This window comes from Pseudomonas sp., from assembly GCF_046581935.1.
In the GTDB taxonomy this organism is placed as follows: domain Bacteria; phylum Pseudomonadota; class Gammaproteobacteria; order Pseudomonadales; family Pseudomonadaceae; genus Aquipseudomonas.
This window is the reverse complement of the sequence record NZ_JAYGFK010000028.1, coordinates 115,343-173,013: the sequence shown is the minus strand read 5'-3', so window position 1 is coordinate 173,013 and position 57,671 is coordinate 115,343. Positions and strand designations below refer to the sequence as shown.

Here is a 57,671-nt window from a genome sequence, read left to right as displayed (position 1 = left end):
TTCCCGTAACTGCTGGTCGCTCAGTTGCAAGTAGCTGCTTAGTGCCTGGCTCAGCGCATCAACGTTAGCAGGGGGTACGGCAATACCATCGGCGCCCTCGATCAGCGGCAACATCGCAGGCACGTTAGACGCAATTACTGGCAAATGCCCGCTCATCCCTTCCAACAAAGCTAAACCCAGGCCTTCAGCAAGGGACGGCATGGTCCAAATATCAAAAGCGCGCACATACTGCAGAGCATTTTCACGAAAACCGAGCAGATGAACCCGACCACCAAGACCGAGTCGCTCAACCTCAGCCAGCAGCCGCGATTCTTCGCGGCCTTTGCCAATAATGGCCAGCTGAACCTGTGGATAAACGTCTTTGAGCTTGGCAAACGCCTGGAGCAGGTAATTATGCCCTTTGACCGGCACCAACCGCCCGAGCGCGCCCAGCAAACGCACATTAGGATCAAGCCCTAATAACCGGCGAGCCTCTTCACGTGAATGCTGCAAGGCAGTGGCCTGCTCGATATCGATGGCGTTGGTGATGGCCACGGTATTGTGTTCGCTAAAGCCGCACTCGCAATCCAGCAGGTATTGCTTGACCGCTGGCGACACCCCCACAAAGCGCCAAGCCTTATCGATCAAGCGCTTGGCTTGGCGGCGCCGGTAAAAACGATCGTACTCGCCAAACCCGTGAGAAATACCGATGCACAGTGGAACCTTTAACCAGCGGTTCAGTTGCAACATCATATTGACCGGCTTAAAGCGGTTACAGATCACCACATCAAACCGCTCGGCGCGGCAAAACTGATAGAGCTGCCACATCGCTCGTAACCGCAAACCCTTGAGTTGCTTATCGGAAAACTCGAAATACACCGAACGATCCGCTCGGCTCACCGGTTCCCCGGGACCGGGCTTACCACGCAAGAATGCTGCAACTATCTCATAGCGCTCATTAGGCAACGCCTTAACAATCTGCTCGGCTAGGTCGGCAAAGTCATGAGCCTTGACGTTATAGTCGGGCTGTAGCTGTAAAACTTTGATGCGCCTGCTCATCGGTTATCCTGCGAAAATCCTTGAGAACTGATCTGCCACACCGGCTGTTTTGCTAGCGCTTGCAATGTATCGACCGAATGCTCGCCGAGTGCAGGCCAGGCATCACGCTTCCACACAACGAAATGGAAATAGGGAAACTCCCGCCCTCGATCAAGATCATTATTCAATCGCCCCTCGCGCCAATACCAGCAGGTAGGGAATTCGGCGCGACCATCGATCCAGGGAATACAACCCGAAGGCGTACTGAAAGCCTCGACGAACTCACTGCGACGGCGCCAAGGGTTGAACAGCCCGACGAAGCGGAACAGAGGGCGCGGGAAGTTCTTGCGCCAGAGAAAAATCCGGCTGAATGCCCCCTCGTCCAGAGCGTGATGCTGCTGGTCGCAGAACCGCGCCTGCCAGTTCGGCATACGCATAAAGGCCTCCCGCATGCGCGGTACATTGCGGATCAGGCACAAATGCCCAGACACTCTCCGCTCGTGGGTGGATAACAGGTCAAACCGAGCCAGGCGTTCGGAGGTGAAATAGTCCCGTAACTGGCCGAAGACTAGATCGATGTCACCAAAGGCCCAAAAGTCATAGCCCTGCAAGTAATCCTCATGAATAAAGCCCAGCGCCGGCTTGATATCGCAGAGTTTATAGGCATTCTCCGGCGCAAACGGAATACCCAGACGCTTACCGACTAGGGTGCAGTAGTCGGCGTAACTGATGCTTTCAATTCGCACATTGCTCGGTAGTTCGGCCGGCACGCCACAGTCACTGAACATCAACCAGTCTACATCTGGGTTGTGTCGGCAACTCTCGATGAAAAACGGCATCCAGAAAGGCCAGCGCCCAAAATAGGGAATTATGAAGCATATACTTGGCGGAGTTTTCATAGCGCACCTATCGCCCACCAAGCCCCTTAGCCCAATGGTTTTGTGTGTTTCCACTAGCTGCCTAGCAGACCGAGGCGCCAAAACGCTTCGCGTATAGCATGATCAGAAAAACCGGCTTCGAGCCGTTGCAGCATGAGTAAGGCACACAGCTCGCGTTGCTCGCCATCTAGCCCGACCATATGGCATATGGCGGCAGCAAGCGCCAACGTATCGCCCAACGGGAACAGCACGCCGACCCCCTCGACCACCTCACGCCCGCCACCACAGTCGCTACCAATCAGCGGCACACCAGCCGCCATAGCCTCCAACAACACCATACCGAAGGGCTCATGATCGGAGCTCAGGACAAAGGTATCAAAGGCCTTGAAATAGCGCCGGCCACCAGCAACCTGACCGAGAAAGCGTACTGACTCAGTCGCCCTAAGCTCGTCAGCGAGCGCCTTCAGCGGTGCCTCCAAGCGTCCAGTGCCAATGATTACCAGAAGACTACCCTTCGGCAGCTGCGGCAATGCCTGGGCAAAACCTCGGATTAGAGTGGCCTGATCTTTGTCTGGGTGCAGGCGACCGACGTTGCCGACTATCCAAGCCTCCTGTGGCAATCCAAGATGCTCGCGAGCCGCATCACGGGTGACCTGCGCGGACTGAACGGCAGCAATGTCGATACGGTTGTAAAGGGTCTCTATTCGTTCGACCGCCCAACCTGGAAGGCAGGCGCGCATGTCATCGCGCACTGCATTGGAAACCCCGAGCAAAGCCAAACGCTTGCGAAAGAAATTGGCGAACAGCTGGCGCGTGCGCCGTTTGTAATCACCAAACGCATGATGCACGCCAATAACGGGTAATTGGCTGCCTAGCAGGGCGATATAAATCGGCTTAAACCGATGAGCAATACACAATTTAAAGTTGCGCGAAGCAGCGATCCGCTTGAGATCGCCAATCGCTTTGAGCTTTAGGCCGCGCACTTCGCGGCTGGAGTAGTCGAGGAAAATCACCTCATCAGAGGCAGAACCCTTCTCAACCTCAACGCTCGGCTTGCCGGTCAGGTAGACCGTACAAACTTTATAGGGCGTACCGACAAACAGCGCGGCGTACTGCCGCGCGCAATCGAGGAAGGGGCCGTCGTAACCGTGACAGAACTGCAACACCCACGGCTGCCCGCCCACCACGTCCTCAGACGTTGTCATACCAATCCTTGCCGTCCTTGACCACCAGAATGTCTTCCATGATCAGGTACTGCAGGTCAGAACCGTAGAACATGTTCAGCGCGTCGGTTGGCGAGCAGATCATTGGTTCACCGCGACGGTTGAGCGAGGTGTTCAGCGACACACCATTACCGGTGAGCTTTTCTAGCTCCAGCATCATGTCGTAGTAGCGCGGGTTGTATTCGCGCTTGAGCACCTGGGCACGCGAGGTGCCGTCTTCGTGCACCACTTCACCAACGCGGGTTTTCCACTCTTCATTCACTTCAAATGTGAAGGTCATGAACGGACTCGGGTGATCGACCTTAAGCATCTGCGGGCCAACGGTGTCGAGCATCGACGGGCAGAAAGGCCTCCAGCGCTCGCGGAACTTGATCTGCTCGTTGATCCGGTCAGCCACGCCAGGCACGCTCGGACAGCCGATGATCGAACGCCCACCAAGCGCACGCGGACCAAACTCCATGCGGCCCTGGAACCAGGCCACCGGATTGGCATCGACCATGATCTGGGCGATGCGCTGCGGCATGTTGTCGATCTGCTTGAACACCGGCTTACTCGGGTGACGGACACAAGCGGCAATCACATCTTCGTTGGAGTAGGACGGGCCGAGGTAAACGTGCTCCATCTTCTCCACCGGCACGCCGCGCTGATGCGAGATATAAGCCGCAGCGCCGACTGCAGTGCCGGCGTCGCCGGATGCAGGCTGAACGAACAGCTCCTTCACATCATCACGGGCGATGATTTTCTGGTTGAGCTTGACGTTCAGCGCGCAACCGCCAGCGAAGGCGATCTTGCCGGTTTCGCGAATGATGTCACCGAGGTAGTGCTCCATCATCTGCAGCGCCAGCTTCTCGAACAGCGCCTGCATGCTGGCGGCGTAATGGATGTAGGGATCGTCGGCGATATCACCAACACGCTTCGGCCCCAGCCACTCGATCAGCTTCTTGGAGAAGTAGAAGCCCTTGCCGTTTTCTTTGTAGCGGCGCAAGCCAATAACGTTGGCGTACTCGGTGTTGATTACCAGCTCGCCATTTTCGAACGTGGCCAGCCGCGAGAAATCGTATTTGCTGGCATCGCCGTAGGGCGCCATGCCCATCACCTTGAATTCGCCGTCGAGCATCTCGAAGCCGAGGAATTCAGTAATCGCGCCGTACAGTCCGCCAAGGGAATCCGGATCGAAGAATTCTTTGATCTTATGGATTTTGCCGTTTTCGCCGTAACCGAAGAAGGTGGTGGCGTACTCGCCCTTGCCGTCGATGCCGAGGATCGCGGTCTTTTCGGTAAAACCGGAGCAGTGATAAGCACTGGCGGCGTGAGCCAGGTGGTGTTCGACCGGCTCGATCTTGATTTTCTTCAGGTCAAAGCCAAGTTGCTGCAAGCACCATTGGATGTGTTTGTAATAGCGTTTGTAGCGGCGATTGCCCATCAGGATCGCATCAAGCGCGCGGTCCGGTGCATACCAGTAGCGCTTGGCGTACTGCCAACGGGCCTTCTCGAAGATGCTGATCGGCGCGAACGGAATCGCCACCACATCAACATCAGAAGGTTTGATCCCCGCCTGCTCCAGGCAGAACTTGGCCGACTCATAAGGCATGCGGTTTTTCGCGTGCTTGTCGCGCACAAAGCGCTCTTCTTCGACGGCGGCGATCAGCTTGCCGTCGATATACAGGGCGGCGGAAGGGTCATGGCTGAGTGCGCCGGACAGGCCGAGAATGGTCAATGCCACTGAATTTGCCTCTTTTAGTCTGCTGAGCCGACGGCGGGCGTCAGCGGTATACGTTGGTTGAGCAACTGGTGCAGTGCCGAATCGGCGGGCCAGTTACGCAGGAAACGGGCACGGTCGCGGGCATAAGCCCTGGCGAAACTGCGCGCACTGTGATGCTGCTGCATGGCGTCGAGGTCGATCAATGACCAGCGAGCCAAGTCTTCATCCCAGAACAGGTTGTGCCCTTTGAAATCGCCGTGACTAATGCGCTCGCGCAGCAAGGCTGCAAACAAACGATCCAGCGCCAATAGCTCTATTTCCGGGGGTGATCCGTCGTGGTAGTTGCTAAAGCGCGCGATTATATCCTGCCCGCCACAGTATTCGGTAATCAGGTAGGCCCGACCGCGCAACCAACACCAGCGACGCTCCAGCACAGCCAGTGGCCGCGGGGTGACGATGCCCAGCAACTGCAGGCGATTACCTTCTACCCAGCTGTGCCAGGCGCGACTAGGCCGCCAGAAGCGCTTCAGCCAATGAGCGAAATTCTTGATGTTGTAGCGTTTGACCACCAGCGGGCGGCCTTGCACCTGTACCTGCGCCACTGTGGCCGCGCCACCGGTCTTATAGATACGGCCTTGCTCGGTGAGCAGATCCATATTATTCAGCAGGGGCTGAAGTTCAGCCTGGCTGTCGCGGCGCACTACCCGCAGACCGAACGCACCGATGCTCGCAGCAAACAGACTGCAATCGCGAGCGATCTTGCGCAGGTAATCACGCAAGCGCCATTTACGAACCGTCTCCACCTCTTTCAGAAGCGCCTCCAACGGCAAGGCATGCTCGCCATTGGTCAGCAGGTAATGCACCAGCAGCTCTTCGATGAACGGAGTCAACTCGACGGGTAACTGGGCAAAGAACACGCCGAGGTTTTCCAGCACCTTGCCGCGCGACAACGGCTGGCCAGCGACCTCGACCTGAACACCGCCACCATCGATAACAAACAGCTGGCCGTTATGCCGCAGCAGGTTGTCTAGGTGTAAATCTGCCTGCCATAAACCCTTGGCATGCATCTGCGCGATGCTGACCAGCGCATCGGCCAATACGGCTAGCTGATCTGCGCTCAATAGCGGCTGATTTTCCACCGAACGCCAGGCGTCCCAGGGGCTCTCAGCACCATCCAGGTATTCAAATAACAGCCAGCCGCCCTCGCCTTCGCGCAGGCCATCAACAAGCAATTGCGGCGTCGGCAACCCCAGCTCTGCCATCAGGCGCGCACCTTCAAGCTCACGCTGAAAATGCCGGGCAGCCCGGCTACCAACCAGTAATTTGGCCAGCACCGAACGCCCACGCCATTGGGCCTGAGCGACATAACGCTGCCCAGGCAAGACTCGCAGCCACTGCTGCAAGACCAGCTCAGCAGAGCCGGCCGCATCGGCCAGCTCAATGGCCTGAGGCAACTCTGGCGAGCGCCCAGCCTGACTGAGACTCGCCAGGCTCATCAACGCGACTCCTTATTACGGCGACGCGCACCAAGCCGCGCACTCCAGCCTTCAAGCCCGCCGCCATCACCTAGATAGGCAGCCAAGAATAGCCGCACATCCGTATCGCCCCACACGCTAGCGCGACGCAATAGAGGCTCCAAATCCTTTACTCGATCACGCTGACCAAATAACAGAGGTCGGGTTTTCTCTAAGTCGATCAGCTGTGCATCGAAACCGGCAGCGGTCTCGCGCAGAAATATATGCTTAGGATAAAAGCAACCATGTATCTGACCGGATTTATGCAGGCGCTGCGCCAACTCTCCGCAGGCGCTGAGAATTGCCCTACGAGAAGCAGCTTCCAGTCCAGACCAACCCTGCAGCCAGGTATCTAGATCCTGCCAACCATCCAGCGCACGGGTCAGCAATACCGCACGCCGCTCGCCCGGCAGCTTGCGCTCGGCAAAAAACGCGGCCTGTAACGCAGGAATACCTAGCGCCGCATAGCGCTGAATATTTCTGAACTCGCGGGCGAAGGTGGGCTCCCCAAAGGGATGCCGCAAGGTTTTGGTCAGGTGATTGCTCTGGCGCTTGAGATAAAACGCCGCCTCTCCGAGATCGAGACGATAGACACTGCTCCAGCCGCCGCGCTCAGTATTAGGCTCATCAACCGCCTCGAGCTTAAGCGCCCATAGTGCGTCAAAACTGGCCAGCCCATGACGTTCAAGCAAGGCACGGTCTTGCGCCGCAATAAAATCGCTCACTCACGCCCCTCAAAAAAAACCACAACACGGCGTAAAAAGAGCTTGTCAGCAGAACCCAAGCGACTACGCCCAAGGTATTGCAGATAAAAGCGTAACCGCTGGGTCCGCGACAATTTGTACTTAGCCACCTTATCAAGGCAAGCCAAATCCTTAATGATGCGATAACGCAACAAAGGTCCCCACCAAAACGTTCCAGTGGGGCAATCGATCAAAAACAACTCCACCCGGTCGTTAACTAATAAGTTGCGCCATTTGAGGTCGTTATGGGTGAAATGGTGCTCATGCAAAATCCGTGTGGCGCGCGCCAACTGACTACTGACCGTATCGACCCAATGGCGATCCTGCAGACGCGGATCGTCGTTATTCGCCAGCAAACCCAAATCTTCGGTATTACTCAGCTCGCGAGTAATCAATGCCCCACGAACAAAGCGGCCGAGCTGACGCTCCAGACCGAAAGCGACAATCGGCGCAGTAGCCACGCCCCACTTGGCGAAGTATTTCAGGTTCTGCCATTCGGCTTTAACCCGTGGTCGCCCGATATAACGGCGCAACCCCTTACCACTACCCCAGTAGCGCTTGACGTAATAACGCACGCCATGGCGCTCGATACGGATGACCTCAGATAAAGGATCCTTGGTCAGCCGCTCCCCCTGCAGAGTAAACACAGCCTGCAGACTGCCAAAGTCTTCGGCCAGTTCTTGATATTGCGCATCTAGCGTCCAGCCTGCCATCAGAGCGCATCCCCATAACGCTGCTTACGCGCATACAACGCGTCCGCCTTACGCTCAAGCCAAACCAACAGCGACCGTTCAGTACTGAGCGTTTGGCGCAGTGGTTGCTGCCCCTTCAGTACAGAGAAATAACAGCGCAGAAACCGCAGCCTGTCGCGCCGGGTCAGACCAATATCCAGCACGGAAAAATACAGCGCGGCCAAGTCTTTGTTGCGCCAGCGCAGCGGCAGTTTGTCGTGCAGTTGCGCTCTATGCAGGTCGATCACCGACAAGCGGAAATCATCGGCCGTGATCGGCTTGTCGGTGTGCAGCAGGAAGTGGCAGATATAGCAGTCACGATGGTTGACCCCGGCGCGGTGCATGCTACCTACCATGCTCGCCACCTCCTTGATCAGCGCCCACTTGAGCCATGGTTCAGGCGGTTGTTGCGCCCAGTTCAGGCTGAGCTGTTCCAGATCGGTGGTCGGCGCCAATTCTTCGGTGACGATAAAAGAGTGCTGCGCTGCGGGGTTGCTGCCGCGCTCGCCATAGGCCACGGCGGTCATGGTCGCTACGCCGACGTCAGTCAGGCGCTGAATCGCTTGCCATTCTTGACGTGCGCCAAGCACGGGCAGCTTGGCGGTAAGCAGATTTTTGACAATCTCACCCCAGCCGATACCACGGTGAATTTTGACGAAGTAACCGTGCCCGTCGACTTCGGTACGCAACGTGCGGCGGCCTTCCAGCTCTCGATAAACCTGGCCTTGCAGGGCCTCGACAGCAGCAAAGGCATCGCGCCCGGCCCACAGACTTTTAAAGGGTTCAGCCAGTACCAGCTTCATGGGCGCGCCGCCAGGATAATGTCGGCCGCATGTTGCGGCATGGAATACAGATCGGCACTGTCCGCATAGGCCAGCCCATTGCGCGACCAGAATGCACGACGCGCATCGTCGGCCAGCATATCGGTGAGCAGATGATTAAGCCTCTCCTGCTCAAACGGACTGGCCAGCACACGGCCAGCATCCGCCTCGGCAATGTAATGGGCATAGCCGCAGACATCGCTAACCAGCACCGGCAGACCGGAAACCAACGCTTCCAGTAGCACAGTGCCGGTGTTCTCGTTGTAGGCCGGATGAATAAGCAAATCAGCACCGAGCAAAAAGCGCGGGATATCGCTGCGGCCTTTAAGAATCTGCACGTGATCGGATACGCCCAGCGCCTTAGCCTGCAACTGGAACGCGCGTGGATCATCCTGACCGATGGCGATCAAGCGCGTGCGCTGTTTTAGCTCACGAGGCAATGCCGCCAACGCCTTGAGGCTGCGGTCCAGCCCCTTGGTCTTGAACCCGGAGCCGATCTGCACCAGTAGCAAATCGTCATCAACCAGCTTGAACTCGCCACGGAACTCAGCACGAATTTCGGCAGCATTGGCCGGCGCACGGCGGTCCTGGGTAATACCCGGCGGCAGCAGATGAAAGCGCTGCAGTGGGGTGTGGTAATGCTTGATAAACAACGGCTGCTGCACTTCAGAGATCATCAGAATCTCGGTCTTCGCTTCGGGAGCGAAAACCGCCCGCTCGTAATCGGCAAAGTGCTTGTAGCGGCCCCAGCGCTTGTACAGGGGGTTGCGCAGGGTTTGCGCTTTGTCCTCATAACAGCCGTCGGCGGCATAATAGACATCCAGACCGGGCATTTTATTGAAGCCGATTACCCGGTCTACCGGGCGCTTGCCCAAGTCGGCCTCGACCCAGGCGGTGAGTTTTTCATTGCGCTTGTGGTTGAACAACGCTTTGACCGGCACCACGACAACCTCGAAGCCCGCTGGCACGTCGCCTTCCCAGATCGGCGTATACACGCGAATCGCATGGCCGCGAGCCTGGCATTCCAAGGCGATGCGCATAAAGTCGCGCTGCAATCCACCGAATGGAAAGTATTTATAGAGGATAAAAGCCAGTTGCATCAGACGCGCCCTTCAACCATGTAGCCCGGATGAACTCCGGGAAAAAATCTCGACAGCAACATCAAATGACGTCCTCAGCCAACAGCAGGGCCTGCAGTTGCGTAGCAACACGCTCAGCATCCAGGCCGTCGAAACAGGGTTTATGCCGGTCACCCGAGCCAGCATTCGGCCCCGTCGCGCACAGGTGCACCTGACCACGACCGTAGGCACCCACCCGACCTGGCAGCGTTGGCCCGTAAAGGGAAATACTCGGCACATCCAACGCGGCGGCCAGGTGGCCCAGACCGGTATCCACTGCCACGCAGGCGCTGGCCCCCGCAATCACCTTGGCCACACCTGCCAGGTTAAGCTTGGGCAGTACTGCAGCGTTTTCAATACCGGCAGCAATTCGTTCGGCGCGGGCTTTCTCGCTGTCATTGCCCCACGGCAAGCGAATCGCCCAGCCCTGCGCACTCATCTGCGCGGCAAGTTCGCGCCACTCGGTTTCCGGCCAGTGTTTGCTTGGCCAAGTGGTGCCATGCAAAAACAGCAGGTAAGGCTGCGGCGCAGCATCGGCCAGCTGTGCGCGATTCAAGCCATAGTCACCAACACCTGCCGGCAACGCATAACCCAGCGCCTGGGCGAACAGTTGACGGGTACGTTCAAGCGCATGTTGCTCACGCGGCACAGCATAGCGGCGATCATAAAAGCGGCTGGCCAGCGGCTCGCGCGCGGAGTCGTGATCTAAACCAGCAACCGGGGCCTTCACATAGCGGGTCAACCAGGCACTTTTCAGCAAGCCCTGTGCATCAATCACCAGGTCGTACTTGGTTTCCCCAAGACGCTGTTTAAAGCGCTGCCACTCACCATTCTTGAGCGTTTGCCAAAGGTGCTTGCGCCAGCGACGAATCGCCACCGGGATCACCTGCGCCACGGCCGGATGCCAGGCGGGAATCTCGGCGAAGCCCTCTTCCACCACCCAATCGAACTGGATACCGGGAATCGCCCGCGCCGCATCGGTGAGCGCCGGTAGGGTGTGCACCACATCGCCCAGCGAAGAGGTTTTGATCAACAGTACCCGCAAACTATTCAACCTCAACCGGATCACTGACCAGGCGATCCAGCGCCTCAATCACCGGGCGCGGCTTGAGCTGGCCCAGGCAGTTGTAATGGCCATAACGGCAGGTGCGTTCGAAGCAAGGGCTGCATTCCAGGCCCAAACGGACGATTTCCACCTGTTCCGCTAGCGGCGGGGTAAAGCCCGGCGAGGTTGAACCGTAGACCGCCACCAGCGGACGATTCAACGCCGCCGCCACATGCATCAGACCCGAGTCGTTGGAAACCACTGCACCCACACAGGAGAGCAAGTCGATGGCTTCAGCCAGGCTGGTTTCGCCGGCCAGGTTCACGGCTTCTTCGCGCAGGCCGGGAATCAGCCGGCTGCGGATGTCCTCACCGACCGGGTGATCATTCTTCGAGCCGAATATCCACACCTGCCAACCGGCGCGAATCTTCATCTCGGCGACCTTGGCGTAGTGCTCGCTCGGCCAACGTTTGGCCTCACCAAACTCGGCACCGGGACACAACGCCAGTACCGGCCGATCCAGACTTAGACCGAACTTGGTCAGCGCTGCATCGCGGCTCTGTGGATTGATCTGCAGAGAGGGCCGCGGATAAGGCTGCGCAAGCAGCGCATCGGGCTCAAAAGCCAGCGCCATAAAGCGCTCGATCATCAGCGGATAGCACTCTTTGTCCAGCGTACGAATGTCGTTGAGCAAGCCATAACGCAACTCGCCTTTCCAGCCGGTGCGCTTGGGGATACCGGCGAAGAATGGCACCAGCGCGGACTTCAGCGAGTTAGGCAGCAGAATCGCCTGGTCGTACTGGCCCACAAGGGACTTACCGATCTTGCGCCGCGTCGCCAGCCCCAGCACACCGTGGCCGAGCGGAAAGCTCAGCGCCTGACGCACTTCGGGCATGCGCTCGAGAAGCGGCCGGCTCCACTCGGGTGCCAGCACGTCGATTTCACAGCCAGGGTGGCGCTGTTGCAGGCACTGAAACAGTGTCTGCGCCATCACCATGTCACCCACCCAGCTGGGGCCTACGATCAGTATTTTCATGCCTTTTCCAGAAACGACCGGGGAGGCTTTCGCCTCCCGGACAGACTCAACGCTCGACTATCAGCCTAGCCTGCATCACGTGATGGGTATCGCTGCGCTCAACCCATCCTACGAAGCAGGCAGCTTATTTAACTAGGGTGCGCCATTCGGCATGGGCATCGGTTTTACCTGTTACCAGGTCGAAATAGGCGGTTTGCAGTTTTTCGGTGACCGGGCCGCGACGGCCAGCGCCGATCTGCCGGCCATCAACTTCGCGAATCGGCGTAACTTCAGCGGCGGTACCGGTGAAGAAGGCTTCGTCGGCGATATACACCTCATCGCGAGTGATGCGCTTCTCGACCACTTCAATACCGTGCTCGGCAGCCAGGGTCAGGATGGTGTTACGGGTAATGCCATTCAGGCACGAGGTCACTTCCGGGGTGTAGATCACGCCGTTCTTGACCAGGAAGATATTCTCGCCCGAGCCTTCCGCTACATAGCCTTCCGGATCCAACAGCATGGCCTCGTCAGCACCGCCGGAGACAGCTTCCTGCAAGGCCAGCATCGAGTTGATGTAGTTGCCGTTGGCTTTGGCGCGGGTCATCGCGATGTTGACGTGGTGACGGGTAAAGGAGCTGGTGCGCACCTTGATACCCACCTGCAGGGCTTCGTCGCCCATGTAGGCACCCCAGCTCCAGGCAGCAACGATAACCTGGGTTTTTAAACCACTGGCGCGCAGGCCCATGGCTTCAGATCCGTAGAACACCATCGGGCGGATATAGGCGCTTTCCAGGTTGTTCTCACGCACGGCGGCGCGAGTGGCTTCGTTGATTTCGTCTTTGCTGTACGGAATCTTCATGCCCATGATGTGGGCCGAGTCGAACAGGCGATCAGTGTGCGCCTGCAAGCGGAAGATCGCTGTGCCTTGCGGAGTGTTGTAGGCGCGCACGCCCTCAAACACGCCCATGCCATAGTGCAGGGTATGGGTCAGCACGTGGGTGGTCGCGTTACGCCACGGCACCAGCTCGCCGTCATACCAGATCACGCCATCACGATCGGCCATCGACATAGTTGCCTGCTCCTCAGATTCGATTGATACAGCATTGGCCAGCCACCCGATGTGCCCGGCATTCTCATAACTCAGCTCAAACCCAGTTCCCGCCAGATGCGCATCACCGTGCGCCGCTCTTGCGCAAACTGTTCACCGCTGACCACCCCAGGCTGCTTTTGCAACGCCTGGCGATGAGCCGCCGAACGGTAGGCTTTGTAGATATCTTGCAGCAAGTGGGCGTCCTCGCCCGGCAACAAACCAACCCGTTCCAGCCCTTCCAGAATGCGAATATTGTCAGTGAACTCAAGCAACTCCGGGTACTGGCGCGACCATGCCAGGGCCGCGTATTGCACCATAAATTCAATATCGACGATACCACCGGCATCCTGCTTGAGGTCGAACGGCGCCGTGGCCTCAAAGGCATTCGCTGCGGTACCGGCAGCCGTAAGCTTGCTCCCGAGGTTGTCGCGCATCTTCGTGCGCATCTCGCTGACGTCACTGCGCAGTTTATCCAGGTCGCGCTCACGCCCCAGCACGCCAGCGCGCACCGCCTCAAAAGCCTTACCGACCCGCGCACAGCCCACCAGCACCCGCGCGCGCACCAACGCCTGATGCTCCCACGTCCAAGCCTCACCCTGCTGATAACGCTCGAAGGCACCCAGCGAGCTGACCAGTAGCCCCGCCGCGCCCGAAGGCCGCAGGCGCATATCGACCTCATAGAGCTGGCCGGAGTTGGTCTGGGTGGTTAGCAGGTGAATGATGCGTTGCCCCAGGCGATTGAAGAACTGCGCACCGTCGATGGACTTTTCGCCATCGGTTTCAGCATGCGGGTCGCCATCATGGATGAACACCAAATCGAGGTCCGAGCCGTGGCCCAACTCGATTCCACCGACCTTGCCGTAGCCGACAATGACGAAATCCGGATCACAGATGCTGCCATCGGCACGGCGCGGTGCGCCGTATCTGCTTACGGTGTGATGCCAGGCCAGGGCGAGCACCTGATCGAGAATCGTCTCGGCCAGCCAGGTCAGGTAATCGCTGACCTTCATTAATGGCAGGGTGCCGGCAATTTCTGAAGCCGCAACGCGCAGGCGGTGCGCCAGCTTGAAGTGACGTAGCGCCTCCATCTGCTGCTCCAGATCCTCCTCGGGAATACGCATCAGCCGCTCACGCAACTCGGCGGCCAGCTCGGGCGCCAGCGGCGGATTGAATAAACGCCCCTCGTTAAGTAACTCATCCAGCAGCAGCGGGAAGCGAGTGATCTGCTCGGCAATCCACGGACTGGCGGCGCACAACGTCAGCAAACGCTGCAATGCACTGGGGTTTTCCGTGAGCAGCACCAAATAGGCAGAGCGTCGCGCCACAGCCTCAATCAGCGGCAGCACACGCTCCAGCACCAGATCCGGCTTGGCATGCTCCACCGTCTGCGCCAGCAAACGTGGAATAAAGGCATCCAGGCGCTCGCGCCCAAGGCGCTGCATGGCGCGCACCTGATTGCCATTACGCAGGCCGGCCAAACGTTGCCAGGCTGATTGCGGCTCGGCAAACCCCGCCTCGGTCAGTTGCCGGCAGGCGGCCTCCTCATCCTGCACATCCTCCCACAGCGGCAGCCACTCACAACCGACCGACTCCTCAGTCGGCACACCGCCCTCCTCCTCATCAGGGTCGGCAATCACCTGACGGAAGTGCCAATCAACCCGACCGCGCCACAGCATCAGCTGCTCGTGGAAAGCCTGCCAATTGTCGAAACCCATGATGAAAGCAACGCGCGCGCGGTCCTGGTCGCTATCCGGGAGCATCTGCGTCTGGCGGTCGTCGATGGCCTGCAGGGCATGCTCGGCGTAACGCAAAAAGGCGTAGCCGTCACGCAACTCATCGGTCACTGCTGCCGGTAAATAGCCCTGATCACGCAAGGTATTGAGCACCGCGAACAGCGAACGCTGCTGCAAGCTAAGGTCGCGCCCGCCGTGAATCAGCTGGAAGGCCTGGGCGATAAACTCCACCTCACGAATACCGCCAGCGCCCAGCTTTATGTTCTCAGCCATGCCTTTGCGACGCACTTCCTGCTGGATCAACTGCTTCATCGCACGCAGCGCTTCAATCGCCGAAAAGTCCAGATAGCGCCGATACACGAAGGGCCGCAGCATCTCCAGCAACTGCGCGCCGGCGGCCTGATCGCCGCCGACCACCCGCGCCTTGATCATCGCGTAGCGTTCCCAGTCGCGCCCTTGGTCCTGGTAATACTGCTCCAGCGCATTAAAGCTAAACACCAGCGAGCCAGACGAGCCGTAGGGACGCAAGCGCATGTCCGTGCGGAACACAAAGCCATCGACGGTGATTGCATCCAGCGCCTTGATCAGCTTCTGCCCCAGGCGAATAAAGAATTCCTGATTATCCAAGGGCCGTTTAACCCCCTCGGTTTCTCCGCCTTCGGGATAACCGAAAATCAGATCAATATCCGACGACAAATTAAGCTCATGGGCACCCAACTTGCCCATACCGAGAATCACCATATGCTGCGCCAGGCCGCTACGCCGGCCGATCGGCGTGCCGAACTGCGCGCAATGGCGCGGATAAAGCCATTGATAAGCTAGATCGATACAGGCGTCGGCCAGTTCGGAAAGGTCGCGGCAGGTCTCAATCAGATCGACCTGACGACTGATATCACGCCAGATAATGCGCAGCTGTTGACGGTTGCGGAAACGCCGTAAGCGCTGCGCCAGCTCATCTTCACTGGCGCACTCGCCAAGAGCGCCCAGTAGCTGACTGCGCAACTCGCCATCACTCAGGCTGCGCTCTAGCTCGCCACTGGCGGCCAGATCAAGCAGCATCTGCGGATCACGCAAAGCCTGCTGCACCACAAAGTCACTGGCCGCCGACACCCGCTGCAAGGCCTGCAGCCGCGCCTGCGGCCAACTGGCAAAAGTCGCCGCCGCTTCGGCAGACAACTCGGTAAAGGCTTGCTGCAAAGACTGCTCAGCACGCAGCGCAAGAGGAGAAAGAACGGCAGGCAAAGAGGCCAGCATGGGCAGGCTCATGGTCTATCCTTTTAGCGGTCTGCCTGCGACCATCGCCTGATGGAGAACATCCATTCCTGAAACTCTGGAATCGCCTGCAGAAAAATAATTGTAGTTTTACTACCAACGATTGTATCCAAAAGGCTGAAATCGGCGTCGGAATGTAGTAAAACTACACAGAGCCGGTCCTACCTCCGGTCAACCCAAGAATTCACGCGGCCACTCACGAAGTCGGCCACGAAACCTGGCCTCCGATTCTGGAAGCCTTTCCGCCCTGGAGCAAGCCATGCAAGACCTCGATCCCGTCGAAACCCAGGAATGGCTGGACGCCCTTGAGTCCGTCCTCACGACTGAGGGTGAAGACCGCGCCCATTACCTGATGACCCGCATGGGCGAGCTGGCCACGCGCAGTGGTTCGCAGCTGCCCTATGCGATCACCACGCCCTATCGCAACACCATCCCGCTGACCCACGAAGCACGCATGCCTGGCGACCTGTTTATGGAACGCCGCATTCGCTCGCTGGTGCGCTGGAACGCGTTGGCAATGGTTATGCGCACCAATCTGAAAGACTCAGATCTGGGCGGCCACATCTCCAGCTTCGCCTCCTCGGCAACGCTGTATGACATCGGTTTCAACTATTTCTTCCAGGCTCCCACCGAGGAGCATGGCGGCGACCTGATCTTCTTCCAGGGCCACGCATCGCCCGGCGTTTACGCCCGCGCCTTTATGGAAGGCCGCATCAGCGAAGAGCAGATGAACAACTTCCGCCAGGAAGTCGATGGCAAAGGCCTGTCGTCCTACCCGCACCCTTGGCTGATGCCTGAGTTCTGGCAATTCCCGACTGTATCCATGGGTCTGGGCCCGATTCAGGCGATCTACCAGGCACGCTTTATGAAGTACCTGGAAGCTCGCGGCTTTATCCCAGCCGGCAAGCAGAAAGTCTGGTGCTTTATGGGCGACGGTGAGTGCGACGAGCCGGAATCCCTCGGCGCGATCTCCCTGGCTGGCCGCGAGAAGCTGGACAACCTGATCTTCGTGATCAACTGCAACCTGCAGCGCCTCGACGGCCCAGTGCGCGGCAACGGCAAGATCATCCAGGAACTCGAAGGCGTGTTCCGTGGCGGCGGCTGGAACGTCAACAAGGTGGTCTGGGGCCGTTTCTGGGACCCACTGCTGGCCAAAGACGTCGACGGCATTCTGCAGCGCCGCATGGACGAAGTCATCGACGGCGAATACCAGAACTACAAGGCTAAGGACGGCGCGTTCGTCCGTGAGCACTTCTTCAACTCGCCAGAACTCAAGGCGATGGTTGCCGATCTGTCCGACGACGAAATCTGGAAGCTCAACCGTGGCGGCCATGACCCGTACAAGGTCTATGCAGCCTATCACCAGGCGGTCAACCACAAAGAGCAGCCGACCGTGATCCTGGCCAAGACCGTCAAGGGTTATGGTACCGGCGCCGGTGAAGCGAAGAACACCGCGCACAACACCAAAAAGGTCGATGTCGAAAGCCTGAAGCAGTTCCGCGACCGCTTCGACATTCCGGTCAAAGATGACGAGCTGGAAAACCTGCCGTTCCTCAAGCCGGAAGAAGGCAGCGCCGAAGCCCGTTACCTAAGCGAGCGCCGCGCCGCCCTCGGCGGTTTCGTGCCGCAGCGCCGGGCGAAGAGCTTCAGCATCCCGACGCCACCGCTGGATACCCTCAAGGCCATCCTCGATGGTTCGGGCGACCGCGAAATTTCCACCACCATGGCCTTCGTGCGCATCCTCGCGCAACTGGTCAAGGACAAGGAAATCGGCCAGCGCATCGTCCCGATCATCCCGGACGAAGCACGTACCTTCGGTATGGAAGGCATGTTCCGCCAGTTAGGCATCTACTCCTCGGTCGGCCAGCTCTACGAGCCAGTCGATAAAGACCAGGTGATGTTCTACCGGGAAGACAAGAAGGGCCAGATTCTCGAAGAAGGCATCAACGAAGCAGGCGCCATGAGCTCCTTCATCGCTGCCGGTACGTCGTACTCCAGCCACAACCAGCCAATGCTGCCGTTCTACATCTTCTACTCGATGTTCGGCTTCCAGCGGATTGGCGACCTGGCCTGGGCCGCTGGCGACAGCCGCACCCGTGGTTTCCTGATCGGCGGTACTGCCGGGCGCACCACCCTCAACGGTGAAGGCCTGCAGCACGAAGACGGTCACAGCCACATGCTGGCCGCCACTATCCCGAACTGCCGCACCTTCGATCCAACCTACGGCTACGAGCTGGCGGTGATCATCCAGGACGGCATGAAGAAGATGACCGAAGAGCAACAGGACGTCTTCTACTACATCACTGTGATGAACGAGTCGTACCAGCAACCCGCCATGCCGGCCGGTGTTGAGGACGGCATCATCAAGGGCATGTACCTGCTCGAAGAAGACAAGAAGGAAGCCGCACACCACGTGCAGCTCCTCGGCTCCGGCACCATCCTGCGTGAAGTGCGTGAAGCGGCGAAAATTCTGCGTGACGAGTTCAACGTGGCAGCAGACGTGTGGAGCGTCACCAGCTTCAACGAACTGCGCCGTGATGGCTTGGCAGTAGAGCGCAGCAACCGCCTGCACCCGGGCCAGAAGCCTAAGCAAACCTACGTGGAAGAGTGCCTGGGCGGCCGCAAAGGCCCGGTGATTGCCTCTACCGACTACATGAAGCTGTTCGCTGAACAGATTCGTCAGTGGGTACCGAGCAAAGAGTTCAAAGTTCTGGGCACCGACGGCTTCGGCCGCAGCGACAGCCGCAAGAAGCTGCGTCACTTCTTTGAAGTGGACCGCAACTGGGTCGTGCTGGCCGCTCTGGAAGCCCTTGCCGACCGCGGTGATATCGAACCGAAAGTGGTGGCTGAGGCCATCGCCAAGTTCGGCATCAACCCAGAAAAACTCAACCCACTGGACTGCTAAGGAGCGAAACGATGAGTGAATTGATTCGCGTACCCGACATCGGTGGTGGTGAGGGTGAAGTAATCGAACTGATGGTCAAAGTTGGCGACCGCATCGAAGCCGATCAAAGCCTGCTGACCCTAGAGTCGGACAAGGCCAGCATGGAAATTCCTGCGCCGAAAGCCGGCGTAGTGAAAAGCCTAAAAGTGAAGCTCGGCGACACCCTGAAAGAAGGCGACGAGCTGCTTGAGCTGGACGTCGAAGGCGATGCTGCAGTGGCTCCTGAAGCCGCTGCCGCCGCGCCTGCCGAAGCACCCAAGGCCGCAGAACAAGCAGCCCCCGCTGCGGCACCAGCGCCTGCAGCGCCAACCGCCAGCAGCGTACAAGATGTCCACGTACCGGATATCGGCTCAGACGGCAAAGCCAAGATCATCGAAGTACTGGTCAAGGTCGGCGATACCGTTGAAGCTGATCAGTCGCTGATCACCCTGGAGTCGGACAAAGCCAGCATGGAAATCCCCTCGCCGGCTGCCGGCGTGGTGGAAAGCATCGGCATCAAGCTGGAAGACGAAGTCGGCACTGGCGACTTTATCCTCAAGCTGAAGGTCGCAGGCAGCGCAGAAGCCCCAGCAGCGGCACCCGCTGCTGCTCCGGCCGCCGCACCTGCAACCGCCAGTGAGGGCCACAAAGTCCCTGCTGGTGCTCATCCTGCGATTGCTGCCGAAGTCAGCGCCATTGCCTCACTGGCCGCCGCCGCGGCCAAAGTCGACCACGTCGAAGCACGCCCAGGCAGCAAGGTGCATGCGGGTCCGGCAGTACGCTTGCTAGCGCGTGAATTTGGTGTCGAACTGGCTGCCGTACCCGGCACAGGGCCGAAAGGTCGCATCCTCAAAGAAGACGTGCAGGTTTACGTCAAAGCGATGATGCAGAAGGCCAAAGAAGCCCCAGCCGCTGGCGCAACCGGCGGTGCCGGCATCCCGCCAATTCCGGCGGTGGATTTCAGCAAGTTTGGTGAAATCGAAGAAGTGGCCATGACCCGCCTGATGCAGGTAGGTGCCAACAACTTGCATCGCAGCTGGCTCAACGTGCCACACGTAACTCAGTTCGACTCGGCCGATATCACTGAGCTGGAAGCCTTCCGCGTCGCGCAGAAAGCCGTGGCAGAGAAAGCCGGAGTCAAGCTCACCGTGCTGCCGCTGCTGCTCAAGGCCTGTGCCTTCCTGCTCAAGGAACTGCCGGACTTCAACAGCTCACTGGCGCCGAGTGGCAAAGCGATCATCCGCAAGAAATACGTGCACATCGGCTTTGCCGTGGACACCCCGGATGGTCTGCTGGTCCCGGTAATCAAGAACGTCGATCAGAAGAGCCTGTTGCAATTGGCTGCCGAAGCCGCCGCTCTGGCGGAAAAAGCGCGCAGCAAAAAGCTCTCGGCCGATGACATGCAGGGTGCCTGCTTCACCATCTCCAGCCTCGGCCACATTGGCGGCACCGGCTTTACGCCGATCGTCAACGCGCCGGAAGTGGCGATTCTCGGTGTCAGCAAGGCAAACATTCAGCCGGTGTGGGATGGCAAAGCCTTCCAGCCCAAGCTGATGCTGCCGCTGTCGCTGTCCTACGACCACCGTGTGATCAATGGTGCCGCTGCCGCGCGCTTCACCAAGCGCCTGGGTGACGTGCTGGCGGATATCCGCACCATGCTGCTGTAACGCATTAACTTTCGAGCTGCCACGCTCGTATCCTCGACCCCGCCCCTTTGGCGGGGTTTTTTTTGCCTGTGTTATTGCGCTGCTACCTGGCGGGCATCCCGCCCCATGAAAACCGACGTCGTAACTTTCGCAAAAGCCCGTGAGCCGTAATGCTGCTTGCTTAAGCGAAGCGGCATTACGGCTCACGGGCTATTGCAGTGCCAATCCGCCGGTCAGAAGGCGAAGCTCTCCGCAGGAAGCTCCATCATGCACGCGCTTCCCGCCTGCGCTGCAGCAAGGTGAGCGGCTGTACGCGGTAACAGGCGCTTGAAGTAAAACTCGCAGGTAGCAAGTTTGGTACGCAGGAAGGCCGCATCGCCCTCCCCCGCAGCCAGCTTGTCTTGCGCAACCTGAGCCATACGCAGCCAGAAGTACGCCAAAGTGACGTAGCCGGAATACATCAGGTAATCCATTGAGGCAGCACCGACTTCGTCGGGGTTCTTCATAGCGGCCATGCCAATCTTCTGGGTTAGCTCACCCCATTGTTGATTGAGCGCTGCTAACTGGGCCACATAACCCTTGAGCTGCGGATGCTCAGCCTGGGCCTCGCAGAACTTGTGAATGATCTTGGTAAAGCCGCGTAGCAGCTTACCCTGGCTACCCAGCACCTTACGCCCCAGCAAATCGAGGGCCTGAATGCCATTGGTGCCTTCGTAAATCAGGGCAATACGGCAATCGCGCACCAACTGCTCCATGCCCCACTCGCGAATAAAGCCATGGCCACCAAAGACCTGCATACCATGGTTGGTAACCTCTAGACCGGTCTCGGTCATAAAGGCTTTGCAGATCGGCGTCAGAAAGGCCAACAGATTTTCTGCCTCTTCACGCGCCTCAACACTGTCAGCGCTATGGGCCTGGTCGAGCAATTGCGCAGTGAAATAGGCCAACGCACGGTTGCCTTCGTTGAACGCTTTCATGGTCAGCAGCATGCGCCGCACATCAGGGTGGACGATGATCGGGTCGGCGGACTTATCTGGTGCCTTAGGCCCAGTAAGTGCGCGCATCTGCAAACGCTCACTGGCGTATTTACTCGCCCCCTGGAAGCTGGCCTCCCCCAAACACAGGCCCTGCATGCCAGTACCAAGGCGGGCGTGATTCATCATGGTGAACATGCAGTTGAGGCCCTTATTAGCCTCACCAATCAGGTAGCCAGTGGCACTGTCGAAGTTAATCACGCAGGTGGCTGAGGCCTTGATGCCCATCTTGTGTTCGATTGATCCGCAGCTCACGCCATTGCGTGGGCCTGCGTCGCCAGCGGCATCAGGCAGAAACTTGGGCACGATAAACAGTGAAATACCCTTGGTACCAGCAGGCGCATCCGGCAGCTTGGCCAGCACCAGATGGACGATGTTCTCGCTCATATCATGCTCGCCAGCGGAGATAAATATCTTGCTCCCCGTTAGCACATAACTGCCATCAGCCTGAGGCACGGCGCGTGTCTTGATCAGGCCTAGATCGGTGCCGCAATGGGCTTCAGTCAGGCACATGGTGCCCGTCCAGCGCCCCTCGGTGAGTTTGTTCAGGTAGGTTTGCTTCTGCACCTCGCTGCCATGGGCATGGATTGCCGACATCGCGCCATGCGTTAAACCTGGGTACATGCCCCAAGAGGTATTACTGGCACCGACCATCTCGCTGAATATCAAACCCAACGAATGCGGCAGGCCCTGGCCGCCATAGGCTGGGTCTGCAGCCAAGCCATTCCAGCCTCCTTCCACGTACTGAGCAAAGGCTTCCTTGAAGCCCTTTGGCGTAGTCACCACACCGTTGTTGAACTGGCACTCCTGCTCATCCCCGGAGCGATTCAGCGGTGCCAGCACCTGCTCACAGAACTTGGCCCCTTCCTCAAGAATCGCGCTGACCATATCCGGGCTAGCATCACTGGCCCCATTGGCGGCGTAACTCGCGTGAAAATCGAAGACATCATCGAGAAGAAAGCGCATGTCGCGCAGTGGGGCTTTGTAGTCTGGCATGGTGACGCTCCAGCAGAGTCATGGGGTCGCTTTCCCCCTACGCTACGGTGTTGCCACTGACTGCAACAATGACCGTCGAGCTGCTGAATACATCACCATAAGCGCGCCACAGCAGTTACGCGCTGGCTACAGCTTTACCGCACCGCGCCGCTGCCCGTGACTGCGAATACAATTGCGCCCGGCGCTTTTTGCGCTATAGAGGGCTTGGTCGGCAGCCTTGATCACCTCATCCGCCCCCGCATGCGCAATACTGCGCTCGGCCACCCCCATGCTGATGGTCACCGCCGCCTGGGTCGCCACCTTGCCGACACGCAGCTGACGCCCATGTTTGTCGTCATGCGGTCGCTGCTGCGGGTCGCGCAACTGCAAGCGGTAGTGCTCGATGGCCTGCCGCACCAGCTCCAAGTGCGGCAAACACTCCTCGATCGTCTTGCTGGGGAACACCAGAGTGAACTCCTCACCACCATAACGGTAGGCCTTGCCGCCGCCGCCGACCTTGCGCAACTGACTGGCGACCAGGCGCAGCACCTGATCGCCAACATCGTGGCCATGGGTGTCGTTGAATTTCTTGAAATGATCGACATCAGCCATGGCGATCACATAACTGCGGCCCAAACGCTGCAATCGCTCATTCAGCGCACGCCGCCCCGGCAAGCCGGTAAGCTCATCGCGAAAGGCCATTTGATAGGCCTCGTGAGCCAAGGCAGCCACCAGCATCAACATGATCTGACTACTCATCACGTTCAGCGCATTAGGCAAGATGAAGGTATTCGGCAACATCCACAGCAGGCCGCACAGCCCAAGAAACTGCGCGGCATGCAAGGGCCGCGGCGTGCGCAAATACTGCACCAGCAGCAGAATCAAACCGAGCAAAAATACCGGATATGCCAACTGTACCAACGCCAGCCAATCGAACTGTAACGACGGCCAACGCACCACTGACAACCATTGCAGTAACGCCTCAGGGAAGCGCTCCAGCAACGCAGCAGCCACCGCACAGACAGCAAACAAAACGGCTGCCCGAGCGATCAGATCCTGCAGCAGATGAGTGCGTTCCTGCCAGGCCGCGTAAAGACTGTAGAGCAGCGGCAGCAGCAGACTGCAGAGGTGAAAGATCAGCGCCGCGTCGCTACGTACTTGCCCAGTGGCACGAAAATGATCGACCTGGGTATCCAGCAGGAAGTAGCCGAGGTACAGCGTCAGCAGCAAAAACACTTCACGCTGGCGGCCATACACCAGACAGAACGCACCACCAAGCAACAGCAGCAGAGTTGGCAGCACATTGAACAGCGAGGTGAAAAACTCACTGAGTACCGCCAGACGCGCCAACAGAACCCCGCCAAGCAAAAGCAGCAGCGAAGGCAGAAAGTGACTGAAGCGCACAGCAGCAAAACGCGACAAGACAGGCTCCACACCGCGATAAAAGTGGATGAACGTCGCGCATTTTGCCTGTAACGAGCGCATTGCGCACGGAACCTCGCAGGCAAATCGACAAGCTACCTGGCGCTTTTTATTCGCCCAAATAAAAAACCGCCACCCAGAGGGCAGCGGTTTTTCGAACTGCTTTGCAACCTAAGGCTTAGTAGCCCAGAGCAAAATGCTCTTCGTCCATATCCATCAGGTTGTTGGCACCAGACAGCATGGCGTCAACGTGCGCACGGGTGCGCGGCAGAATGCGTGCGAAGTAGAAGTTGGCAGTCTGCAGCTTGGCCTTGTAGAAAGCCTCGTCTTCAGTACCTGCAGCAATCTTCTCGGCAGCCAGGCGAGCCATATCAGCCCAGAAGTAAGCCAGGCAGACGTAACCGGAATACATCAGGTAATCCACCGAAGCAGCGCCGACTTCTTCACGGTCCTTCATAGCGGCCATACCCACTTTCATGGTGATGTCGCCCCACTCTTTGTTCAGCTTGGCCAGTGGTGCAACCAGCGCTTTGACAGCGTCGTTGCCTTCGTTGGCCTGGCAGAACTTGTGCACGATCTTGGTGAAGCCTTTCAGCGCTTCGCCTTGAGTCTGCAGCACTTTACGGCCCAGCAGGTCGAGTGCCTGGATACCGGTGGTGCCTTCGTACAGCATGGAGATACGGCTGTCGCGAACGTTCTGCTCCATGCCCCACTCGGCGATAAAGCCGTGGCCGCCATAGATCTGTACGCCGTGGTTGGCAGCTTCAAAGCCCACTTCGGTCATGAACGCTTTGGCGATTGGAGTAAGGAAAGCCAGCAGTGCGTCGGCTTGCTTCTTCTCGGCTTCGTCTTGGCTGTACTTGACGATATCAACCTGCTTGGCGGTGAAGTACACCATCGCGCGGTTGCCTTCAGCGAAGGCTTTCATGGTCAGCAGCATGCGACGCACGTCCGGGTGGACGATGATCGGATCAGCGGCTTTTTCCGGCGCTTTCGGGCCTGTCAGGGAACGCATCTGCAGACGCTCACGAGCGTACTTCAGGCCACCCTGGAAACCGATTTCAGCGTGAGCCAGACCTTGCAGAGCAGTACCCAGGCGAGCCGTGTTCATAAAGGTGAACATGCAGTTCAGACCTTTGTTGGCTGGACCGATCAGGTAACCGGTTGCACCGTCAAAGTTCATCACGCAGGTGGCGTTACCGTGGATGCCCATCTTGTGTTCGAGCGAGCCACAGGAAACGGCGTTACGTGCGCCAACGGTGCCGTCAGCGTTAACCGAGAACTTCGGCACGATGAACAGCGAGATGCCTTTGGTGCCTTGCGGTGCGTCCGGCAGGCGGGCCAGTACGATGTGGACGATGTTATCGGCCATGTCGTGCTCACCAGCGGAGATGAAAATCTTGGTGCCGGAAACCTTGTACGAGCCATCAGCCTGAGGCTCGGCCTTGGTGCGCAGCATGCCCAAGTCGGTGCCGCAATGCGGCTCGGTCAGGCACATAGTGCCAGTCCACTCGCCGGATACCAGCTTGGTCAGGTAAGTGTGCTTCTGCTCGTCGGTGCCGTGCTCAGAAATGGTGTTCATTGCACCGTGCGACAGGCCAGGGTACATGCCCCACGACCAGTTCGAGCTACCGATCATTTCGCTGACAACCAGGCCCAGTGACTCAGGCAGGCCTTGGCCGCCATGCTCAACATCATGAGCCAAACTCGGCCAGCCGCCTTCAACATACTGTTTATAGGCCTCTTTGAACCCGGTAGGCGTTTTCACGCCTTCTGCGGACCAAGTACAGCCTTCGGTATCACCTACACGGTTAAGCGGAGACAACACTTGCTCACAGAATTTAGCGCCTTCTTCAATAATGGCGCTGACCATATCTGGTGTAGCGTCCTGACATGCAGGCAGGCTCTGATAGTGGGCTTCATAGCCAAGCAGTTCGTCGCGTACAAAACGGATATCACGCAAGGGGGCCTTGTAATCAGGCATAGCGGTTGACCTCTGCGGTAGATTCTTAGTGTGTAGGTGACCGGATATTCGGTCGCTTTCGGGAGTTGTCCCGGCGCTTGATTGCCTCTTGGCAATCAAGCGAATCAAACAGGCGTTTGAAACATACGTTTATGCCTATTTAATGTCAAGCACCCCTAGTGCCGCTCAAGCTACTAGATCGACAACCGGCATTGGCTCCTGCAAGCCACTCAACTGCTTGTATAGATCAAGACTAGGTGATGGCGACTGATCCTGCGGGCCAGATGCTGCGGATTTATCATTGTCAGCAGACGCTTCGTCATCCTCGCTGCCCTGAGCCCGCTTCTCGCTAGCGGCCTGCGCCTCAGTGCGTTGCTGCTGCGCCAGTTCTGCCCGGGCCTCGGCCATCTGTGCCTGGGCTTGCGCGGCAACCTGACGGTCCTGCGCAGACGGTTCGGCAGGGGCCAGCGCAGCGCGAATGACCACCTCCATCTTGCGCAGCGTGGCTTCTGGGTCATTTGATACCGGCCCGGTGTCGATACCTACTTCCCCACCAGTCGCATAGCGTTTGCCATCCGGTCCACGCTCGTAGGTATAGCTAGGTGAACCGGCATAGCTACCACCAATAGCGGCATGGGCCTGCTCATGGGTACGCACTTCCTGATCACGGCTGGCTAGACTGGCGACTTCAAGCTGCTCAAGACGCTGTTGCTGGACGCCGCGCTGATCGTCGGTGTTTCTGGCTTTATCAGAACTGGCTGGGCTGTCGACAGGTTTGTCAGCTTCTTCGCGAGAAGATGCTGATTGCTCATCATCCGCCGGCTGAGCAGCCGTTACAGGAGCCTGAGCGGCGCGCGTAATGTCGGGGGAAACATCGGAAGAAATACTGGCAGCAAGAGACCTCGCCGGCAGTAACGTTGCTGCAGACGCAGGATAAGGCGTTGCGCCACCAATCTGCATGCAATGACTCCTCGCCCCGCAAGGCCACCCACGACCAAGCGTGAGCGTGCCAGAGGCGGCGACTCAGGCCTTGGTATCGATCAAAGTACCCAGCACTTCATCGGCAGTTTTCACGACCTTGGCCCCAGCTTCAGCCTCATTTCGGCCCTCACGCAGAGCGACCAAACTCTCAGACAAGTCCGCGCGTGTTTGTTCAGCGGCGCTAGGCGCTGGGTTAACCTGGTTGGCAGGTGGCGTGGAGGTCGGTTGCTGAGGCTGGGTAACCGCATTGCTGGCGATATCCAGCGCAGCCTGATCGACCCGGCGCTGACCGGATTGAATGGTGCTGATGCCCGAATTGAAAGCACTTCCAGAAATTTCCATACCAAGCTCCCGCTATAGCAAACCACTAACAGCTTCAATTGAAGCAGATATTGCTCGAAAAACGTACAAGCAAAAGGCTATGGCACTTGGCCTGCTTATAGCGCGCGGTGCAAAAGGTCGAGATTGAGATAGCTGGAAACCGCTGCTGGCGTGGCTTCAGCCAGGCGCGGCAGATAGCCCAGACAAGGTGCAGGCAAGCGTTCGGTGAGGGTAGCCAGGTTATCTTCAAGCCGCGAGGTATGCGGATCGACCAGATTGGCCACCCATCCCGCCAGCGGCAAACCATCGCGAACAATCGCCTCAGCCGTCAACAACGCCTGATTGATGCAACCCAGACGTACGCCGACCACCAGAATCACCGGAAGCTTCAAAGCAATCGCCAAGTCCGACAGCGACGCTTGCCCAGCCAAAGGGACACGCCAACCACCCGCCCCCTCGACCAGGGTAAAGTCCGCCTGTTTATCCAGAATGCCCTGCACCGCCCCGTGCAGCGACGCAACATCCAGCAACACACCGGCTTCACGCGCAGCCAGATGCGGAGCAATCGCCGGCTCGAACGCCAGTGGATTGACCTCTTCATAACGCAGCGCCAGGGTGCACTCGCCAAGTAATGTCAGGGCATCGTCATTGCGCAGGCCGTCTGCCGTTAGCACACAGCCCGAGGCCACCGGCTTGGCCGCGGCCGTAGACAGGCCAGCCATGCGCGCGGCATGCAGCAGGCCGGCTGCGACGGTGGTTTTACCGATTTCAGTATCGGTGCCGGTAACAAAGAAAGCCGTGCTCATTTAAACACTGTCCTTACGCAACACGCCGTAGACCACCTGATAGGTCGCCGGCAAACCTTGCGGCTGACGGAATTGTTCATATGCCTTGAGCAGCGCCAGCATGCGCGCCCGTCCAGTCAGCCCCCCCGGCCTGCCGGGATTAAGATTGTGCGCACCTAGGGCTTTCAGCTCATGGGTCAGGCTGCGTACATCCGGGTAATAAAGCGTTTCGGGCGTGGCTTGCAGGCTTAGCAGCGCAAGATCGCTGCCACCACACAGGCGCTGATAATCCTCGAAACGGCGGAAGCGGTTAACGTGTACAAAGCCATCCACCGCCTGCCAGCTGTCGCGCAGCTCCTGCAACGTACCCACACACAAACTGCTAAAGGCCAGTACGCCACCTGGACGCAATACTCGCCCAGCCTCGCTAAGCACCGCCGCAAAGTTCGCGCACCACTGCAAGGCCAAGCTGGAAAACAACAGGTCGCAGGAAGCGCTTTGCAGCGGCAAGCGCTCGGCATCGCCGGCAATAAACTGCTGCGCACCGCCCAACGGCCGGGCATGCTGCAGCATGCCTTCGGCGATATCCACGGCCACGCCCTGGCTGGCCGCAAAACGCTCAGCCAAGGCACGACTGAAATAGCCAGTGCCACAGCCCAAATCAAGCCAGCGAGCAGGAGTAATTGAGTCGGGCAACTGCGTCAGAAGCTGCTGGCCGACCTTGCGCTGCAACGCAGCCACACTGTCGTAGCTATCCGCCGCGCGGGAAAACGAAGCAGCGACCTGGCGTTTGTCCGGCAGAGTGCTAATCGCGTTATGAGCCAGGTCAGTCATCACCGGCCTCATGTAAAAAACCCTGAATTGCCGCAGCGACTTCATGGGGCCGCTCAAGGACGAAGGCATGACTGACATGGTCAATCAAACCAAGCTCTACATCCGCCAACACCTCTAATAAAGCCTGCGCTGCGGCGGCTGGCACCAGCGCATCAGCGCCAGCGAACAGGTGCAGCTGCGGGCCGACAAAAGCCTGCAGTGCGGCTCGCGTATCCAGGGCTGCCAACACATCCAGCCCGGCCAGCAACGTGGCAGGCTGCAGTGGCGGTGCCGCGACCAGCAATTGCCGCGACAGGCCACGTGCATCGGTCGCGCCCTGAGCACAAAGCAGGGCAAAACGCTTCAAGGTAGCCTGTGCATCGTTAGCGCAGCCCTGACGGAACGCCGTAAATGTTTCGCTGGCCATTGCCGCTGGCCAGCTCGGTTCGGCAACAAAGCGCAGGTTGCTCGCCAGCGTCAGCAACCCGCTGCAGCGTTCACCACGGCGCGCCGCCAGCTCCGCCGCGAGCATGCCACCAAGGGACCAGCCGCCAAGCCAGACGTCCTGTGGCAGCTTGGCATCCAACTCATCCAGCCAGTCATCAGGACTACTGGGTTCCAACTCTGGCAGCGGCTCAATCGCTACATGCAACCGAGGATCAAGCCCACGCAAGGCATCGGCCAACGGTTGCAACGGCGCAGCGCCCAGCCCCCAACCGGGTAACAAAACCAGCCGATCACGCATGAGTAGCGCCCTCACCCGCCAATAGCGGCCAGCACTCAGCCAGGGCCTCCAGTAACAACTCCAGCTGTTCCAGGCTATGCACGGCAGACAGGGTTACCCGCAGCCGGGCGCTGCCGGCCGGTACGGTGGGCGGGCGAATTGCCGTAACCAGCAAACCGCGTTCGCGCAGCATCTGCGACAGCTGCATGGCACGACCGCTATCACCAATCAGAATCGGCTGGATTGGTGTGGCGCTGTCCATCAGCTCAAGACCGATAGCCAGCGCGCCTTCGCGAAAACGCTTGATCAGCGCATTCAGGTGCTCGCGTCGCCAATGCTCGCTGCGCAGCAACTCCAGACTCTTCAGGGTGGCGCAGGCCAAGGCCGGCGGCTGGCTGGTGGTGTAGATGTAAGGCCGAGCGAACTGCACCAGGGTTTCGATCAGCTCCTCGCTGCCGGCGACAAAGGCACCGGCCGTACCAAAGGCCTTACCAAGGGTGCCGACCAGCACCTGGACATCATTTATACCGAGACCGAAATGCTCGACGATGCCCGCGCCGGTTGCGCCCAGCGGGCCGAAACCATGAGCGTCATCAACCATCACCCAAGCATTGGCGCGACGTGCTTCGGCGCAGAGTGCCGGCAGGTCGGCCAGATCGCCATCCATGCTGAACACGCCATCGGTGACCACCAGGGTGTTGTTAGTCGCTTTGCGCAGGCGATTAGCCAGGCTCACCGTGTCGTTGTGTAGGTAGCGGGAAAACCGCGCGCAGCTGAGCAAACCAGCATCTAGCAGGGAAGCATGATTGAGGCGATCTTCCACCACGCTGTCGCCCTGCCCGACCAGCGCAGTGACCGCGCCCAAGTTGGCCATATAGCCGGTAGAAAACAACAGCGCACGTGGCCGCCCAGTGAACTCGGCCAACGCTTCTTCCAGCTCATGGTGCGGCGTGCTGTGGCCAATCACCAAATGCGACGCACCACCACCAACCCCCCAACGCGCAGCGCCGGCACGCCAGGCTTCGATCACCTGCGGATGATTGGCCAAGCCTAGGTAGTCGTTGGCGCAGAAAGCCAGCAATTGCCGGCCATCGACGGTAACCAACGGCCCTTGCGGTGATTCAAGCAAAGGGCGCTGGCGATAGAGGTTGGCGGTGCGACGCTCGGCGAGGCGAGCGGCAAGATCGAAAGACATAGGCAACCTGAATAAAGGCGCAACAGCGTCGGAGGAACCGGGCGGCCCCTCCGACAGAATCAGAGCACAGCCGTCAGACCGCTGCGTTATAAAACAGCTTGGAGTCGCGTTGCTCGACCAGCGCCTGCTCGATAGCCGCCTGATGCACTTCGTCTGCGTGCTCTTCGCGCTCTTCCGGCTTGATGCCAAGGCGGGCGAACAGCTGCATGTCTTTATTGGCCTGTGGGTTGGCGGTGGTCAGCAGCTTCTCGCCGTAGAAAATCGAGTTGGCACCCGCGAAGAACGCCAGCGCCTGCATTTGCTCGTTCATCGCCTCACGCCCAGCAGACAGGCGTACATGTGACTGCGGCATCATGATCCGCGCCACGGCGAGCATGCGGATGAAGTCGAACGGATCAACGTCCTGCTCATCGGCCAGCGGCGTACCTTTCACCTTCACCAACATGTTGATTGGCACCGATTCCGGATGCTCTGGCAAGTTAGCCAGCTGGATCAGCAGGCCAGCGCGGTCGTCCAGCGACTCGCCCATGCCAAGGATGCCGCCGGAGCAAATCTTCATCCCCGAATCACGCACGTAAGCCAGGGTTTCCAGGCGCTCGCCGTAGGTGCGGGTGGTGATGATGTTGCCGTAGAACTCCGGCGAGGTGTCCAGGTTGTGGTTGTAGTAATCAAGGCCCGCTTCGGCCAGGGCTTGGGTCTGCTCCTTGTCGAGCTTGCCCAGGGTCATGCAGGTTTCCAGGCCTAGAGCCTTCACACCTTCAACCATTTTCAACACGTAAGGCATGTCTTTAGCCGACGGGTGCTTCCACGCTGCGCCCATGCAGAAGCGCGTGGAGCCGATGGCCTTGGCCTCAGCGGCGGCCTCCAGCACCTTCTGCACTTCCAGCAGTTTTTCCTTTTCCAGGCCGGTGTTGTAGTGGCCGGACTGTGGGCAGTATTTGCAGTCTTCCGGGCAGGCACCGGTCTTGATCGACAGCAAGGTAGAGACCTGCACGCGGTTGGCATCAAAGTGCGCGCGGTGCACGGTCTGCGCCTGGAACAGCAGATCGTTGAACGGCTGCTCGAAGAGCGCCTTAACCTCGGCGAGGTTCCAGTCGTGACGCAGGTTGGCGGCGGTGGTTGCGCTCATCGGTAATTCCTTATTGTTGGCTGCGCCCTGCTAAATTCAGCAGACGCGACACGGATGTTCGGCATAGTTATGGAAGGTTTATGCGCTGTCAACCCGACTCACAAAACCAGGTTTACAACTGGTTAAAAATCAAACATACCTGTTTGCTCTGCGACGAGACTGCAGACACCACGCTGGCCATCTGTAGCAGTTGCGAAGCCGAGCTCCCCTGGCTGGGCGGACATTGCCAGGTGTGCGCCTTGCCCTTGCCCAGCCATGGCTTGGTATGCGGGGCCTGCCTGAAAAAACCGCCCAGCTTTACCAAGGTCGAAGTACCCTGGCGCTACGCCTTCCCCATCGACAGCCTGATTACCCGGTTCAAGCACCAGGCCAAGTGGCCATTGGGACGTCTGCTCGGCGAGCTTTTGTCACACCATCTGCAACATGCCTTTGATGAAGGGCTGAGCAAGCCCGACGTGCTACTGCCCGTACCGCTGGCAGACAAACGGCAACGCCAGCGCGGCTTCAACCAGGCCGGCTTGCTGTGCGAATGGCTAAGTCCGCTATTGCAGCTGCCAGTGCAAGCGCACTGGTTACAGCGCGTGGTCGATACCCCGGCGCAGCAACAACTGGATGCCGCCACACGCAAACGCAACCTGCGCAAGGCGTTTGCCCTGGCACCAGGCAGCGCGGTATCCGGCCTACACGTGGCCCTAGTCGATGACGTGCTAACCACCGGCGCGACTGCGCAAAGCCTGGCACGCTTACTCAAGCAAGCTGGCGCGGCGCGAGTGGATGTGTACTGCCTGGCGCGCACGCCAAAACCGGGTGACTAACTAGGGGTTGTTGCCGTTTAACTCGTGGCCACGCCGGAGCCAGCCCTTGCCAGTGACATAAGGGTTACACTTTGCGGCCAACTAGCTGGAGTCGCCCATGTCCCATCCATTTGCTGCACTCACACCCGACCTGGTGCTGGATGCCGTGGAGAGCCTCGGCTATCTCAGCGACGCCCGCGTGCTGGCGCTCAACAGTTATGAAAACCGCGTCTATCAGGTCGGCATCGAAGACGAGACGCCGCTGATCGCCAAGTTCTATCGCCCGGACCGCTGGACCGATGCGGCCATTCGCGAAGAGCACAACTTCACCTTCGAGCTGGCCGAATGCGAGGTGCCCGTGGTGGCACCCTTGGCACGCGATGGCGAAACCCTGTTCGAGTACTCTGGCTTCCGCTTTGCTCTATTCCCACGGCGTGGCGGGCGTGCGCCGGAGCCGGGTAACCTCGACCAACTGTATCGCCTCGGCCAACTGCTTGGCCGTTTGCATGCCGTAGGTTCACTCAAGCCCTTTGCCCACCGTGAAGCTCTGCAGGTGAGCAACTACGGCCACGCCTCCCTGGCGACACTGCTTGAGGGCAACTTTGTCCCACGCAGCCTGCTGCCGGCTTACGAGTCAGTGGCCCGCGACCTGCTCAAGCGCCTGGACGCGCTGTTCGCCAACAATCCGGTCCAAGCGATTCGCCTGCACGGCGACTGCCACCCTGGCAACCTGCTGTGCCGTGACGAAACCTTCCACATGGTCGATCTCGACGACTGCCGCATGGGACCGGCAGTGCAGGATCTGTGGATGATGCTCGCTGGCGAACGCCATGAACGCCTTGGCCAGCTCTCGGAATTGATGGATGGCTACCAGGAGTTTCACGACTTCAACCCACGCGAACTGCCGCTGATCGAAGGCCTGCGGGCGTTGCGCCTGATGCACTACAGCGCCTGGCTGGCGCGACGCTGGGACGACCCGGCCTTCCCAATGAGCTTCCCCTGGTTCGGCAGCGAGCGCTACTGGGGCGATCAGATCCTAATCCTGCGCGAGCAACTGGCGGCACTGGATGAAGAGCCGCTGAAGCTGTTTTGATCAATTGGCTGTTGCCTGGTTGAAATAGGTAGAGCGACTTAAGTAGGAGGCAATACCCATCTGGCCGACAGCGATGGGTATCGCTACGCTCAACCTGTCCGACACGACCAGTGGCTCACTAATGACTGCAAACCCAGCGAGCGAAAAGCTGAACAACCAGACAACTCCCTGCGCACCCAGATAGAATTCCAGCCTTTCCTTAGCCAGCCAAACAAGGACCCAGCATGGCCTCCGCCAACCCGCGTCGCGGGTATATCCTCGGCCTGACCGCCTACATTATCTGGGGTCTGTTCCCGCTCTATTTCAAAGCCATGCAAAGCGTGCCGGCAGTGGAAATTATCGTCCATCGCGCGCTCTGGTCGGCCGTGTTTGGCGCATTGCTGTTGCTGGTTTGGAAGCACCCCGGCTGGATGCGCGAGCTGCAGGCCAACCCTAAGCGCTTTGCCGTGCTGGGCCTTAGTGGCGTACTGATTGCCAGCAACTGGCTGGTGTATGTATGGGCTGTGAATGATGGACGCATGCTCGAAGCCAGCCTCGGCTATTACATCAACCCACTGGTCAACGTGCTGCTCGGCATGCTGATTCTCGGCGAGCGCTTGCGCCGCTTGCAGTGGATCGCCGTGGCGCTGGCGGCGCTGGGCGTACTGCAACAACTGTGGCAAGTCGGCAGCATTCCCTGGGTGTCACTGGTGCTGGCGCTGACCTTCGGCTTCTACGGGCTGATCCGCAAACAGGCACCGGTTTCCGCACTACCTGGCTTGGTCGTGGAAACCTGGCTATTACTGCCGCTGGCGCTTGGTTGGTTGCTGCTCAACCCGACAGCGATGAGCTCTCAGTCTGAATTCTGGACTACGCCGCAGGCGCTCTGGCTGATCGCCGCCGGCCCGATCACCCTGGTGCCGCTGGTGTGCTTCAACGCCGCGGCCCGCCACCTGCCCTACACCACCCTGGGCTTTCTGCAGTACCTGGCTCCGACCCTGGTACTGCTGCAGGCGATCTTCCTGTTTGGCGAGCATTTCGACCCGAGCAAGCTATTAGCGTTTATCTGCATCTGGGCTGGCCTGGCGATTTACAGCGTGGATGCCTGGCTAAGCCTGCGTAAACGCCAGCCAGGTTAAAAAACAACCAGCTCGCTACAGCACAGCGCCCACCTGGGCTGCAGCGGGTTGCCCCCGGCTTATCCACAGAAGCATCCCCGGCTTATGTGCACAACCAAACGTTAAGTGCTTATTTTTTAAGCACTTAACAAAAAGCCCCGGGGCACTAAGCAGTGCGCCAGGGCTCCTTATGCTACGCACAGGCTTATCCACATGGATCGTGGATAACCTCCGGTATCAATCGTCGGCCTGCAGCTTCAGCTCCACCATCAGGTCATCGGCCAGGGTTTCCAGATGCGTCTGCAACTGCTCCAGGCTCAGGCTTTGCGGCACACCCAGTAATGCTTGGGCTTGAAACAGCAGTTCGCCGCTCATCGGCGCTGGCACAACCTCAGTGTTCAAACTCTCCAGATTGACGCCATGAGCGCTGAGCAAGCGCGTGATGTCGCGCACGATGCCCGGCCGATCATTACCCACCAATTCCAGACGAATCGCCTGCCAGACGCTAAGCGGCGCATCACCACCAGCGGCGACCTGCACACGGATGCCCTGGGCCTGCAAAGCATCGAGGGCGACGAGCAAGCCGGCATGCCCGGTGAGCGGCACATCAACCCGCAGTATCCCGGCGAACTGTCCGGCCATGCGCGACATGCGGCTTTCCAGCCAATTGCCACCATGCGCACTGATGCACTGCGCTACACGTTCAACCAGCCCCGGCTGGTCCTGAGCAATAACCGTAAGTACCAGATGATCCATGCTCTGCTCCTTAATTCAGCGGCGGTTCAATTCAACCCCAACCAATAGGTATAAAACACCTCATCACGCACATAACCCAGGCGTTCGTAGAGGGCTTGTCCTGGCAGATTGCTCTTTGCCGTTTCCAACTGCAAACCGCAGGCACCTGTCGCTTCAGCATGCGCGCGCGCAGCGTTCATCAACGCCTCGCCCACACCCTGACGGCGCGCCTGCTTGCTCACATACAAGTCACTGAGCAACAAGGCCGGCTGCAAGGCCAACGAGGAGAAAAACCCATAGAGCTGAACAAAGCCCAGGGCAACACCGTTTTCATCTCGGGCCAGTAGTATGGTTGAGTCGCTCTGACGCAGACGAGCTGCTAAAAACTCATGAACCTGTGCCAGCGGCTTGGGCACCTCATAGAAGTGCAGGTAGGCGGCAAACAGTTCGCAAAGGTGCTCCAGATCCGCCGCAGCGGCTGCCTGTATACGCATGGTGCTGGCGCTCCTGAAAGGTGATAAGCAGTATAGGTAGCGGTTTGCCTTTGGGGCTACCGATACACCCGCCAAAAAAATTGTGTACTATTTCATCTTAAAATTGGAACAATTAATTTAAAACCATGAAACAAAACCACGGAGAATGACCAAATACAGCGCACCAGTCGCATAGCGACGCGCCCCAACTGATTTTCCACGAATCTTGATGTAGTATGCCGCGCCCCGGACTACATAACTTATTTCCCATGTCCGATGCGCTATTTAGTAGAGCTGAGCAGAGTGAGGCGAGTGATGACTGAACGCGTTCAAGTAGGCAGCCTGCAGGTTGCTAAAGTGCTGTTCGACTTCGTGAATAACGAAGCCATCCCCGGTACCGGCATTGCTGCCGAGACGTTCTGGGCAGGTGCCGAAGCGGTCATCAATGACCTGGCACCGAAAAACCGTGCGCTGCTCGCCAAACGCGACCAGATTCAGGCGCAAATCGACGGCTGGCACCAAGCCCGCGCAGGCCAGGCCCACGACGCCGTAGCCTACAAAGCCTTCCTTGCAGAGATCGGCTACCTGCTGCCAGAGCCGGCTGATTTCCAGGCCACCACGCAAAACGTTGACGAAGAAATCGCCCGCCTGGCCGGCCCACAGCTGGTCGTGCCAGTGATGAATGCGCGCTTCGCCCTGAACGCTTCCAACGCCCGCTGGGGCTCGCTGTACGACGCGCTGTACGGCACTGACGCGATCAGCGAAGCCGACGGCGCGGAAAAAGGCAAAGGCTACAACAAGGTCCGCGGCGACAAGGTTATTGCCTTCGCACGCGCCTTCCTCGACGAAGCTGCACCGCTGGCGGCAGGCTCGCATGTCGATTCCATCGGCTACTCGATTGTTGACGGCAGGCTGGTGGCCGCTCTTAGAGGCGGGAGCAACAGTGGCCTGCACGATGACGCGCAACTGGCGGGCTTCCAAGGCCCAGCCGAAGCGCCTATCGCGGTGCTGCTCAAGCACAACGGCCTGCATTTCGAAATCCAGATCGACGCCAGCACCCCAGTCGGCCAGACCGATGCTGCCGGCGTTAAAGACGTGCTGATGGAAGCCGCACTGACCACCATCATGGACTGCGAAGATTCCGTCGCCGCCGTCGATGCTGACGACAAAGTAGTGATTTACAAGAACTGGCTCGGCCTGATGAAAGGCGACCTGAGCGAAGAAGTTGCCAAAGGCGGTCAGACCTTCACCCGCACCATGAACCCGGACCGCGTGTACACCCAGGCCGATGGCGGCGAGCTGACCCTGCACGGCCGCAGCCTATTGTTCGTGCGTAACGTTGGCCACTTGATGACCAACCCGGCGATTCTCGACGCCGCAGGCAACGAGGTTCCGGAAGGTATCCAGGACGCGCTGTTCACCAGCCTGATGGCGGTGCACAACCTGAATGGCAACACCAGCCGCAAGAACACCCGCACCGGTTCGGTCTACATCGTTAAGCCGAAGATGCACGGCCCCGAAGAAGTGGCCTTTACCAGCGAGATGTTCGGCCGCGTTGAAGACGTCCTCGGCCTGCCGCGCAACACCCTGAAAGTCGGCATCATGGACGAAGAGCGACGCACCACCGTCAACCTCAAGGCCTGCATCAAGGCGGCCAGCGAGCGCGTGGTATTCATCAACACCGGCTTCCTCGACCGTACCGGTGACGAAATCCACACCTCCATGGAAGCCGGCGCCGTGGTGCGTAAAGCAGCCATGAAGACTGAAAAGTGGATCGGCGCTTACGAGAACTGGAACGTCGACATTGGCCTGGCCACCGGCCTGCAAGGCCGCGCGCAGATCGGTAAAGGCATGTGGGCCATGCCCGACCTGATGGCCGCCATGCTGGAGCAGAAAATCGCTCACCCGCTGGCCGGCGCCAACACCGCCTGGGTGCCGTCGCCGACCGCCGCCGCGCTGCACGCGCTGCACTACCACAAGGTTGACGTGTTCGCCCGTCAGGCCGAACTGGCCAAACGCGAGCGTGCCTCAATCGATGACATCCTCAGCATCCCACTGGCCAAGGACACCAACTGGACCCCGGAAGAGATTCAGAACGAACTGGACAACAACTCTCAGGGCATCCTCGGCTATGTTGTGCGCTGGATCGACCAAGGCGTCGGCTGCTCCAAGGTGCCGGACATCAATGACATCGGCCTGATGGAAGACCGCGCCACGCTGCGCATCTCCAGCCAACTGCTGGCCAACTGGCTGCGTCATGGCATCGCCACTGAAGAGCAGATCGTCGCCAGCCTCAAGCGCATGGCTCCGGTTGTCGATCGTCAGAACGCCCATGACCCGCTGTACCGGCCGCTGGCACCCAACTTCGACAGCAACATCGCCTTCCAGGCCGCGCTGGAGCTGGTGATCGAGGGTGCCAAACAGCCCAACGGCTACACCGAGCCAGTGCTGCACCGCCGCCGCCGCGAATTCAAGACCGCCAACGGCCTGTAACCCGTCGCTGTAGCTACACAGAAACCGCCCTCCGGGGCGGTTTTTTTATGCGCACCGAATTACCCTGAAACGCCGGTGCAGCAAGCACTTGCCAGAGATCGCGACAGGCTGCGCTGGCTGGCTAGACTTACGTCCAATGGCCAGCGCCACTGCGCCAGCCGACCATAAGCGCTTAGATCACGGTGAGGCCGTCCATGAGCACAGCGGATGCATTCGCCCAGGCAGGCAAGACGGCGGTGCTGCAGAACATCCATGGCACCATGGAGTTCCTGCAGAAGTTTCCACCCTTCAATCAGATGGAGTCCGCCCACCTGGCGTACCTGGTGGAGAACTGCCAGCTGCGCTTCTATAGCGCAGGCGAAACCATCATCAAGCCGGCTGACGGCCCGGTGGCACACTTTTTCGTGGTCAAACAGGGGCGCGTACATGGTGAGCGTCCGCATTCGGCACGCAGGGGCACGGAAACCACCTTCGAGATCACCACCGGCGAGTGCTTCCCGCTGGCGGCGCTGATCGGCGAACGTGCCACTCGCACCGAACACCTGGCCGCTGAAGACACCTTCTGCTTGCTACTAAACAAACCGGCATTCATCAAGCTGTTTGCCATGTCCAACCCGCTGCGTGATTTCGCCTTGCGCGGGGTCAGTAGCCTGCTCGACCAGGTCAACCAACAGGTGCAAATGCGCGCGGTGGAAACCCTCGGCGCGCAGTATTCGCTGGACACCCGCCTCGGCCAGTTGGCCATGCGCAACCCCATCAGCTGCGGCCCAGAGATGCCCATGCGTGATGCCGTCAAGCTGATGCATGAACAGCAAGTCGGCAGCATCGTTATCGTCGACCCCGCGCAAAAACCACTGGGCATCTTTACCCTGCGTGACTTGCGCCGCGTGGTAGCCGATGGCGTTGATCTGGCCCAGCCAATCAGCAGCCTGATGACCCAGTCGCCCTTTCATCTGTCGCCGGATGCCAGCGCCTTTGATGCGGCCATCGCCATGACCGAGCGGCATATCGCCCACGTCTGCCTGGTCGAGCACGGCACGCTGTGCGGGGTTATTTCCGAGCGCGATCTGTTCAGCCTGCAACGCGTTGACTTGGTGCACCTGGCGCGCACCATTCGCCATGCCGGGCGGGTTGAAACCTTGGCGGCACTGCGCGGCGACGTGCGCCAACTGGTCGACAGCATGCTCGCCCACGGTGCCAGTTCGACGCAAATCACCCAACTGATCACCATGCTCAACGACCACACCGTATGCCGGGTGATCGAGTTGACCCTGGAGGACCTGGGCGACCCAGGCATACCCTTTACCTGGCTGGTGTTCGGCAGCGAAGGTCGCAGCGAGCAAACCCTCTACACCGACCAGGACAACGGCATTCTGTTTGAGGCCAATGACGCCAGCGAGGCAGCAGCCATTCGCGGCCAACTGTTGCCTCTGGCCCATGAAATCAACCTGCGCCTGGCCCAGTGCGGTTTTACCCTGTGCAAAGGCAACATCATGGCCGGCAACCCCGAGCTGTGCCTGTCACGCGAGGAATGGTCGCGACGCTTCACGGGCTTTGTGCAAAAAGCCACGCCGGAAAACCTGCTGGCCTCAAGCATTTATTTCGACCTGCGCACGGTGTGGGGCGATCATCAGGGCTGCGAACAGCTACGCCAAGAGCTGTTGCAGCAGGTTGCCGGCAATAGCCTGTTCCAGCGCATGATGGCGGAAAATGCCCTGCGCCAGCGCCCGCCGGTGGGCATGTTCCGCGACTTTGTAGTGGCCCGCAAAGGTGCCGAAAAAGACACCCTGGACCTCAAGGTGCAAGGCCTAACGCCCTTCGTAGATGGCGCACGCCTACTGGCCCTGGCTCATGGCGTAGCCGCCTGCAACACCCTGGAGCGCCTGCGCGCGCTGATTAGCCAAGGCGTTATCGACGCTCAGGATGGCGCGGCCTACGAGGAGGCCTACCACTACATCCAACAGGCACGCATGCAGCAGCACCAACTGCAAGCGCGCGATGGCCTGCCCTACTCCAACCGAGTCGACCCGGATAACCTCAACCACCTGGATCGGCGCATCCTGCGTGAATCCTTCCGCCAGGCGCAACGGCTGCAGAGCAGCTTGGCCGTGAGATATCAGCTATGAGCACCTTTACCTGGCTAACCGGGCACAAACCGGTATTAACCCAAGCGCAGCTTGAGCGCCGCCAGCAGCTCGCCGAGGCCGCATCTCTCGACAACCGCACGCTGCAGCAGCGCTTTGTCGTTCTTGATCTGGAAACCAGCGGCCTGAATATGCGCCGCGATGTAGTGCTGTCGATAGGTGCCGTGGTGATCGATAACTCGGCCATCGACCTCAGCCAGCAATTCGAATGCACCCTGCAACGCGAAGGCCATCAGGCCAGCGCCAGCACGCTGATCCACGGCATCGCGCCCAGCGAGATTGCCAGAGGCGAGGAGCCCGCAGACGCCTTACTGGCCTTTATGGAGTTTGTCGGCGACAGTCCGTTGCTGGCCTTCCATGCCGAATTCGACCAACGCATGCTGGCCCGCGCCCTCAAACAAAGCCTGGGCTACCGCTTGCAGCATGCGTTCTTTGATGTCGCCGAAATCGCCCCACTGCTGTGCCCCAAGGCCAACGTGGGCAAGGCTGGCCTGGACAGCTGGACGCAGCATTTCGGCTTACAGGTGCATCAGCGCCATCACGCCAGCGCCGATGCACTGGTTACCGCCGAACTGGCGCTGATCTTGTTTAGCAAGGCGCGCCAGCAAGGCCTCGACAGCCTGCTGGCACTGCAACAGCAGCTCAACAGTCGACGCCGTCAGCGCGCGCATTCAATGTAGGCTTCAAGCCTCAATACCCGCAGGCACTGAAAGTAGGTCGATGACGCGCTTTTCATCCACCACGGCGGTAGGCCAGACCGTAGCCTGGATTAGCCGTAGGCGTAATCCGGGTTGCCTAGCCTTAAGTTGTCGGATTACGCTTCGCTAATCCAACCTACAAATCACGCATCAACAACGCATATTCCAGCTGCACCTCAGGCGGCACCGGCAGGTACAGCACGTGGCCGTCACCCGGGGCGACCGACATTGCCTGACCCTGGCGGTTTTCCAACTGTTCAAGGCTAAAACGCAGGTTGCCCTGAGGGGTCATCAGCTCCAGTCCATCGCCGATGGCAAAGCGGTTTTTCACCTTCACCTCAGCCAACTCGCCACGCCGCTCCCCCGTCAGCTCACCGACAAACTGCTGCTGTTCGGAGACCGAGCTGCCACGCTGATAGTTCTGGTATTCGTCGTGCACATGGCGACGCAAAAAGCCCTCGGTGTAACCGCGATGGGCCAGGGATTTCAGGGTGCTCATCAAACTCTTGTCGAACGGTTTGCCGGCGATGGCATCATCAATCGCCTTGCGATACACCTGAGCCGTGCGCGCCACGTAGTAGTGGGATTTGGTGCGCCCCTCGATCTTTAGCGAGTGCACGCCCATCTGCACCAACCGCTCGACATGCTGCACCGCGCGCAAGTCTTTGGAGTTCATGATGTAGGTGCCGTGCTCATCTTCAAACGCCGGCATGGGCTCGTCCGGGCGCGAGGCGTCCTGCAGCAGAAACACCTGCTCGGTAGGCGCGCCAACCCCCAAGGTGGGCTCAACCATACGCACGATATCGCCCATGTCGTTCTGAGCGCCCTGCTCGGTTTTGTACTCCCAACGACAAGCATTGGTGCAACTGCCCTGATTGGGGTCGCGCTTGTTGATATAGCCCGACAGCAGGCAGCGCCCGGAGTACGCCATACACAGCGCACCGTGAACGAATACCTCCAGCTCCATGCCCGGTACTTCGCTGCGGATTTCGGCGATTTCCTCCAGCGACAGTTCACGCGACAGGATCACCCGGCTCAGCCCCTGTTGCTGCCAGAACTTCACGCTGGCCCAGTTCACCGCATTGGCCTGCACAGAAAGGTGAATCGGCATCTGCGGAAAATATTCACGCACCAGCATGATCAAGCCCGGGTCGGACATGATCAGTGCATCCGGGGCCATCTCGATCACCGGCGCCAGGTCCTTGAGAAAGGTCTTCAACTTGGCGTTATGCGGGGCGATATTCACCACCACATAAAACTGCTTACCCTGCGCGTGTGCCTCGGCAATACCCAAGGCCAGATGCGCGTGATCAAACTCATTGTTACGCACCCGCAGGCTATAACGCGGCTGGCCGGCATACACCGCGTCCGCGCCATAGGCGAAGGCATAGCGCATGTTCTTCAAGGTCCCGGCAGGGGACAACAATTCAGGATAAGCAGGGAGAGTGACCATAAACCGCAGGCTCGGCAAACCAAGGGGGCGCGATTTTAGGGAGCCAGCCAAAGGGCTGTATTGATCTGCGTCTATAGCAGTGCCGCAAGCGTCATGCACAGACTAACGTCAAGGGCCAAAGAGATCGTGCAAACGCCCGAGCCTTGGCTCAGGCGTGGAAAAGAAGATGTTTAGGAGCAGGCACGCCGATAAAGCTCACCCTCGCGGTCTATGCGTTTCATCTGCTGCAGCAGCGGTTTCTTCTGCGCATCCAGTGGTAGCAGCTCGGCGGTGGTGCAGTTGAGTAGATGCGGCTGATGGCTGACGCGATCGACATGCTGCTTTTCAAAGCGGTAGAGGTTGAAGGCAACCACGTCGTTACCTGCGGCATCCTCACGTAGCAGGCTTTTGCTGTCGAGCACGGTAAAAGCGGTGGTCATCGGCCAGAAGTACGTCCAGGGGCGCCAGAACACTTCACCAGTTTCACTGGCTACGATCACAGACTCTGGCGGCTGACGCTGTAGCTGATAGTCGAACCAGGAATACTCGTAGTAAATCTGGTAAGCCAACATGCCCAAACCGCCAAACGCGGGAATGATCCACTTCGGCAATCGGTTGCCCGTCAGTTTGCGCAGCAGCATGGCAATACCAGCCGCCCCCAGCCCCGCAACCCCGATGGCAAGTAGTGTCCACAACATTGACTCACTCCTGAAATAAAAAACTGCCTGGAGCAGTTTTTAACGTGGCGCAACAACGGCCCAAAGGGTGGGTGCCATGGATGGCACCAATAAAACGGGCCTCGCAAAGAGGCCCGCTGATAAAACCCTGATCAACATTGATCAGGCTTGATTATGCTCAGTGGCTCAACGCGCCACCAGCACCTTTGGGAGTACGCACGCTTTCTACCAGGTCCTGAATCTCCTGAGGCGGTGCTTCAGTAGACAGGGACACCGCATAGGCTACGGCGAAGTTAATCACTGCACCCACAGTACCGATGGACAGCGGCGAGATGCCGAACAGCCAGTTATCCGGCGTGTTGGCGAAAGTCGCAGTGCCAGGGATGAAGAACCAGCCCAGGTACAGGAAGATGTAAACCACAGTGAATACTAGGCCTACCAGCATGCCGGCGATGGCGCCTTTGTTGTTTACCCGCTTGGAGAAGATACCCATCATCAGCGCCGGGAACAGCGTGGCCGCCGCGATACCGAAGGCCAACGCCACCACTTGCGCGGCAAAGCCAGGCGGGTTGAGCCCCAGATAGGTCGCCAACAGAATCGCGACCGCCATGGAGATCCGCGCGGCGAGCATTTCGTTCTTCTCACTGATCTTCGGATTGATCATGTTTTTGATCAAGTCATGACTCACGGCCGAGGAAATGGCCAACAACAGCCCCGCAGCAGTCGACAATGCAGCCGCAATTGCACCCGCAGCAATCAAGCCAACAACCCAGCTTGGCAGGTTGGCAATTTCCGGGTTGGCCAATACCAGAATGTCGTTGTTAACGGTCAACTCGTTGCCCTTCCAGCCACGAGCTTCTGCAGTTGGGGTAAAGGCAGGCGCTGCATCGTTGTACATCTGGATGCGACCATCGCTGTTCTTGTCTTCCCACTTGATCAAACCGGTGGTTTCCCAGGTTTTGATCCACTCCGGACGCTCTGTATAGGTCAGGGCTTGGGCAGTCGGACCTTCTGGGTAGATGGTGTGAACCAGGTTCAGGCGTGCCATCGAACCCACTGCAGGCGCAGTGAGATACAGCAGAGCGATGAAGATCAGTGTCCAGCCAGCAGACCAACGTGCGTCAGCCACTTTCGGTACGGTGAAGAAGCGAATGATTACGTGTGGCAGACCAGCAGTACCGATCATCAGCGACAGGGTAAACAACACCATGTTCAGCTTGTTGCTGACATCCGCCGTGTAGTCAGTAAATCCCAGTTCACGCACGACTTCATTGAGTTTATGCAGCAGCGGCACGCCTGACTCGACGTGGTCACCGAGCATACCGAACATCGGAATCGGGTTACCTGTCAGTTGCAGGGAGATGAATACCGCCGGAATGGTGTAAGCGATGATCAGCACGACGTACTGAGCAACCTGGGTGTAGGTGATGCCCTTCATGCCGCCGAAAACGGCGTAAACGAACACCACGCCAGCTGCGATCCAGATGCCGGTGGAGTTGCTGACTTCAAGGAAGCGCGAGAACGCCACGCCTGCACCAGCCATCTGACCGATAACGTAGGTTACGCAGATGATGATCAGACAGACCACAGCAGCCAAGCGTGCGCCGTTGCTGTAGAAGCGATCACCGATGAAATCCGGCACGGTGAACTTGCCGAACTTGCGCAAGTAAGGTGCCAGTAGCATGGCCAGCAGCACATAGCCACCGGTCCAGCCCATCAGATAGGTTGAGTTGGCATATCCACCGGCAGCCAGCAGGCCAGCCATGGAAATAAAGGACGCTGCTGACATCCAGTCGGCCGCAGTGGCCATACCATTGGTAATGGGGTGAACACCGCCGCCGGCGACGTAGAACTCTTTGGTTGAGCCAGCGCGGGCCCAGAAAGCGATGCCGAAATAGAGCGCAAAGGAGGCGCCCACAAACAGCATGTTAATTACAAACTGGCTCATGGGTTATTCCTCGACACCGAATTGTTTATCGAGTTTGTTCATTCTCCACGCGTAGAAGAAAATGAGCCCGACAAAGGTGAGAATCGAACCTTGCTGGGCGAACCAGAAGCCAAGGTCGGCACCGCCAACAGAGATACCTGCCAGCATGGGTCGAAGAAGTATGCCAAAGCCGTAAGACACAAGCGCCCAAACAACTAGGCAACAAGTAATCAGCCGGACGTTGGCCTTCCAGTACGCTGCTGCGTTTGCTTTTTCAGAAGTCATAAACTCCTCCAGTTATTGTTATTATCATGCAGCTTCAAGCTAGCAGCAGGTCGCCACAAGCCGACAGCTAGACATTGGTATTAGCTGGCTTACGCAGCATTGCAAGGTGCCTGCAGGCCTTAACAGGCGAGCACCCGACCATGGTCTAACAGCAGCGCGCCGGCTAGCAGGCAAAACCGGCGAAAAACTCTTTAAGTAAGCGAGTTGCCTCCCCCCTCCGGCCTGGAACGTTTCGCTAACACGCAGCGTCCCTGAGAAATCAACCTAACGCGCACGCACCCGCACATTGCCAGACGCCGCCGGATTCGAGGCAAGCTGCGCCGAGCGGTTTGACGCCGCAAATAGACGTGCAATCCGCCGCGCCAACAAATGCCCCGCGCGCGCCTCTTCGCGCAAGCCTATATGCCCGCTCATCGCACGTACCACAGACGGAAGAAGCCGGCAGCCAACAGCAGGGCAATCTGCCCAAGCGCTGTACACAAGCTGAGAAACGATTGCACAGCGTGACTCTGTGTAGCGTTGGCCAAGCCTGTCAGGTCATTCCAGAACGCCTCGGGCACTATCAGCAGACTCAACTGTGCCAAGGGCTGGCCAGTTAGCTGCAGGCCTTTGATCAGGTCGAATTGGCCGCAAAACATCAGGCCAACCAGCACCAGCAGAGCCACGACCAGCCCCAAGGCGAAACAGGCTACCCAGCGTACAAACAAGCGCATCAATAAACTCATCATGTGCAACTCCCACACAGGTAGAAACGCGGCGCAGGCCAGACCTGCGCCGCTGTCTGTTAAAGATCGCTGGCTGGGCGACTGGTCAGCGGCATGCGCCCCACGCCGTACCAATCGAGTTTGCGCGTCAGCACCATCACCCCAGCGAGCACACCGAAGACCAACACCGAGCCCATCAGCAAGGCGTAATCCTCTGCCCCGAGCAGGCCGAACAACATGCCGTAGAGCAGCGCCAGCAACGTGGCGAAGGACGCGCCACGTAAGGCGCTGTGCAACACGTAACTGACGTAGAAGCCGATCAGCAGCACACAGGCCGTCGCGGCAATACCGTAGGCCAGGGCAAAGTTCAGGTGCTCGGAAAGCGACAACAGCAGCAAATAGAACAGCGCCAGCGACATGCCCACCAGGGCGTACTGCACCGGGTGCACAGCCATGCGTTTGAGCACCTCAAAGAGGAAGAACACGGCAAAGGTCAGGCCGATAAACAGCAGCGCATATTTAATCGCCCGGTCGGTCTTCAGGTACTGGTCCACCGGGTCGACAAAGCTCACACCAAAATTGCGTGCAGTCAGCGCATCGCAGCTTTCCCCACGTACGCAGTCAGCCAGCGCCTCTTCCAGATTGGTGGCAAAGAAACTGGTCTGCCAATGTGCGCTAAAGCCTTTGCTGGAAACCTCGCGACTGCTTGGCAGGTATTCGCCAACAAAGCTTGGATGCGGCCAGCTGGACGTCAGCTCAACCTGGCTATCGCGACCCACAGGCGTAACGCTCAACTGCTCGGTACCTTGCAGCTTCAGCTCGAAGGCGAACTCCAGCACTTTGCCGCCCTGGGTATCCAGCGGCGGCAGCGGTGCATGCACGCCAGCACCGAAACGCTCCTCGGCGCTACCGGGGGAAAAACTCAGGTTGCTGCCGTTAAAGCGCAGCTGCAGGTCATTGCTGATGCCGCGAATATCGCTGATACCCACTGATAGAAACGGCGTGCCAAATTGGTAAAGGCCTAAGTCATCGCCTAGCCCCAACCGCGCTGGCAACTTAAAGGCACCGCTGATCTGGTTATCGCTGCGGTACAACAGCGCCTTGTAGATGCCCCGCGCGCGCTCTTCGGTGGCCACGTGGCCATTGAGCAAAAAGCGTTCGGGTAGGAAGTACAGCCGGCCGCTACGCTTCTGCTCCTCCATATAACGCTCCCCCGTCTTGGTATGGGTTTTCCACACGTGCCACACCTTGGTGTAAGGCATCACCAGAATCGGCCCGGTAAGTTGCTGGCGATAGCTGGAACTGCGGGCGATGTCCTGCAGCACCTCTGCGCGCTGGTACTGCCGCTCGCTCACCAGACCGTCAATCATCGTTAGCGGTATCAGCAATAACAGAATCAAAAAGGCGATAGCGCCTAGCTTGAAACCCAGAATGCGGCTCATGGTGCAACTCTCCAATACGGTTTAGGTAGGCAGAGTCTGGGCAGCCGGCGTGGTGGTTTTATGGAGGGGAGATGGAGAGTGCGTGGAGAGTTGGCGCAAAGTGCCAAGCGGCGAATAGACAGTATTTACAGAAGTGCGTAGCGTGCGCGAACTCGCCATTAATGGATGAACGGCCATGACCCAACACAACCCCTACGCCACCCCACAAGCCAACGTCGTCGCAGCAGAGTCACTGGTAAACGACGAGCAGATCGCTGCGCTGCCGATCTCGGACAAATGGAAGCAACGCTTCAGCGCGATTCACCACGCCGGTGGCGTGAAGATACCGAAGTTCAAAGAGCTGCCCAAAGCAGAGCGGCGTAAGGCCTTCAGTTTCAACTTCCTGGCGTTCTTCTTCGGGCCGATTTACTACGCCTGCAAAGGTATGTGGAAAAAGGGCCTGGCGCTGTTTGTCGCGTGCGCAGCCGTAGTGATTACCCTCGGCATCGGCCTGGACTATCTGGGCTACGGCACGATTGCCAACGCCTTGGGCTATGGCGTCAGCGCGGTGTTCGCCACACGCGCCAATATCGATTACTACAAGAAGATGCTGCTTAACGATAACGGCTGGTGGTGAATCCCCCAGCGCCTAGGAGAATGCCCATGACTGAGCATGTAGCTGAGGTGATTTGGCAGCGCGGCGAGCAGGACTTTCTTGGTAACCGCTACAGCCGCAAGCACCTGCTGCGGTTTGATGGTGGCCTGGAGGTCGCTGGCTCATCCTCGCCGCATGTTGTGCCACTGCCAATGTCGGACGCTACAGCTGTCGACCCAGAGGAAGCCTTTGTTGCCTCACTGTCCAGCTGCCACATGCTGTGGTTTCTCTCCATCGCGGCCAAACGCCGCTTCTGCGTCGATGCATATCATGACTGCGCCAGCGGCCTGATGCAGGCGAACGAGGCCGGCAGGATGTTTGTCTCCCTGGTGACTTTACGCCCGGCGGTCAGCTTCTCCGGTGACCGCGTGCCAAGCCTTGAACAGATCGAGCAGATGCACCATCAGGCCCACGAGGAATGCTTTATCGCCAACTCGGTGAAATCTGAGGTGCGCTGCGAGCCGCGTTTTATCGATAAACCCTAACGTTGCCGTCAGCACCTAAGCCAAGGATAGCCGCATGAAAAAGCTCGCACTGCCCCTGATCACCCTGCTGGCCTTCAGTGTCTACACCCTCTATGTGATGCTGCAGGCCGAGCAATCGCTGCTGCAATTTGGCATGCAATTGATGTCCAGCGCCGACACCGCCCAGGTGGTCATCGACCTTTACATACTCGCGGCCCTGGCCTGCATCTGGATGTACCGCGACGGCCGTGCGCGGGGCAAATCACTGGCATACCTGCTGCCATTTTTTGCCCTGACGGCACTGTTTGTCTCGGCCGGCCCCCTGCTCTATCTGGTGCTCAAGGCCATAGATTCAAGCAGCAGGCCGAACGCGGCTTAAAACCGCAGATTGAAATTGCCCGTGCCGAATATACCGACCAGGCCAATCACGATCAGGTAGATCGCCACGATGTAATTCAGCAAACGCGGCACCACCAGAATCAGAATACCGGCGATCAGCGAAATCAGTGGGGTAAGAGCAAGAGTCATCATCGTCACCTGTGAGTTATTGAAGTGCCAGTATGCGCGCCGCACCTAAACCGCACAGCGCTATCTACCTGCCGAACCGTTATGCAATCCGACCGTTAGTTCACACTCGTTTTTGAAGGCCATCTATGAGCAGCGCTAGCCTACTAACCTCGTTACTGCAGTACAAAGCCTGGGCCAATCAGGAGCTCTTCGGCGCATTGCAACAGCTTGAGACAATCAACCACGCTGCAGAGTTGCACGCTGCATTGCGCATCCTCAATCACATCTATGTAGTCGAACGGATTTTTGTCGCCAACCTGCAAGGCACCAGTCACGGCTACAGCGCCACCAACACCCAAGAGACACCCACGCTGGCAGCCCTGCAGCAGGCGGTTCAGGCGACTGATCGCTGGTATCAGGACTACACAGCAGGGCTAAGCGCCGAACAGCTGGCCGAGCGTCTGAACTTCAGTTTTGTAGATGGCGACCACGGCAGCATGAGCCGTGAAGAAATGCTCGCGCATATCGTCACCCACGGCGGCTATCACCGAGGTGCCGTCGGCCGGATCCTGGCGCAACTGCAACTGGCACCACCGAGGGATATCTACACGCGCTATCTGCATCAGGCGCAACCGCAGCGGCGCGAATCTTAGAGCGGCGGCTTAGCGATAAAAGCTTGCTTGTCATACCGATCAAACCCGGCTGACTCATAGAAGCGCAGGGTGGCTGGGTCTTTACTGCTGGTCATCAGCATGACCTTGTAGCAATCCTGCGCCCAGGCGAAGTGTTGAGCATGCACCAGCAGTGCCTGGCCATACCCACGCCCACGATGTTCGGTATGGGTCACTACATTTTCGATCAGGGCAAAAGGCCTGCAACCGAGCGTCAGGTTAGCGACCAAACTGATGCTACAACTGGCGACTAGCCGTGCATCGCGATAAAGCCCAAAGCAGCTGTGAGCCGGATTGGCCATGATCGTTTGCCATACGGTTTCAACCTGATGACGCGCGGGCAATGGTTGGTCGTCCGCGTGCAAATGCTCATAGAGGGCGAGCAGCGCATCCAGCTCACTCACCTCGATTTTGCGGATGTCCATCAAACTGTCCCTGTTGCGCGCTCAGCCTAACTCGCCGCGAATGTACTGTTCCAGCTGCTGGATCAAGCTGGCCTGCTCGGCGATGGTGTGTTTGACCAAGTCACCAATCGACAACAGACCGATCAGTTCGCCCTCGGCCAATACCGGCAAGTGGCGCAGATGGCGGTCGGTCATCACCTGCATGCAGTCCTGGGAGGTATCGCGTGGGCTAACCGTTAAGACATCTGCGGTCATAATTTCGCTGATCGCGGTATCTGCAGCGGAACGCTCCAGCAGCACAACCTTACGCGCGTAGTCGCGTTCGCTGACGATGCCCGCCAGCCGGCCCTTGTCCAACACCACCAACGCGCCAATACCCTTTTCGGCCATCAACTGGATGGCCTCAAGCACCGACGTAGTCGGGGAAACGCTATAAACAGCGGCCTGTGGCTTGGCGCGGAGAATTTCGGCGACGGTGATCATGCAGTGGCTCCTGCTCAGTTTCTTATTGAACATTGAGAATAGTGCGCGGACTGGCGCTCGTCGCCAACCCGAAGCAACGATCAGAGCACCTAGGCGGGTTCAGCGCAACTATCGCGGCAAAGGCCGCTCAAATGCGGCCCGCACCGACATGCCAGTTACTGTGACCAATTCTGGCTAAGCACCTCGGCCTGTTTGAGTACCAACTCAATGGCTTCATCGGCCTTGTCCGGCGGGTATTTGTAGCCTGGTAGCCCGGATGTAATCCGGAAAATGTGAGCAAACGTCGGGCGCCCCGGATTGCATCCGGGCTACGGCTTGATGCGTTTAGCCGCGCATTCAGGCAGCAGGCAAGGTCAGGCACGCTGCAACTCCGCCCGCGACATTGCCGATGTGCAGCGCACCGCCGTGTAGTTGCATAACCTCCTCGACAAAGTTCAGCCCCAAACCGGTGCTCTTGCGCCCGTTAGCGGGGCGCGGCAGGGAGTAGAAGCGCTCGCTCAGGCGTGCCAGGGCGTAGTCGGGGATGGCTTCGCCTTGGTTGAATAGGCGCAGTTCGATCTGCGCACCACGCGCCTCGGCGCTAAAGCGAATTAGGCCGTAATGGGGGGTGAAGTCGAGGGCGTTATCCAGCAGGTTGGCCACGGCCTGGCGCAGCAAAAACGCTTCACCGCGCGCATTCAACTCCGCGCTGATACGGTTTTCAATCTGTAGCCCACCGGCTTCGATACGCGCCATTTGTGCCTGCAACAGGCCGTCGACTAACGCCTGCAGCGGCACAGCCACTTGCTCTTCCAAGCCCTGACGCTGTTCGACCTGAGCCAGGTGCAGCAGGCGCTCGATCAGTTGCTGCATGCGCGCGCTTTCCTGCTCGATATTGGCGACGAAGCGCTGGCGTTGCGTGGCAGGCATTTCACTGTCGAGCAATTCCGCTGCGCCGCGAATCGCCGCCAGCGGGCTTTTCAGCTCGTGAGTCAGGGTGTGTACGTAGCGCTCGACATAGGCCTTGCCTTCCAGCTCGGTGCGCATGCGCTCGATGGCTTCAGCCAGTTGCGCCAACTCGCCACCGCGCACGCTGGGCAATTCGGCGCGCTGGCCGGCGCTAACGGTTTGGGCATAGCGGGTCAGCTTGCGCAACGCGGCGCTGAGCCACCAGGACAGCAGCGCACCGATCAACAAGCCGAGTACGATCAGCCCGCCGCCGAGCCAGGCCAAACGTTGCTCGGAGCGTTCGATATAGGGCTGCAAGGTGCGATTGGGCTTGGCCACCGAGACCACGCCAATAATCTGCGCGCCATCCATGATCGGCGCGGCCACGTACATCACCGAGGAGTCGGGGTCGCTCGGGTCTTCCTTGGTTGAGCGTGCGCCGTACTCGCCGCGCAGGGTGCGCAGCACATCGTTCCAGCGCGAATAATCTTGCCCCACTGCCACGCCCGTGGAGTCGAGCAAGACGATGCCCTTGTCGTCGGTGACATAGATGCGGTGGTTGACCTGGGTTTTCTCCACGCCCCAGATATGCGCCTGCGGCTTGCGCTGACCGTAGGCGCGCAACAGCTCGGGCAAGCGGCCTTGTTGCAATCGCCCGGCCTTGACCTCATCACGCAGAATCTCCGCCAGCAGGTTGGCGGTATCGACCAAGGTTTCCTCGGTGGACTGGCGCACGCCGGGGCGAATTTCATCCATCACCGTGCTCAGCACAAACCAGCCTGCCAGCCCAACAAACAGGAAGTACGCGAGGAAGATGCGAATCCCCAAGGGCATCAGGCGTGCCTCGGTGAGTAGCTGTAACCCAGGCCGCGATGGGTCTGGATCGGCTCGGCCTCGGCGCTTACCTGGCGCAGTTTGGCGCGCAGGCTTTTGATATGGCTGTCGATGGTGCGCTCGTAGCCAACATCGGCCGCCACGCCGAGGCCGTCGAGCAGTTGCTCGCGGGAGAACACCCGTTCGGGCTGCGCCAGCAGGCTTTGCAGTAAGCGAAACTCGTGGCGCGTCAGGCTGAGTAACTGGCTGTGGTAGTGGATCTGCACACGCTCGCTATCGAGCTGGAACGGCCCGCTGGTCGGGCTCGCCGCTGGCGCTTCACGCGGCGCCATACGCTTGAGGATGGCTTTGACCCGCGCCGCCACTTCGCGCGGACTGAAGGGCTTGACCACGTAATCGTCAGCACCGATTTCCAGGCCAACCACACGGTCGATTTCCTCGCTGCGTGCGGTGAGGAAAATCACCGGCACTTCGGAGAAACGCCGCAAACGTTTGCAGGCTTCAAAGCCGCTGATATCCGGCAGCCCCACATCGAGAATCAGCAGATCAGCGGGATTACGCTGCTGCTCGGCCAAGGCTTGCTCGGCCAGGCTCAGCCAGGTGGTGGTAAAACCTTCGCTCTGCAGAGCGAAGATCAGGGTGTCGGCGATGGCGGCTTCGTCTTCAACAATCAGAATATGCGGCATGGGCGTCCTGCTCGTGGCAACTCGGCGAGGAGCCTGCGGCAGGCTATTGCGGGCGTCAAGACCAAGTGCAGAAACGTAGGGTGGGTTAGCGGCGCAAAGCATTGCGCCATCAGAACATCTACGCAGGCCAAGCGCCGCGTAACCCACCATTGCGGTTTGGCGGGTTACGGCGCATTGCGAGTTGATGTTTTTTGCCTGATCGCGGCTCGCGCCTAACCCACCCTTGCGGCTGGGCGCTCAATCAAGCTTGAAACGCGCCGTGTTCTGCGCAAGCACCTGGCTACCCTGACGCAATTGCTCGGCCGCATTGCTCACCGTCTGCGCCCCTTCGAGCAAGGCACTGGCGGCTTGGTCGACCTGCTGGATATTGCTACTGACTTCATCGGCGGTGGCTGCTTGCTGTTCGGCGGCCGTGGCAATTTGCGCCAGGCGGTCGGTCACCAGTTGCACAGACTCGACGATGGCATGCAGATCCTCGCCCATCGCCAGCACGCTGCCAACATCGCCTTCGGCCTGACGCACGGCGTCTTCCATCTGCGTCACCGACTGGCCCACCACACGGTGCAGATTGGCCACGGTGTCGGCAATTTCCGCCGTGGAGTTCTGCGTGCGTTGCGACAACGAACGCACCTCGTCAGCCACCACGGCAAAACCACGGCCTTGATCGCCGGCGCGCGCCGCTTCGATAGCCGCGTTGAGCGCCAGTAGGTTGGTTTGCTCGGCGATGCCCTTGATCACATCCACTACCCGAGTGATCTGTTCGGTTTGCGTGCGCAATTGCTGCAGAGTGGTGGCGCTATCACCCAGACGTGCGCTGAGTTGGCGCATGCTTTGGCTGGTGCGGGTGCTGCGCTGGTTGCTCTGATTAGCGATCTCGCGAGTTTGGCTGGCTTCCACCGCTGCCTGCTCACAGCTCTGCGCCACGCTTTGCGCGGTGGCGGCCATTTGTGTCGCGGCGGCGGCAATCTGGCTCATCTGCGCCTGTTGTTGCTCCACCGACTGCAAGGCGTTACGCGCCTCGCCATTAAGCATCTGCACGGTGCCGCCAAGCTGGCGACTCTGCTGGTTGACCGCCTGCATGGAGCCACGCATCTGCTCGACGGCCACATTCAAGGCCATGGCAATGCTGGCCAGGTCGTCCGCGCCATGTACCTGCATGTGTACACGTAAGTCGCCATCGCGCAGACCCTCGGCAGCCTGAATGATCACAGTAGTACTACGGCGGATCGAAGCATTTAGACAAAGCAGCACATACAGCGCCAGCAGGCTTAGCAGGCTGAAGACACCTATCACCTCGATCATCGAGTTCAGCGCGGCCTGACGGTATTCACCGAGACTGGCAGCGAACTGCTGATACAGCGCACGCTGCAGTTCTTGTAACTGGCTTTCTAGCTGGGTTACCCGCTGTATAAACTGCTCGGGCGTCACCGTCATCGGGCTGGCCTCAAAGATGTCGCGGTCGATTTCCACAAGGAAGGCTTCATAGCGCTGCAAGGTCTCGTCATAAGGCCCCTGCAACTGGCGCATCGCACGTGGCGCCTCAATGCCGAGGGTCGACTGCGCCTTGAGCAACTGGCTGTGCGACTCGTCAAGGTTACGCCGCAGATCGCGGATAGCAACCCGGCTCTGCAGGGTGAAATGCTGCGATACCACCGCGCCATAGCCCTGACTGGCAAAGCTGCCCAACTGCTCAAGCAAACGCGGCAAGGTGTAGGTCAGCTGCTCCATCATCAGGTAGGTATCGATCTGCGGATCGAGAATCAAGCCGCTGTCGGTAGCGACCTGCTCGCGCAGGGCGAGCAGGTTCAACAAGCTCTTCTGGTAACGATCAAGCGCATCCGGCAGGGCAAGTTTACCCAGCACATCAACAGTTAATTCGGGACTAGTGGTTAAAAGGCTTTGCAAATGCTGGCTCGCCTGCTCGCTGAACAGCGTCGATTTGAGCGGCGTTTCAAGCGCCTGCAAAGCGTCACCAAGTGCGGAGCCGCGTTCACGCAACAACGCCTCGGCAGCGTTTTCGGTGCCCTTCCAGCGCGCCAGCAAGGTACGCTGCCCAAGCAGTTCCTGCTGCACGGCGGCCACGCCCTGTAGGACACTGGCACCTTCAAGCTCATGGTCGATGGAGTCGAGTCGATCCAGTGCATTACTGCAGATCACCCACATCGAAAAAGCCAGCGGCAAAGCGAACAGAACAAACACCAGCTGAAACTTGCGCGCAAAGCTAAATCGCTCAAGCAGCCGCACGCCCGGTTTGAGTACTCCAGTCATACACACCTCAACCTGTGAGGCACACCAACTACAAGGGTGCACCAAAGCAAGACTAAAGCAAGAAACACGCCCAGCCGCACACCAACCGTCAATAATTTGATGTATGTAAATCCGCCGCCTGCTGCCCAGCCGGCCAATACCCCGACCGTTTAGCTCATGACAGCGTCAGAACCCAGTCCACAGGTCGTCGATATTGCGAAAGCCCCATTCCTCGGCGGACTCACGCCCGACAATCTTGTCGCGGCCCACCAGCTTGCTCAGGTCGAGAACTTCCTGAGGAATCGGGGTGCCAGACTTGGCGGAGAAGAACACTTTAACCCTGGGGGTCAGTAGGGATTTGGCCTGTTGCTCCATGACCACGCCGATACGCCCACTTTCCAGGCGAACCAGAGAGCCCACGGGGTAGATGCCGACCGTTTTAACGAAAGCCTGAAACACTATGGGGTCAAAATGGCCCTTCCACTCGGCCATTTTGCGGATCGACTCGGCGGGGTCCCAGCCCTGCTTGTAGGGCCGATTGGAAGTAACGGCGTCATACACATCACACACCGCGCCCATGCGCGCGTAGAGGCTGATCTGCTCACCTTCCAGGTGGTGCGGGTAGCCACTGCCATCGATTTTTTCGTGGTGATGCAAGCACACGTCGAGCACCAGCGCACTGACCTGCTTACTCTCCAACAGCATGCGCGAGCCCGCTTCGGGGTGATTACGCACCATGGCAAACTCACTGTCGGTGAGCTTGCCCGGCTTGTTCAGCACCTCATTGGGAACGGCCATTTTGCCGATGTCATGCAGCAGCCCAGACAGCCCCGCTTCACGCACCTGGCCCTCGTTAAGGCCCAATTGACGGGCCAGGGCAATCATCAGCGCGCAGACCGCTACGGAGTGCATGTAGGTGTATTCATCACAGCTTTTCAGGCGCGCCAAACTGATCAATGCATTCGGGTGGCGCATGATCGAGTCGGAGATTTCCTCAACCAATTCACTGGCCTGCTCGAACTGTAGCGCCTGGCCCATGCGTGCATCGCCAAACATGCTGATGATGGCGCTCTTGGAGCGGGAACACAGCTTGGCCGCACGGTTCAGTTCTTCCTCCATCGATACTGCCAAACTGACAGGCTGGCTCTGCACTGCCGCCAACAAACGGGCTTCTGCCTCTGCGGCGACTTCCTCTGCAGTGATACTCACGACACCAGCAGCAACATCCAGGCCCTTGCTGACATCAATCCATAAGTCATTGATGCTGCTGGACTTGATCCGCTGCAGGTCTTTGTCGGTTTCCAGCAGAAACTTGGCTTTCCAGAAGGGGTGATCCATCCATGCGCCACAGAACTCATGGATATGCATACCGACACGCACGTCGGCCACTGCGATGCGTTTCAACATGAACGGCACTCGATAGATTGCAAAAGCAGATTTCTAAGAAGCGTAGATGATCAAACTTAGCGCTGCGTTAAGGCTCTGCCGAAATAGTGGCACTTGGTGTTACAGACACGCCAAAACCGTTGAGGTTGATCAGCCGCCAGATGGCCAAGATGGTGTGTTTGAGCGTGCGGATTTACGCAAGTCAAAGCCTTTATAAGCGTACGCGGCAAAGCAGAATGGGTAGCGGCACCGGTCGGTGCCGCCTTGCCCCAGCAGGGCGGGAGGTCGCTATGTTGCGGTACGCGGCCCGCCCAACCTACGGGAGGACCGCACACAGTTGCATTAGGGTCTGTTGCCGTTTCATCGCGAGCCGCGTTGCTGCGAGAAATGGCCCCCGGTTAGGCGCAGGACGCCGGTAATGGTTGCTCCCTTGGCTAGTCCTGCAACAACAGCGGGGGCCATTTCCCGCGCAGCCCTGCGGGCCGGGCCAGTTTTAGCGCGATGCTGCGTTTCTCGATGACTCATTTAGCTCGCTAAACTTCGCATCTCGTGCCTTGCCTCGCGCAAAAACTGGCTCCGGCGTGGCCGCGAGTGAAGCGGCAACAGCCCCTAGGCCGCGCT

52 protein-coding genes (2 of these 52 running past the window's edge) are annotated in these 57,671 nt (G+C 59.0%); 12 read left to right on the top strand and 40 right to left on the bottom strand.

What is annotated here, in order from left to right; all coding sequences use genetic code 11:
- The 13 genes from VCA57_RS23225 to glnE all read right to left on the bottom strand — a co-directional run.
- Positions 1 to 1,038, bottom strand: partial view of a glycosyltransferase gene (locus VCA57_RS23225; RefSeq protein ID WP_411188096.1) — the 5' portion only. It extends 114 nt beyond the left edge of the window; 1,038 of the gene's 1,152 nt are visible here — the first part of the coding sequence; it begins with the start codon at positions 1,036 to 1,038; the stop codon falls past the left edge of the window.
- Complete coding sequence (locus tag VCA57_RS23220) at positions 1,035 to 1,916, bottom strand: DUF6625 family protein (RefSeq protein ID WP_411188094.1); 882 nt, start codon at positions 1,914 to 1,916, stop codon at positions 1,035 to 1,037. The genes VCA57_RS23225 and VCA57_RS23220 overlap by 4 nt, the downstream gene beginning before the upstream one ends.
- A gap of 53 nt (positions 1,917 to 1,969) precedes the next feature.
- Complete coding sequence (locus VCA57_RS23215) at positions 1,970 to 3,100, bottom strand: glycosyltransferase (protein ID WP_411188092.1); 1,131 nt, start codon at positions 3,098 to 3,100, stop codon at positions 1,970 to 1,972.
- The gene (locus VCA57_RS23210) at positions 3,087 to 4,841 is read right to left on the bottom strand and encodes a carbamoyltransferase (protein ID WP_411188090.1); all 1,755 of its coding nucleotides are present in this window, start codon (positions 4,839 to 4,841) and stop codon (positions 3,087 to 3,089) included. The genes VCA57_RS23215 and VCA57_RS23210 overlap by 14 nt, the downstream gene beginning before the upstream one ends.
- A 14-nt stretch (positions 4,842 to 4,855) precedes the next feature.
- A complete protein-coding gene (locus VCA57_RS23205; protein ID WP_411188088.1) occupies positions 4,856 to 6,316 on the bottom strand; it encodes a lipopolysaccharide kinase InaA family protein in 1,461 nt (486 codons plus the stop codon).
- Positions 6,316 to 7,059: a lipopolysaccharide kinase InaA family protein gene (locus tag VCA57_RS23200; protein WP_411188086.1), complete on the bottom strand. Its 744-nt coding sequence runs from the start codon at positions 7,057 to 7,059 to the stop codon at positions 6,316 to 6,318. Before VCA57_RS23200 ends, VCA57_RS23205 begins: the two co-directional genes overlap by 1 nt.
- Positions 7,056 to 7,790, bottom strand: coding sequence for a lipopolysaccharide kinase InaA family protein (locus VCA57_RS23195; protein ID WP_411188084.1), 735 nt, complete (start codon positions 7,788 to 7,790; stop codon positions 7,056 to 7,058). Before VCA57_RS23195 ends, VCA57_RS23200 begins: the two co-directional genes overlap by 4 nt.
- A complete protein-coding gene (gene rfaP / locus VCA57_RS23190) occupies positions 7,790 to 8,611 on the bottom strand; it encodes a lipopolysaccharide core heptose(I) kinase RfaP (RefSeq protein WP_411188082.1) in 822 nt (273 codons plus the stop codon). The genes VCA57_RS23195 and rfaP overlap by 1 nt, the downstream gene beginning before the upstream one ends.
- Positions 8,608 to 9,729, bottom strand: a complete 1,122-nt coding sequence (locus VCA57_RS23185; RefSeq protein ID WP_411188080.1) for a glycosyltransferase family 4 protein — start codon at positions 9,727 to 9,729, stop codon at positions 8,608 to 8,610. The genes rfaP and VCA57_RS23185 overlap by 4 nt, the downstream gene beginning before the upstream one ends.
- A gap of 61 nt (positions 9,730 to 9,790) precedes the next feature.
- Entirely contained in the window at positions 9,791 to 10,792 is a 1,002-nt protein-coding gene (waaC, locus tag VCA57_RS23180; RefSeq protein ID WP_411188078.1) for a lipopolysaccharide heptosyltransferase I, read from the bottom strand.
- Between the two features lies 1 nt (position 10,793).
- Complete coding sequence (gene waaF / locus VCA57_RS23175; RefSeq protein WP_411188076.1) at positions 10,794 to 11,828, bottom strand: lipopolysaccharide heptosyltransferase II; 1,035 nt, start codon at positions 11,826 to 11,828, stop codon at positions 10,794 to 10,796.
- 124 nt (positions 11,829 to 11,952) lie between these two features.
- A complete protein-coding gene (gene ilvE, locus VCA57_RS23170) occupies positions 11,953 to 12,876 on the bottom strand; it encodes a branched-chain-amino-acid transaminase (RefSeq protein ID WP_411188074.1) in 924 nt (307 codons plus the stop codon).
- 71 nt (positions 12,877 to 12,947) lie between these two features.
- A complete protein-coding gene (glnE, locus tag VCA57_RS23165) occupies positions 12,948 to 15,896 on the bottom strand; it encodes a bifunctional [glutamate--ammonia ligase]-adenylyl-L-tyrosine phosphorylase/[glutamate--ammonia-ligase] adenylyltransferase (RefSeq protein WP_411188072.1) in 2,949 nt (982 codons plus the stop codon).
- Positions 15,897 to 16,161: 265 nt separating this feature from the next.
- Here glnE and aceE point away from each other — a divergent pair, with 265 nt between their 5' ends.
- Positions 16,162 to 18,807, top strand: coding sequence for a pyruvate dehydrogenase (acetyl-transferring), homodimeric type (aceE, locus tag VCA57_RS23160; RefSeq protein ID WP_411188070.1), 2,646 nt, complete (start codon positions 16,162 to 16,164; stop codon positions 18,805 to 18,807).
- Positions 18,808 to 18,818: 11 nt separating this feature from the next.
- On the top strand, positions 18,819 to 20,492 hold the full coding sequence (gene aceF / locus VCA57_RS23155; RefSeq protein ID WP_411188068.1) for a dihydrolipoyllysine-residue acetyltransferase: 1,674 nt from the start codon (positions 18,819 to 18,821) through the stop codon (positions 20,490 to 20,492).
- Between the two features lie 212 nt (positions 20,493 to 20,704).
- On the opposite strand, the gene VCA57_RS23150 is transcribed toward aceF, so the two are convergent.
- The 10 genes from VCA57_RS23150 to bioB all read right to left on the bottom strand — a co-directional run bounded on the left by VCA57_RS23150 (position 20,705) and on the right by bioB (position 31,813).
- Positions 20,705 to 22,501 (bottom strand): acyl-CoA dehydrogenase C-terminal domain-containing protein, encoded by a 1,797-nt coding sequence (locus tag VCA57_RS23150; RefSeq protein ID WP_411188066.1) that lies wholly within the window; start codon positions 22,499 to 22,501, stop codon positions 20,705 to 20,707.
- Positions 22,502 to 22,627: 126 nt separating this feature from the next.
- Positions 22,628 to 23,902, bottom strand: coding sequence for a diguanylate cyclase (locus VCA57_RS23145; RefSeq protein ID WP_411188064.1), 1,275 nt, complete (start codon positions 23,900 to 23,902; stop codon positions 22,628 to 22,630).
- 178 nt (positions 23,903 to 24,080) lie between these two features.
- Positions 24,081 to 25,886 carry a phenylacyl-CoA dehydrogenase gene (locus tag VCA57_RS23140; protein ID WP_411188062.1) on the bottom strand — a complete coding sequence of 602 codons (1,806 nt, stop codon included), beginning with the start codon at positions 25,884 to 25,886 and terminating at the stop codon, positions 24,081 to 24,083.
- A 165-nt stretch (positions 25,887 to 26,051) separates the two neighbouring features.
- Positions 26,052 to 26,825: a putative metalloprotease CJM1_0395 family protein gene (locus tag VCA57_RS23135; protein ID WP_411188060.1), complete on the bottom strand. Its 774-nt coding sequence runs from the start codon at positions 26,823 to 26,825 to the stop codon at positions 26,052 to 26,054.
- Positions 26,826 to 26,888: 63 nt separating this feature from the next.
- Positions 26,889 to 27,188 (bottom strand): hypothetical protein, encoded by a 300-nt coding sequence (locus VCA57_RS23130; protein ID WP_411188058.1) that lies wholly within the window; start codon positions 27,186 to 27,188, stop codon positions 26,889 to 26,891.
- A 95-nt stretch (positions 27,189 to 27,283) separates the two neighbouring features.
- On the bottom strand, positions 27,284 to 27,973 hold the full coding sequence (gene bioD, locus VCA57_RS23125; protein WP_411188056.1) for a dethiobiotin synthase: 690 nt from the start codon (positions 27,971 to 27,973) through the stop codon (positions 27,284 to 27,286).
- The gene (bioC, locus tag VCA57_RS23120; protein ID WP_411188054.1) at positions 27,974 to 28,786 is read right to left on the bottom strand and encodes a malonyl-ACP O-methyltransferase BioC; all 813 of its coding nucleotides are present in this window, start codon (positions 28,784 to 28,786) and stop codon (positions 27,974 to 27,976) included. It lies immediately after the preceding gene.
- Positions 28,779 to 29,510, bottom strand: a complete 732-nt coding sequence (locus VCA57_RS23115; RefSeq protein ID WP_411188052.1) for an alpha/beta fold hydrolase — start codon at positions 29,508 to 29,510, stop codon at positions 28,779 to 28,781. The genes bioC and VCA57_RS23115 overlap by 8 nt, the downstream gene beginning before the upstream one ends.
- The gene (gene bioF / locus VCA57_RS23110; protein WP_411188050.1) at positions 29,503 to 30,684 is read right to left on the bottom strand and encodes an 8-amino-7-oxononanoate synthase; all 1,182 of its coding nucleotides are present in this window, start codon (positions 30,682 to 30,684) and stop codon (positions 29,503 to 29,505) included. The genes VCA57_RS23115 and bioF overlap by 8 nt, the downstream gene beginning before the upstream one ends.
- Before the next feature lie 73 nt (positions 30,685 to 30,757).
- Complete coding sequence (gene bioB, locus VCA57_RS23105) at positions 30,758 to 31,813, bottom strand: biotin synthase BioB (protein WP_411188048.1); 1,056 nt, start codon at positions 31,811 to 31,813, stop codon at positions 30,758 to 30,760.
- Between the two features lie 80 nt (positions 31,814 to 31,893).
- Here bioB and VCA57_RS23100 point away from each other — a divergent pair, with 80 nt between their 5' ends.
- From VCA57_RS23100 to rarD, 3 genes are all read left to right on the top strand, one after another.
- Positions 31,894 to 32,628 carry a ComF family protein gene (locus VCA57_RS23100; RefSeq protein ID WP_411188046.1) on the top strand — a complete coding sequence of 245 codons (735 nt, stop codon included), beginning with the start codon at positions 31,894 to 31,896 and terminating at the stop codon, positions 32,626 to 32,628.
- Between the two features lie 97 nt (positions 32,629 to 32,725).
- Positions 32,726 to 33,700 (top strand): serine/threonine protein kinase, encoded by a 975-nt coding sequence (locus VCA57_RS23095; protein ID WP_411188044.1) that lies wholly within the window; start codon positions 32,726 to 32,728, stop codon positions 33,698 to 33,700.
- A 224-nt stretch (positions 33,701 to 33,924) separates the two neighbouring features.
- Positions 33,925 to 34,818, top strand: coding sequence for an EamA family transporter RarD (gene rarD / locus VCA57_RS23090; protein WP_411188042.1), 894 nt, complete (start codon positions 33,925 to 33,927; stop codon positions 34,816 to 34,818).
- A 216-nt stretch (positions 34,819 to 35,034) separates the two neighbouring features.
- Here rarD and VCA57_RS23085 read toward each other — a convergent pair whose 3' ends face one another.
- Both VCA57_RS23085 and VCA57_RS23080 read right to left on the bottom strand, forming a co-directional pair.
- Positions 35,035 to 35,553 carry a glycine cleavage system protein R gene (locus VCA57_RS23085; protein WP_411188040.1) on the bottom strand — a complete coding sequence of 173 codons (519 nt, stop codon included), beginning with the start codon at positions 35,551 to 35,553 and terminating at the stop codon, positions 35,035 to 35,037.
- A gap of 26 nt (positions 35,554 to 35,579) precedes the next feature.
- Positions 35,580 to 36,026, bottom strand: coding sequence for a GNAT family N-acetyltransferase (locus VCA57_RS23080; protein WP_411188038.1), 447 nt, complete (start codon positions 36,024 to 36,026; stop codon positions 35,580 to 35,582).
- Positions 36,027 to 36,320: 294 nt separating this feature from the next.
- On the opposite strand from VCA57_RS23080, the gene VCA57_RS23075 reads away from it, so the two are divergent.
- From VCA57_RS23075 to VCA57_RS23065, 3 genes are all read left to right on the top strand, one after another.
- The gene (locus tag VCA57_RS23075) at positions 36,321 to 38,498 is read left to right on the top strand and encodes a malate synthase G (RefSeq protein WP_411188036.1); all 2,178 of its coding nucleotides are present in this window, start codon (positions 36,321 to 36,323) and stop codon (positions 38,496 to 38,498) included.
- A gap of 194 nt (positions 38,499 to 38,692) precedes the next feature.
- Positions 38,693 to 40,624, top strand: a complete 1,932-nt coding sequence (locus VCA57_RS23070) for a putative nucleotidyltransferase substrate binding domain-containing protein (protein ID WP_411188034.1) — start codon at positions 38,693 to 38,695, stop codon at positions 40,622 to 40,624.
- Positions 40,621 to 41,322 (top strand): PolC-type DNA polymerase III, encoded by a 702-nt coding sequence (locus VCA57_RS23065; protein ID WP_411188032.1) that lies wholly within the window; start codon positions 40,621 to 40,623, stop codon positions 41,320 to 41,322. The genes VCA57_RS23070 and VCA57_RS23065 overlap by 4 nt, the downstream gene beginning before the upstream one ends.
- Positions 41,323 to 41,476: 154 nt before the next feature.
- On the opposite strand, the gene yegQ is transcribed toward VCA57_RS23065, so the two are convergent.
- From yegQ to creD, 6 genes are all read right to left on the bottom strand, one after another.
- The gene (gene yegQ / locus VCA57_RS23060) at positions 41,477 to 42,793 is read right to left on the bottom strand and encodes a tRNA 5-hydroxyuridine modification protein YegQ (protein WP_411188030.1); all 1,317 of its coding nucleotides are present in this window, start codon (positions 42,791 to 42,793) and stop codon (positions 41,477 to 41,479) included.
- Positions 42,794 to 42,963: 170 nt separating this feature from the next.
- Entirely contained in the window at positions 42,964 to 43,470 is a 507-nt protein-coding gene (locus VCA57_RS23055; protein WP_411188028.1) for a hypothetical protein, read from the bottom strand.
- Between the two features lie 157 nt (positions 43,471 to 43,627).
- Positions 43,628 to 45,397 carry a sodium:solute symporter family protein gene (locus VCA57_RS23050; protein WP_411188026.1) on the bottom strand — a complete coding sequence of 590 codons (1,770 nt, stop codon included), beginning with the start codon at positions 45,395 to 45,397 and terminating at the stop codon, positions 43,628 to 43,630.
- Between the two features lie 3 nt (positions 45,398 to 45,400).
- The gene (locus VCA57_RS23045) at positions 45,401 to 45,661 is read right to left on the bottom strand and encodes a DUF4212 domain-containing protein (protein ID WP_411188024.1); all 261 of its coding nucleotides are present in this window, start codon (positions 45,659 to 45,661) and stop codon (positions 45,401 to 45,403) included.
- Positions 45,662 to 46,071: 410 nt separating this feature from the next.
- Entirely contained in the window at positions 46,072 to 46,389 is a 318-nt protein-coding gene (locus VCA57_RS23040) for a hypothetical protein (RefSeq protein ID WP_411188022.1), read from the bottom strand.
- A gap of 56 nt (positions 46,390 to 46,445) precedes the next feature.
- Positions 46,446 to 47,807 (bottom strand): cell envelope integrity protein CreD, encoded by a 1,362-nt coding sequence (gene creD / locus VCA57_RS23035; protein ID WP_411188020.1) that lies wholly within the window; start codon positions 47,805 to 47,807, stop codon positions 46,446 to 46,448.
- Positions 47,808 to 47,982: 175 nt separating this feature from the next.
- Here creD and VCA57_RS23030 point away from each other — a divergent pair, with 175 nt between their 5' ends.
- From VCA57_RS23030 to VCA57_RS23020, 3 genes are read left to right on the top strand one after another with little or no spacing between them, the layout of a single operon-like run.
- Positions 47,983 to 48,423, top strand: coding sequence for a DUF2628 domain-containing protein (locus VCA57_RS23030; RefSeq protein WP_411188018.1), 441 nt, complete (start codon positions 47,983 to 47,985; stop codon positions 48,421 to 48,423).
- A gap of 26 nt (positions 48,424 to 48,449) precedes the next feature.
- On the top strand, positions 48,450 to 48,926 hold the full coding sequence (locus VCA57_RS23025) for an OsmC family protein (protein ID WP_411188016.1): 477 nt from the start codon (positions 48,450 to 48,452) through the stop codon (positions 48,924 to 48,926).
- A gap of 34 nt (positions 48,927 to 48,960) precedes the next feature.
- Entirely contained in the window at positions 48,961 to 49,284 is a 324-nt protein-coding gene (locus VCA57_RS23020; protein ID WP_411188014.1) for a DUF2834 domain-containing protein, read from the top strand.
- On the opposite strand, the gene VCA57_RS23015 is transcribed toward VCA57_RS23020, so the two are convergent.
- Positions 49,281 to 49,433, bottom strand: a complete 153-nt coding sequence (locus tag VCA57_RS23015) for a DUF3096 domain-containing protein (protein ID WP_079203638.1) — start codon at positions 49,431 to 49,433, stop codon at positions 49,281 to 49,283. The two genes, VCA57_RS23020 and VCA57_RS23015, sit on opposite strands and share 4 nt — an antisense overlap.
- Before the next feature lie 125 nt (positions 49,434 to 49,558).
- Here VCA57_RS23015 and VCA57_RS23010 point away from each other — a divergent pair, with 125 nt between their 5' ends.
- On the top strand, positions 49,559 to 50,065 hold the full coding sequence (locus VCA57_RS23010; RefSeq protein ID WP_411188011.1) for a DinB family protein: 507 nt from the start codon (positions 49,559 to 49,561) through the stop codon (positions 50,063 to 50,065).
- Here VCA57_RS23010 and VCA57_RS23005 read toward each other — a convergent pair.
- The 8 genes from VCA57_RS23005 to fdhA all read right to left on the bottom strand — a co-directional run.
- Positions 50,062 to 50,508, bottom strand: a complete 447-nt coding sequence (locus VCA57_RS23005; RefSeq protein WP_411188009.1) for a GNAT family N-acetyltransferase — start codon at positions 50,506 to 50,508, stop codon at positions 50,062 to 50,064. The genes VCA57_RS23010 and VCA57_RS23005 overlap by 4 nt on opposite strands.
- A 21-nt stretch (positions 50,509 to 50,529) precedes the next feature.
- Entirely contained in the window at positions 50,530 to 50,970 is a 441-nt protein-coding gene (locus VCA57_RS23000; RefSeq protein ID WP_411188007.1) for a CBS domain-containing protein, read from the bottom strand.
- 155 nt (positions 50,971 to 51,125) lie between these two features.
- Complete coding sequence (locus VCA57_RS22995; protein ID WP_411188120.1) at positions 51,126 to 51,233, bottom strand: type I restriction enzyme endonuclease domain-containing protein; 108 nt, start codon at positions 51,231 to 51,233, stop codon at positions 51,126 to 51,128.
- 73 nt (positions 51,234 to 51,306) lie between these two features.
- Positions 51,307 to 52,731 (bottom strand): two-component system sensor histidine kinase CreC, encoded by a 1,425-nt coding sequence (gene creC, locus VCA57_RS22990; RefSeq protein WP_411188005.1) that lies wholly within the window; start codon positions 52,729 to 52,731, stop codon positions 51,307 to 51,309.
- Positions 52,731 to 53,417: a two-component system response regulator CreB gene (gene creB, locus VCA57_RS22985; RefSeq protein WP_411188003.1), complete on the bottom strand. Its 687-nt coding sequence runs from the start codon at positions 53,415 to 53,417 to the stop codon at positions 52,731 to 52,733. The genes creC and creB overlap by 1 nt, the downstream gene beginning before the upstream one ends.
- Before the next feature lie 237 nt (positions 53,418 to 53,654).
- Positions 53,655 to 54,362 carry a methyl-accepting chemotaxis protein gene (locus VCA57_RS22980; RefSeq protein WP_411188118.1) on the bottom strand — a complete coding sequence of 236 codons (708 nt, stop codon included), beginning with the start codon at positions 54,360 to 54,362 and terminating at the stop codon, positions 53,655 to 53,657.
- Between the two features lie 1,488 nt (positions 54,363 to 55,850).
- Positions 55,851 to 57,071 (bottom strand): HD-GYP domain-containing protein, encoded by a 1,221-nt coding sequence (locus VCA57_RS22975; RefSeq protein WP_411188001.1) that lies wholly within the window; start codon positions 57,069 to 57,071, stop codon positions 55,851 to 55,853.
- 588 nt (positions 57,072 to 57,659) lie between these two features.
- A protein-coding gene (gene fdhA, locus VCA57_RS22970) for a formaldehyde dehydrogenase, glutathione-independent (RefSeq protein WP_411187999.1) crosses the window boundary here: on the bottom strand, positions 57,660 to 57,671 show its final stretch. It continues 1,188 nt past the right edge of the window; the window shows 12 of its 1,200 coding nt (coding positions 1,189-1,200); its start codon lies off the right edge, out of view — the gene reads right to left on this strand; it ends in the stop codon at positions 57,660 to 57,662.

Bases quoted from the DNA above. Each gene is read 5' to 3' on its own strand.
- VCA57_RS23220 (WP_411188094.1), bottom strand. From the start codon at position 1,916: ATGAAAACTCCGCCAAGTATATGCTTCATAATTCCCTATTTTGGGCGC.
- VCA57_RS23215 (WP_411188092.1), bottom strand. From the start codon at position 3,100: ATGACAACGTCTGAGGACGTGGTGGGCGGGCAGCCGTGGGTGTTGCAG.
- VCA57_RS23205 (WP_411188088.1), bottom strand. From the start codon at position 6,316: ATGAGCCTGGCGAGTCTCAGTCAGGCTGGGCGCTCGCCAGAGTTGCCT.
- VCA57_RS23195 (WP_411188084.1), bottom strand. From the start codon at position 7,790: ATGGCAGGCTGGACGCTAGATGCGCAATATCAAGAACTGGCCGAAGAC.
- rfaP (WP_411188082.1), bottom strand. From the start codon at position 8,611: ATGAAGCTGGTACTGGCTGAACCCTTTAAAAGTCTGTGGGCCGGGCGC.
- VCA57_RS23185 (WP_411188080.1), bottom strand. From the start codon at position 9,729: ATGCAACTGGCTTTTATCCTCTATAAATACTTTCCATTCGGTGGATTG.
- waaF (WP_411188076.1), bottom strand. From the start codon at position 11,828: ATGAAAATACTGATCGTAGGCCCCAGCTGGGTGGGTGACATGGTGATG.
- ilvE (WP_411188074.1), bottom strand. From the start codon at position 12,876: ATGTCGATGGCCGATCGTGATGGCGTGATCTGGTATGACGGCGAGCTG.
- glnE (WP_411188072.1), bottom strand. From the start codon at position 15,896: ATGAGCCTGCCCATGCTGGCCTCTTTGCCTGCCGTTCTTTCTCCTCTT.
- aceE (WP_411188070.1), top strand. From the start codon at position 16,162: ATGCAAGACCTCGATCCCGTCGAAACCCAGGAATGGCTGGACGCCCTT.
- aceF (WP_411188068.1), top strand. From the start codon at position 18,819: ATGAGTGAATTGATTCGCGTACCCGACATCGGTGGTGGTGAGGGTGAA.
- VCA57_RS23150 (WP_411188066.1), bottom strand. From the start codon at position 22,501: ATGCCAGACTACAAAGCCCCACTGCGCGACATGCGCTTTCTTCTCGAT.
- VCA57_RS23140 (WP_411188062.1), bottom strand. From the start codon at position 25,886: ATGCCTGATTACAAGGCCCCCTTGCGTGATATCCGTTTTGTACGCGAC.
- VCA57_RS23135 (WP_411188060.1), bottom strand. From the start codon at position 26,825: ATGCAGATTGGTGGCGCAACGCCTTATCCTGCGTCTGCAGCAACGTTA.
- VCA57_RS23130 (WP_411188058.1), bottom strand. From the start codon at position 27,188: ATGGAAATTTCTGGAAGTGCTTTCAATTCGGGCATCAGCACCATTCAA.
- bioD (WP_411188056.1), bottom strand. From the start codon at position 27,973: ATGAGCACGGCTTTCTTTGTTACCGGCACCGATACTGAAATCGGTAAA.
- bioC (WP_411188054.1), bottom strand. From the start codon at position 28,786: ATGACTGACCTGGCTCATAACGCGATTAGCACTCTGCCGGACAAACGC.
- VCA57_RS23115 (WP_411188052.1), bottom strand. From the start codon at position 29,510: ATGCGTGATCGGCTGGTTTTGTTACCCGGTTGGGGGCTGGGCGCTGCG.
- bioF (WP_411188050.1), bottom strand. From the start codon at position 30,684: ATGTCTTTCGATCTTGCCGCTCGCCTCGCCGAGCGTCGCACCGCCAAC.
- bioB (WP_411188048.1), bottom strand. From the start codon at position 31,813: ATGAGCGCAACCACCGCCGCCAACCTGCGTCACGACTGGAACCTCGCC.
- VCA57_RS23100 (WP_411188046.1), top strand. From the start codon at position 31,894: ATGCGCTGTCAACCCGACTCACAAAACCAGGTTTACAACTGGTTAAAA.
- VCA57_RS23095 (WP_411188044.1), top strand. From the start codon at position 32,726: ATGTCCCATCCATTTGCTGCACTCACACCCGACCTGGTGCTGGATGCC.
- rarD (WP_411188042.1), top strand. From the start codon at position 33,925: ATGGCCTCCGCCAACCCGCGTCGCGGGTATATCCTCGGCCTGACCGCC.
- VCA57_RS23085 (WP_411188040.1), bottom strand. From the start codon at position 35,553: ATGGATCATCTGGTACTTACGGTTATTGCTCAGGACCAGCCGGGGCTG.
- VCA57_RS23080 (WP_411188038.1), bottom strand. From the start codon at position 36,026: ATGCGTATACAGGCAGCCGCTGCGGCGGATCTGGAGCACCTTTGCGAA.
- VCA57_RS23075 (WP_411188036.1), top strand. From the start codon at position 36,321: ATGACTGAACGCGTTCAAGTAGGCAGCCTGCAGGTTGCTAAAGTGCTG.
- VCA57_RS23070 (WP_411188034.1), top strand. From the start codon at position 38,693: ATGAGCACAGCGGATGCATTCGCCCAGGCAGGCAAGACGGCGGTGCTG.
- VCA57_RS23065 (WP_411188032.1), top strand. From the start codon at position 40,621: ATGAGCACCTTTACCTGGCTAACCGGGCACAAACCGGTATTAACCCAA.
- yegQ (WP_411188030.1), bottom strand. From the start codon at position 42,793: ATGGTCACTCTCCCTGCTTATCCTGAATTGTTGTCCCCTGCCGGGACC.
- VCA57_RS23055 (WP_411188028.1), bottom strand. From the start codon at position 43,470: ATGTTGTGGACACTACTTGCCATCGGGGTTGCGGGGCTGGGGGCGGCT.
- VCA57_RS23050 (WP_411188026.1), bottom strand. From the start codon at position 45,397: ATGAGCCAGTTTGTAATTAACATGCTGTTTGTGGGCGCCTCCTTTGCG.
- VCA57_RS23045 (WP_411188024.1), bottom strand. From the start codon at position 45,661: ATGACTTCTGAAAAAGCAAACGCAGCAGCGTACTGGAAGGCCAACGTC.
- VCA57_RS23040 (WP_411188022.1), bottom strand. From the start codon at position 46,389: ATGATGAGTTTATTGATGCGCTTGTTTGTACGCTGGGTAGCCTGTTTC.
- creD (WP_411188020.1), bottom strand. From the start codon at position 47,807: ATGAGCCGCATTCTGGGTTTCAAGCTAGGCGCTATCGCCTTTTTGATT.
- VCA57_RS23030 (WP_411188018.1), top strand. From the start codon at position 47,983: ATGACCCAACACAACCCCTACGCCACCCCACAAGCCAACGTCGTCGCA.
- VCA57_RS23025 (WP_411188016.1), top strand. From the start codon at position 48,450: ATGACTGAGCATGTAGCTGAGGTGATTTGGCAGCGCGGCGAGCAGGAC.
- VCA57_RS23020 (WP_411188014.1), top strand. From the start codon at position 48,961: ATGAAAAAGCTCGCACTGCCCCTGATCACCCTGCTGGCCTTCAGTGTC.
- VCA57_RS23015 (WP_079203638.1), bottom strand. From the start codon at position 49,433: ATGACTCTTGCTCTTACCCCACTGATTTCGCTGATCGCCGGTATTCTG.
- VCA57_RS23010 (WP_411188011.1), top strand. From the start codon at position 49,559: ATGAGCAGCGCTAGCCTACTAACCTCGTTACTGCAGTACAAAGCCTGG.
- VCA57_RS23005 (WP_411188009.1), bottom strand. From the start codon at position 50,508: ATGGACATCCGCAAAATCGAGGTGAGTGAGCTGGATGCGCTGCTCGCC.
- VCA57_RS23000 (WP_411188007.1), bottom strand. From the start codon at position 50,970: ATGATCACCGTCGCCGAAATTCTCCGCGCCAAGCCACAGGCCGCTGTT.
- creC (WP_411188005.1), bottom strand. From the start codon at position 52,731: ATGCCCTTGGGGATTCGCATCTTCCTCGCGTACTTCCTGTTTGTTGGG.
- creB (WP_411188003.1), bottom strand. From the start codon at position 53,417: ATGCCGCATATTCTGATTGTTGAAGACGAAGCCGCCATCGCCGACACC.
- VCA57_RS22980 (WP_411188118.1), bottom strand. From the start codon at position 54,362: ATGGCCGCCACCGCGCAAAGCGTGGCGCAGAGCTGTGAGCAGGCAGCG.
- VCA57_RS22975 (WP_411188001.1), bottom strand. From the start codon at position 57,071: ATGTTGAAACGCATCGCAGTGGCCGACGTGCGTGTCGGTATGCATATC.